Annotated in this window: 48 protein-coding genes; 35 read left to right on the forward strand and 13 right to left on the reverse strand. The window is 70.2% G+C overall.

From position 1 onward, the window contains the following. Nucleotides 1-312, forward strand: a 312-nt coding sequence (locus ACYVO6_RS44730; protein ID WP_461071946.1) for a hypothetical protein, incomplete at its 5' end; no start/stop codon positions are given. Between the two features lie 103 nt (nucleotides 313-415). On the opposite strand, the gene ACYVO6_RS44735 is transcribed toward ACYVO6_RS44730, so the two are convergent. Next, complete coding sequence (locus tag ACYVO6_RS44735; protein WP_157857262.1) at nucleotides 416-589, reverse strand: hypothetical protein; 174 nt, start codon at nucleotides 587-589, stop codon at nucleotides 416-418. A gap of 226 nt (nucleotides 590-815) precedes the next feature. Between ACYVO6_RS44735 and ACYVO6_RS44740 the strand changes: the two genes are divergently transcribed. From ACYVO6_RS44740 to ACYVO6_RS44755, 4 genes are all read left to right on the forward strand, one after another. Further along, nucleotides 816-2,030 carry an NYN domain-containing protein gene (locus ACYVO6_RS44740; protein ID WP_461071949.1) on the forward strand — a complete coding sequence of 405 codons (1,215 nt, stop codon included), beginning with the start codon at nucleotides 816-818 and terminating at the stop codon, nucleotides 2,028-2,030. Between the two features lie 324 nt (nucleotides 2,031-2,354). Beyond that, a complete protein-coding gene (locus tag ACYVO6_RS44745; protein WP_189321406.1) occupies nucleotides 2,355-3,335 on the forward strand; it encodes an ABC transporter ATP-binding protein in 981 nt (326 codons plus the stop codon). A 64-nt stretch (nucleotides 3,336-3,399) separates the two neighbouring features. Further along, the gene (locus ACYVO6_RS44750; protein WP_461071951.1) at nucleotides 3,400-4,224 is read left to right on the forward strand and encodes an ABC transporter permease; all 825 of its coding nucleotides are present in this window, start codon (nucleotides 3,400-3,402) and stop codon (nucleotides 4,222-4,224) included. Between the two features lie 34 nt (nucleotides 4,225-4,258). After that, nucleotides 4,259-4,948 carry an AAA family ATPase gene (locus tag ACYVO6_RS44755; RefSeq protein WP_461071953.1) on the forward strand — a complete coding sequence of 230 codons (690 nt, stop codon included), beginning with the start codon at nucleotides 4,259-4,261 and terminating at the stop codon, nucleotides 4,946-4,948. A 396-nt stretch (nucleotides 4,949-5,344) separates the two neighbouring features. Here the strand turns inward: ACYVO6_RS44755 and ybaK are convergent, their stop codons facing one another. The 4 genes from ybaK to ACYVO6_RS44775 all read right to left on the reverse strand — a co-directional run bounded on the left by ybaK (nucleotide 5,345) and on the right by ACYVO6_RS44775 (nucleotide 9,392). Next, on the reverse strand, nucleotides 5,345-5,845 hold the full coding sequence (gene ybaK, locus ACYVO6_RS44760; RefSeq protein ID WP_461071955.1) for a Cys-tRNA(Pro) deacylase: 501 nt from the start codon (nucleotides 5,843-5,845) through the stop codon (nucleotides 5,345-5,347). A 17-nt stretch (nucleotides 5,846-5,862) separates the two neighbouring features. Then, the gene (locus ACYVO6_RS44765; RefSeq protein ID WP_461071957.1) at nucleotides 5,863-6,603 is read right to left on the reverse strand and encodes an LON peptidase substrate-binding domain-containing protein; all 741 of its coding nucleotides are present in this window, start codon (nucleotides 6,601-6,603) and stop codon (nucleotides 5,863-5,865) included. 11 nt (nucleotides 6,604-6,614) lie between these two features. Further along, nucleotides 6,615-7,661: a hypothetical protein gene (locus ACYVO6_RS44770; protein WP_461071959.1), complete on the reverse strand. Its 1,047-nt coding sequence runs from the start codon at nucleotides 7,659-7,661 to the stop codon at nucleotides 6,615-6,617. A 138-nt stretch (nucleotides 7,662-7,799) separates the two neighbouring features. Further along, nucleotides 7,800-9,392: a membrane protein gene (locus ACYVO6_RS44775; protein WP_461071961.1), complete on the reverse strand. Its 1,593-nt coding sequence runs from the start codon at nucleotides 9,390-9,392 to the stop codon at nucleotides 7,800-7,802. 171 nt (nucleotides 9,393-9,563) lie between these two features. Here ACYVO6_RS44775 and hisD point away from each other — a divergent pair, with 171 nt between their 5' ends. The 10 genes from hisD to ACYVO6_RS44825 all read left to right on the forward strand — a co-directional run bounded on the left by hisD (nucleotide 9,564) and on the right by ACYVO6_RS44825 (nucleotide 15,961). Beyond that, nucleotides 9,564-10,886, forward strand: coding sequence for a histidinol dehydrogenase (gene hisD / locus ACYVO6_RS44780; RefSeq protein WP_461071963.1), 1,323 nt, complete (start codon nucleotides 9,564-9,566; stop codon nucleotides 10,884-10,886). Next, nucleotides 10,883-11,989 carry a histidinol-phosphate transaminase gene (locus ACYVO6_RS44785; protein ID WP_461071965.1) on the forward strand — a complete coding sequence of 369 codons (1,107 nt, stop codon included), beginning with the start codon at nucleotides 10,883-10,885 and terminating at the stop codon, nucleotides 11,987-11,989. The genes hisD and ACYVO6_RS44785 overlap by 4 nt, the downstream gene beginning before the upstream one ends. Then, a complete protein-coding gene (gene hisB, locus ACYVO6_RS44790) occupies nucleotides 11,986-12,579 on the forward strand; it encodes an imidazoleglycerol-phosphate dehydratase HisB (RefSeq protein ID WP_033318049.1) in 594 nt (197 codons plus the stop codon). The genes ACYVO6_RS44785 and hisB overlap by 4 nt, the downstream gene beginning before the upstream one ends. Nucleotides 12,580-12,583: 4 nt before the next feature. Next, nucleotides 12,584-12,748, forward strand: a complete 165-nt coding sequence (locus ACYVO6_RS44795; RefSeq protein ID WP_461071967.1) for a hypothetical protein — start codon at nucleotides 12,584-12,586, stop codon at nucleotides 12,746-12,748. Then, nucleotides 12,739-13,389 (forward strand): imidazole glycerol phosphate synthase subunit HisH, encoded by a 651-nt coding sequence (gene hisH, locus ACYVO6_RS44800; protein WP_461071969.1) that lies wholly within the window; start codon nucleotides 12,739-12,741, stop codon nucleotides 13,387-13,389. The genes ACYVO6_RS44795 and hisH overlap by 10 nt, the downstream gene beginning before the upstream one ends. Then, on the forward strand, nucleotides 13,389-14,129 hold the full coding sequence (gene priA / locus ACYVO6_RS44805; RefSeq protein WP_461071971.1) for a bifunctional 1-(5-phosphoribosyl)-5-((5-phosphoribosylamino)methylideneamino)imidazole-4-carboxamide isomerase/phosphoribosylanthranilate isomerase PriA: 741 nt from the start codon (nucleotides 13,389-13,391) through the stop codon (nucleotides 14,127-14,129). Before hisH ends, priA begins: the two co-directional genes overlap by 1 nt. Beyond that, complete coding sequence (locus ACYVO6_RS44810) at nucleotides 14,126-14,515, forward strand: RidA family protein (RefSeq protein ID WP_461071973.1); 390 nt, start codon at nucleotides 14,126-14,128, stop codon at nucleotides 14,513-14,515. The genes priA and ACYVO6_RS44810 overlap by 4 nt, the downstream gene beginning before the upstream one ends. Before the next feature lie 34 nt (nucleotides 14,516-14,549). Then, the gene (gene hisF / locus ACYVO6_RS44815) at nucleotides 14,550-15,305 is read left to right on the forward strand and encodes an imidazole glycerol phosphate synthase subunit HisF (RefSeq protein WP_461071975.1); all 756 of its coding nucleotides are present in this window, start codon (nucleotides 14,550-14,552) and stop codon (nucleotides 15,303-15,305) included. A 66-nt stretch (nucleotides 15,306-15,371) separates the two neighbouring features. Next, nucleotides 15,372-15,590 (forward strand): hypothetical protein, encoded by a 219-nt coding sequence (locus tag ACYVO6_RS44820; protein ID WP_461071977.1) that lies wholly within the window; start codon nucleotides 15,372-15,374, stop codon nucleotides 15,588-15,590. Next, nucleotides 15,587-15,961 (forward strand): hypothetical protein, encoded by a 375-nt coding sequence (locus ACYVO6_RS44825; RefSeq protein WP_461071979.1) that lies wholly within the window; start codon nucleotides 15,587-15,589, stop codon nucleotides 15,959-15,961. The genes ACYVO6_RS44820 and ACYVO6_RS44825 overlap by 4 nt, the downstream gene beginning before the upstream one ends. Nucleotides 15,962-16,027: 66 nt before the next feature. Here ACYVO6_RS44825 and ACYVO6_RS44830 read toward each other — a convergent pair whose 3' ends face one another. Next, nucleotides 16,028-16,663 carry a TIGR03085 family metal-binding protein gene (locus ACYVO6_RS44830; RefSeq protein ID WP_461071981.1) on the reverse strand — a complete coding sequence of 212 codons (636 nt, stop codon included), beginning with the start codon at nucleotides 16,661-16,663 and terminating at the stop codon, nucleotides 16,028-16,030. Between the two features lie 83 nt (nucleotides 16,664-16,746). Here ACYVO6_RS44830 and hisI point away from each other — a divergent pair, with 83 nt between their 5' ends. From hisI to ACYVO6_RS44900, 14 genes are all read left to right on the forward strand, one after another. Next, nucleotides 16,747-17,196, forward strand: coding sequence for a phosphoribosyl-AMP cyclohydrolase (hisI, locus tag ACYVO6_RS44835; protein ID WP_461071983.1), 450 nt, complete (start codon nucleotides 16,747-16,749; stop codon nucleotides 17,194-17,196). Between the two features lie 11 nt (nucleotides 17,197-17,207). Then, nucleotides 17,208-18,698 carry an anthranilate synthase component I gene (locus ACYVO6_RS44840; protein ID WP_461071985.1) on the forward strand — a complete coding sequence of 497 codons (1,491 nt, stop codon included), beginning with the start codon at nucleotides 17,208-17,210 and terminating at the stop codon, nucleotides 18,696-18,698. Nucleotides 18,699-18,750: 52 nt separating this feature from the next. Then, a complete protein-coding gene (locus ACYVO6_RS44845) occupies nucleotides 18,751-19,392 on the forward strand; it encodes a TIGR02234 family membrane protein (RefSeq protein ID WP_461071987.1) in 642 nt (213 codons plus the stop codon). A gap of 310 nt (nucleotides 19,393-19,702) precedes the next feature. Further along, a complete protein-coding gene (locus ACYVO6_RS44850) occupies nucleotides 19,703-19,933 on the forward strand; it encodes an HGxxPAAW family protein (RefSeq protein WP_461071989.1) in 231 nt (76 codons plus the stop codon). 88 nt (nucleotides 19,934-20,021) lie between these two features. Then, on the forward strand, nucleotides 20,022-20,465 hold the full coding sequence (locus tag ACYVO6_RS44855) for a DUF2752 domain-containing protein (RefSeq protein WP_461071991.1): 444 nt from the start codon (nucleotides 20,022-20,024) through the stop codon (nucleotides 20,463-20,465). 175 nt (nucleotides 20,466-20,640) lie between these two features. After that, nucleotides 20,641-21,450: an indole-3-glycerol phosphate synthase TrpC gene (gene trpC / locus ACYVO6_RS44860; RefSeq protein ID WP_461071993.1), complete on the forward strand. Its 810-nt coding sequence runs from the start codon at nucleotides 20,641-20,643 to the stop codon at nucleotides 21,448-21,450. A gap of 259 nt (nucleotides 21,451-21,709) precedes the next feature. Continuing rightward, the gene (trpM, locus tag ACYVO6_RS44865) at nucleotides 21,710-21,949 is read left to right on the forward strand and encodes a tryptophan biosynthesis modulator TrpM (RefSeq protein WP_461072032.1); all 240 of its coding nucleotides are present in this window, start codon (nucleotides 21,710-21,712) and stop codon (nucleotides 21,947-21,949) included. A 356-nt stretch (nucleotides 21,950-22,305) separates the two neighbouring features. Then, a complete protein-coding gene (trpB, locus tag ACYVO6_RS44870; protein ID WP_461071995.1) occupies nucleotides 22,306-23,592 on the forward strand; it encodes a tryptophan synthase subunit beta in 1,287 nt (428 codons plus the stop codon). After that, on the forward strand, nucleotides 23,589-24,404 hold the full coding sequence (trpA, locus tag ACYVO6_RS44875) for a tryptophan synthase subunit alpha (protein ID WP_461071997.1): 816 nt from the start codon (nucleotides 23,589-23,591) through the stop codon (nucleotides 24,402-24,404). Before trpB ends, trpA begins: the two co-directional genes overlap by 4 nt. 106 nt (nucleotides 24,405-24,510) lie before the next feature. Next, nucleotides 24,511-25,284 (forward strand): DsbA family protein, encoded by a 774-nt coding sequence (locus ACYVO6_RS44880; RefSeq protein ID WP_461071999.1) that lies wholly within the window; start codon nucleotides 24,511-24,513, stop codon nucleotides 25,282-25,284. A 111-nt stretch (nucleotides 25,285-25,395) separates the two neighbouring features. Further along, nucleotides 25,396-26,334 carry a prolipoprotein diacylglyceryl transferase gene (gene lgt / locus ACYVO6_RS44885; protein ID WP_461072001.1) on the forward strand — a complete coding sequence of 313 codons (939 nt, stop codon included), beginning with the start codon at nucleotides 25,396-25,398 and terminating at the stop codon, nucleotides 26,332-26,334. 174 nt (nucleotides 26,335-26,508) lie between these two features. After that, on the forward strand, nucleotides 26,509-27,237 hold the full coding sequence (locus ACYVO6_RS44890) for a VIT1/CCC1 transporter family protein (RefSeq protein WP_461072003.1): 729 nt from the start codon (nucleotides 26,509-26,511) through the stop codon (nucleotides 27,235-27,237). 370 nt (nucleotides 27,238-27,607) lie between these two features. Beyond that, a complete protein-coding gene (gene gltB / locus ACYVO6_RS44895; RefSeq protein ID WP_461072005.1) occupies nucleotides 27,608-32,203 on the forward strand; it encodes a glutamate synthase large subunit in 4,596 nt (1,531 codons plus the stop codon). After that, nucleotides 32,196-33,656, forward strand: coding sequence for a glutamate synthase subunit beta (locus ACYVO6_RS44900; RefSeq protein ID WP_461072007.1), 1,461 nt, complete (start codon nucleotides 32,196-32,198; stop codon nucleotides 33,654-33,656). Before gltB ends, ACYVO6_RS44900 begins: the two co-directional genes overlap by 8 nt. 127 nt (nucleotides 33,657-33,783) lie before the next feature. On the opposite strand, the gene ACYVO6_RS44905 is transcribed toward ACYVO6_RS44900, so the two are convergent. Continuing rightward, nucleotides 33,784-34,665: a chitosanase gene (locus ACYVO6_RS44905; RefSeq protein ID WP_461072009.1), complete on the reverse strand. Its 882-nt coding sequence runs from the start codon at nucleotides 34,663-34,665 to the stop codon at nucleotides 33,784-33,786. Nucleotides 34,666-34,927: 262 nt separating this feature from the next. Here ACYVO6_RS44905 and qcrB point away from each other — a divergent pair, with 262 nt between their 5' ends. Then, entirely contained in the window at nucleotides 34,928-36,574 is a 1,647-nt protein-coding gene (gene qcrB / locus ACYVO6_RS44910) for a cytochrome bc1 complex cytochrome b subunit (protein WP_461072011.1), read from the forward strand. On the opposite strand, the gene ACYVO6_RS44915 is transcribed toward qcrB, so the two are convergent. Continuing rightward, entirely contained in the window at nucleotides 36,549-37,520 is a 972-nt protein-coding gene (locus ACYVO6_RS44915) for an acyl-CoA dehydrogenase family protein (RefSeq protein ID WP_461072013.1), read from the reverse strand. The two genes, qcrB and ACYVO6_RS44915, sit on opposite strands and share 26 nt — an antisense overlap. Then, nucleotides 37,520-38,665, reverse strand: a complete 1,146-nt coding sequence (locus ACYVO6_RS44920; protein ID WP_461072034.1) for an acyl-CoA dehydrogenase family protein — start codon at nucleotides 38,663-38,665, stop codon at nucleotides 37,520-37,522. The genes ACYVO6_RS44915 and ACYVO6_RS44920 overlap by 1 nt, the downstream gene beginning before the upstream one ends. Nucleotides 38,666-38,748: 83 nt before the next feature. Between ACYVO6_RS44920 and ACYVO6_RS44925 the strand changes: the two genes are divergently transcribed. From ACYVO6_RS44925 to ACYVO6_RS44935, 3 genes are all read left to right on the forward strand, one after another. After that, nucleotides 38,749-39,537, forward strand: coding sequence for an SDR family oxidoreductase (locus ACYVO6_RS44925; protein WP_461072015.1), 789 nt, complete (start codon nucleotides 38,749-38,751; stop codon nucleotides 39,535-39,537). A gap of 39 nt (nucleotides 39,538-39,576) precedes the next feature. After that, on the forward strand, nucleotides 39,577-40,188 hold the full coding sequence (locus tag ACYVO6_RS44930; protein WP_461072017.1) for a TetR/AcrR family transcriptional regulator: 612 nt from the start codon (nucleotides 39,577-39,579) through the stop codon (nucleotides 40,186-40,188). Between the two features lie 86 nt (nucleotides 40,189-40,274). Beyond that, nucleotides 40,275-41,432 carry an acetyl-CoA C-acetyltransferase gene (locus ACYVO6_RS44935; protein ID WP_461072019.1) on the forward strand — a complete coding sequence of 386 codons (1,158 nt, stop codon included), beginning with the start codon at nucleotides 40,275-40,277 and terminating at the stop codon, nucleotides 41,430-41,432. Here the strand turns inward: ACYVO6_RS44935 and ACYVO6_RS44940 are convergent. From ACYVO6_RS44940 to ACYVO6_RS44955, 4 genes are read right to left on the reverse strand one after another with little or no spacing between them, the layout of a single operon-like run. Then, nucleotides 41,416-42,477, reverse strand: a complete 1,062-nt coding sequence (locus tag ACYVO6_RS44940) for an NAD(P)H-dependent flavin oxidoreductase (protein ID WP_461072020.1) — start codon at nucleotides 42,475-42,477, stop codon at nucleotides 41,416-41,418. The genes ACYVO6_RS44935 and ACYVO6_RS44940 overlap by 17 nt on opposite strands. Beyond that, on the reverse strand, nucleotides 42,477-43,247 hold the full coding sequence (locus ACYVO6_RS44945) for a CoA-transferase subunit beta (protein ID WP_461072022.1): 771 nt from the start codon (nucleotides 43,245-43,247) through the stop codon (nucleotides 42,477-42,479). The genes ACYVO6_RS44940 and ACYVO6_RS44945 overlap by 1 nt, the downstream gene beginning before the upstream one ends. Then, nucleotides 43,244-44,134, reverse strand: coding sequence for a CoA transferase subunit A (locus ACYVO6_RS44950; protein WP_461072024.1), 891 nt, complete (start codon nucleotides 44,132-44,134; stop codon nucleotides 43,244-43,246). Before ACYVO6_RS44950 ends, ACYVO6_RS44945 begins: the two co-directional genes overlap by 4 nt. A gap of 1 nt (nucleotide 44,135) precedes the next feature. Further along, nucleotides 44,136-44,945: an enoyl-CoA hydratase family protein gene (locus ACYVO6_RS44955; protein WP_461072026.1), complete on the reverse strand. Its 810-nt coding sequence runs from the start codon at nucleotides 44,943-44,945 to the stop codon at nucleotides 44,136-44,138. Between the two features lie 87 nt (nucleotides 44,946-45,032). Between ACYVO6_RS44955 and ACYVO6_RS44960 the strand changes: the two genes are divergently transcribed. Both ACYVO6_RS44960 and ACYVO6_RS44965 read left to right on the forward strand, forming a co-directional pair. After that, entirely contained in the window at nucleotides 45,033-45,815 is a 783-nt protein-coding gene (locus tag ACYVO6_RS44960; protein WP_461072028.1) for an SDR family oxidoreductase, read from the forward strand. Between the two features lies 1 nt (nucleotide 45,816). Then, the gene (locus ACYVO6_RS44965; protein ID WP_461072030.1) at nucleotides 45,817-46,731 is read left to right on the forward strand and encodes an SDR family oxidoreductase; all 915 of its coding nucleotides are present in this window, start codon (nucleotides 45,817-45,819) and stop codon (nucleotides 46,729-46,731) included. Nucleotides 46,732-46,959: the final 228 nt, after the last annotated feature.

Genomic DNA, 46,959 nt, shown 5'->3' on the forward strand with positions numbered 1-46,959 from the left:
AAGGGACGCCTCGACAAACGCGAGGACGTACCCCGCCTCGTCGCCATGGAACTCCAAGTACCGGATCTGTCGAACGCGGGCACCAACGCCCCCGTCATCCTGACGATTCCGGCGCTGAAGGTCACCCCGCCCATGGTCAGCCGGCTCGGCGAGATCCTCAGCCACCACAAGGGCGACAGCGAGGTACGCATCAAGCTCCAGGGCCCGCGCAAGACGACGGTGCTGCGGCTCGACCGGCACCGGGTGAAGCCGGACCCGGCGCTCTTCGGGGACTTGAAGGTGCTGCTCGGCCCGTCCTGCCTGGCCGGCTGAGAGGACGCGCACTGAGCAGACGCGTACTGAATACCGCGTACGGAAAACGACGAGGGGCGCCCCCGATCCTTCCGGGTGCGCCCCTCTCGCCCTGTGTCGCCCCCTAGTTGTGGCCGAACTTCTTCTGCCGCTTGCCGCCGGAGGTGAACCGGTCGGGGCCCGGCGCGGATTCGGTCTGCTCGGCGGCGGACGCCAACTCCTCGGCGCCGCGTCGGGCTTGCTCCTGTGTGCCGCGCTGCTGCGGGCCGCCCTGCTTGCGGTTCTTGTTCTTGGCCATGGTGATCTGCCTCCTGTTGGGGTTACCTAGGGGCCAGGACCGGGATCAGATTCACATAGGCACAGAAGCCGCGCATGTCAGAGAATTACCGTGCGTAATAAGGCACAGCGGAGAGTGAACTTCCGATCCGCCACGCCGAAGATCGAGTTCCGGCCGTTAACCTCCGCGCAGTCGGGCAGACTCGAAGGAAGCCCGAAGCAAACCTCCCGGAAAGAGGGTGGATCGCGTGGACCGCTGCATCGTCCTGGTGGACGCCGGGTATCTGCTCGGGGCCGCCGCCAGTCTTCTCGCCGGGGAGCCTTCGAGGTCCCGGATCACCGTCGACCACGCCGCCCTGATCCAGGGGCTGCGCGAGCGCGCCGAGTCCGACACGGAGCGGCCCCTGTTGCGCATCTACTGGTTCGACGGCGCCCCCGACCGCGTACCGCAGCCCGAGCACCGCAGGCTGCGCGTGATGCCACGGGTGACCGTACGTCTGGGTGCGCTGACCCGCAGTGACGGGCGGTGGGCGCAGAAGGGCGTTGACGCCGCCATGCACGCCGAGCTCACCGAGCTGGCGCGCAACCGGGCCTGCTCCGACGTGGTCCTGGTGACCGGTGACGGGGATCTGCTGCCGGGCATGATGGCCGCCAAGGAGCACGGCGTCGCCGTACACCTGTGGGCCGTGCAGGCCGCCGACGGCGACTACAACCAGTCCGAGGACCTGGTCGCGGAGGCCGACGAGCGCCGCGTACTGGACCGGACGTGGATCACCAAGGCCGTACGGGCCAAGGAGTTCGGCGGGATCTGCGCGCCGCCGCCCGCGCCGCGGCCCGAGATCGCCGCGATCCTCTCCGCGCCGCTGCCCGAGTCCGCGATGCCCTCCGGGAGCGAGCGGAGCGCGCGGGAGCAGCAGCACCCGCAGCCGGCGCCGAGTGAGAACGGCACTCAGGAGCGGGGGCCAGCCGCGAAGGGGGTACCGACGCCGAAGGATCTGGCGGCGTTGCGCGCGCCCGGTGCGCAGGCCGCCCAGCATCCCGCGAACGCGACGCTGCGGTGGTCGTCCGACAAGGGGTGGGTCGACCGGCCCGGCGCCGCCGAGTCCGCGGACGCGGCCGCGTTGCCGACGCTCGCGCAGCTCACCACGGCCGAGCAGCGGTGGGCCGACCGCGAGGAGGACATCACGACGGTGGGCGGGGATCCGTACGAGGTCGGGCAGGTGTTCGCGCGGCGCTGGATGGGGCGGCTGTCCGACCCGGCGCATCTGCAGAAGCTGTCCACGATGTATCCACGGGTGCCGCACCGGATCGACGGGGAGCTGTTGCGGTACGCGGCGCGGTTCGGGCTGCTCGCGCACAAGGACGACCAGATCGACGAGCATGACCGGTACGCGATCCGGGCCGGTTTCTGGCGGGAGATCGATGTGCGGACGGCTGCGGAGCACGCTCCCGCTGGGGAGTGAGCGCCTAAGCGCTCCGCTGGGAGGTTCGGTGCGTCGACTGCGAGTCCGTCGTGGCTGGTCGCGCCCACGCGGCGGAGCCGCAAATTGATACAGCCCCGCGCCCCTGACGGGGCGCGGTACCGCACCGAACTTCACCAAGGCCGCTTCGCCCCTGACGGGGCGCGGAGCACGCGCCCGCGGGACAGTGACGGGGGGCGGCGCGGTGTCCCGGTTTCGACCCCGATGGTGCCCCGATCGTGGTTCCGCGCCGGGGACCCCGTAGTCTCGTCCCTCGTGAGTACGCGCACCGCACAGACAGCCCGGCACGGGCACGGTGGGGATGTCGTGTGCGCGGTGCGGGATCTGACCAAGACCTATCCGGCGGTGCGCGGACGGCGCGGGGCACCCGGGACACCCGAGGTGCGGGCCACCGACGGCGTACGGATCGACATCCGGCGCGGTGAGATCTTCGGGCTGCTCGGGCCGAACGGCGCCGGCAAGTCCACCCTCGTACGGCAGCTGACCGGACTGATGCGCCCCGATCGCGGCAGCGTCGAGATCCTCGGGCACGACGTCGTGCGCCATCCCGAGCGGGCGGCGCGGATCCTCGCGTACCTCGGACAGGAGTCCACCGCGCTCGACGAGCTGACGGTGTCGCTCGCCGCGGAGACCACCGGGCGGCTGCGCGGGCTCGACGTGCGCAGCGCGCGGGCCGAGCGGGACACCGTCCTCGAGGAGCTGGGCCTCACCCCTCTCGCCTCACGGCCGCTGCGGAAACTGTCCGGCGGGCAGCGGCGGCTTGCCTGCTTCGCCGCCACCCTCGTGGGTGAACGCCCGCTGCTCGTGCTCGACGAGCCGACCGCTGGCATGGACCCGATCGCCCGTCGCGCCGTCTGGGGCGCCGTCGACCGGCGGCGGGCCGAGAACGGCACAACGGTTCTGCTGGTCACCCACAACGTCATCGAGGCCGAAACGGTTCTCGACCGCGTCGCCGTGATGGACCAGGGCCGGGTCATCGCCTGCGACACCCCCTCCGGGCTGAAGGAGCAGGTCGCGGGCGAGGTGCGCCTCGAACTCGTCTGGCGCGAGCGCGCGCCCCTCGACGTTCCCGAGGTCGCCGCTCTGCGCGACCGCGCCGTCGAGTCCGGCCGCCGCTGGGCGCTGCGTCTCGCCCCCGAAGAGGCCCGCGCAGCGGTCGCCGCCGTCACCGGCGGGGCCGCGTTCGCCGCCCTGGACGACTTCACGCTCGCCACGCCGAGCCTCGAAGACGTGTATCTGGCGCTGGGCGGGAGCGCCGGCAATGTACGGGGGTTGGTCAAGGCGTGAGTGTTCGGGCCGCTCTGGCCGTACGGAACAGGACGACAGCTGAAGCGAACAGGAGCCGCTCGACGTGAGTGTCGTACCCGCCGAGGTCCTGCCGGGCCGTGCCCTCCCCGTCGAGGACGCCGTCGCGCAAGAAGCCGCCGAGCTCGGACCGCGTGCCCGGCTGTGGCCTGCGCTTTGCGCTGTGTACCGGGCGCAGCTGTCCCGGGCGCGGGTCGCGCGGATTCCGCTGCTGTTCGTGGCCACCTTCCAGTCGATCGGGATCATGGTCCTGATGCGCGGGGTGGTGGACGGCGGGGGCGAGGCGCGGGCCGTGGTGGCGGGCTCGTCGGTGCTCGTCGTCGCGTTCGTCGCGCTGAATCTGCTCGCTCAGTACTTCGGGCAGCTGCGTGCGAGCGGTGGGCTCGACCATTACGCGACGTTGCCGGTGCCGCCGGCGGCGGTGGTGCTGGGTGCGGCGGGTGCGTACGCCTCCTTCACCGTGCCGGGGACTGTGGTCACCGCCGTCTTCGGGTGTGTGCTCTTCGGGCTGCCGATGGCGAATCTGTGGATCCTCGCCGCCGTGATCCCGCTCGCCGGTGCGGCGCTCGCCGGGCTCGGAGCGGCGCTCGGGCTGCTGGCGCCGCGGCCCGAACTCGCCACGTTGCTCGGGCAGTTGGGGATGTCGGCGGCTCTGCTGCTCGGGGTGCTGCCGGCGGATCGGCTGCCTGCGGTCGTCCAGTACGCGCGGGATCTGCTGCCGTCCACGTACGGTGTCGAGGCCTTCGGGCTGACCTTCGGGGCGCATCCCGACTGGGGGGTCGTCGTGCTCGACCTCGCCGTGTGCGCGGGAGTCGGGGTGGTCTCGCTGGCCGTCGCGACCTGGGCCTATCGTCGGGCTGCCGTCCGATGACACGGTTGACAGTTGAGCCTGGCACGATGTCAGGGTGACCGCACCGCTTACTCCGCCCCAGCCGCCGCATCGCCCTTCTCCGGATCAGCAGTCTCCGGAGTACCAGTCTCCGCACCCTGCCTGGCAGGCGTCGCCGCCCGCCGCCGCTGCTGGTGCGGGCGGATCCGTCGGTTATCAGGAGGACGGCCCCGGGATGAAGACCGAAGTGCGGGAGGCCGCTGTCATCGTGCTCGCGATGGCGGTCGGCGGGGTGTTGCTCGGGGTGCTGTGGTGGTGGCTCGCCCCTGAGGTGCCGTTGGTCTCGGACGCGTCCGCGGTCTACCTCAAGGACACGGAGGGGGAGCAGGCCATCGGGGTGGACGGGACGTTCACTCTGCTCGCGCTCGGGTTCGGGCTGGTGAGTGCGCTGGTCGTGTTCGTTCTGCGGCGGCGTGGGGGGATTGGGATCGTTGTCGCGCTCACGGTCGGGGGTGTGCTCGGTTCGCTGCTTGCCTGGCGGCTGGGGGTCTGGCTCGGGCCTACGCAGGATGTGGCAGCGCATGCGCGGGAGGTGGGCCGGGGGGTCACGTTCGCGGCGCCTCTGGAGCTTGGAGCGAAGGGGGCGTTGCTGGCGTGGTCCGTGGCGGCGCTGCTGGTTCATCTGGGGCTGACGGCGTTGTTCGGGCCGCGGGATCCTGAACCGGATCCGTATCAGCAGGGCCCTTACGGGGCGCCTCCGGCGTAGGGGCGGGTTCCCTGCGGGGGGCTGGGCGCCACGGGTTTTCGCCCCCGCCGCCCCTACCCTCCCCCACTCTCGGCTTCGCTCGAGCGGGGGGACCCCCATCGTCCCGGGGCTCTGCCCCGGACCCCGCTGGGGCTGCGCCCCAGATCCCCATCGGCCTGAACGGCCTCGTCCTCAAACGCCGGACGGGCTGGATGTGGCTGGGCTTGGCTGAATAGTGCAGGTGAGTGCAGGTGTGCAGGCGGGCGGCTGCTGCCGCCCCAGCGGCACCAACCGCCCTTATCCCTACGCGGGCCTATGCCCATGATTCGAGCGGCCCTTCTTCATGCGCCATTTGCGTTTGCGTGTTTTCTTCGACATGTTCTCGGTTTAGCCGAAAGTGCGGCATTCGTCGAGAGGTCACGTGCGGGCCACCGGCGCCGAGGTCGCTTCCGTGAGCTTGGCCAGGTCCCTCGGGGAGAGTTCGACTTCCAGGCCGCGGCGGCCTGCTGATACGCAGATCGTGGGGTGGACCGAGGCCGAGGAGTCGAGGATCGTACGGAGTTTCTTGCGTTGGCCGAGGGGGGAGATGCCGCCGCGGACGTAGCCCGTCGTGCGCTCCGCTGCCGCCGGGTCGGCCATCGTGGCTCGTTTGCCGCCGACTGCCGCGGCCAGGGCCTTGAGGTCGAGCGAGCCCGCCACGGGGACCACGGCCACCGTGAGCTCGCCGTCGACCTCCGCCACCAGGGTCTTGAAGACCCGCTCGGGGGACACGCCCATCGCCTCGGCCGCCTCCTCGCCGTACGACGAGTGGGAGGGGTCGTGCTCGTACGCGTGCACCGTGTACGCGACGCCCGCCGCCGTCAGGGCCACCGTCGCCGGGGTACCCCCGGACTGCTGCTTCTTCGACTTCTTCGCCAACGGAACCAAGCCTTACGTCAGTTGAGACTCGTCGGCCCGCGAGTCAGCTCCGTCGCGGGCAGTGACGGCAGGTTACGGATGATCGCCGTCTCCGCGCGCAGCAATTTCAGCTCCTCGCGCAGGCGTGACGCCGTGTCCGGGGCCTGGAGCAGGCGCTGTTTCGCCGGCACGTCCAGCATCGCCGCCGCCGCGACCAGGTAGGAGACGACGGACGGCTCGTCCGGCAGCTCGCCCTCGGTCGACAGGGACCGTTCGCGCGCCCCGGCCAGCCGCTTCTGGTACTGACGGAAGGCCCGCAGTACCCCCTCGGCCAGCGCCCCCGCCTCCTCGCCCGGGTCCTCCTCCAGCTCTTCCAGCTCGGCCGTCAGGAATGCGCCGGACGCGTCCACCGAGAGCAGCCGTACGCGTCTCGTCCCGGTGGCCAGCACCTCGAAGCTGCCGTCGGCCCGTTCCCGGATGGTCGCCGCGTCCGCGATGCAGCCCACCTTGTGGAAGGCCCCCGCGGGATCGTCGCCGAAACCGGCCGCGGGTCCGCGCTCCGGTACGGCCGTCTGGTCCGGCAGCCCCTGCGCACTGGGCGCGACCTCGTGGCCGTCGCGGATGGCGACGACGGCGAACCGGCGCGGTTCGTCCTCGGGAGTCTTCAGCAACTCGCGCATCATGGCGCGATAGCGCTCCTCGAAAATGTTCAGGGGCAGCACGAGGCCCGGGAACAGCACCGTGTTCAGGGGGAAGAGGGGAAGCCGGACGGTGGTCACGACGCAAAAGCCTAATGGTCGCCGGGATGGGCAGGTTCGCCGTGGTCACTCAGCGGACGCGCGGGCGCCGCGCCCCGTAGCTTGAACGGCGTGCGCGCGGCCACTTCCAGCCGTACGCCGTCCCGGAGTTCGAGGAACTGGCCGAGCGGGTCGTCCGAGATCCGGTCCCAGGGGAACGAGGTGGCGTACGGCCCGATCCGGCGCAGCTGCGCCAGCGCGTCCTCCCAGCGTTCGAGCCGGACCAGCACGTAGGTGAGCAGGTTGCGGACCTGGGCGGGCCACGGGTCGGCGGGCGCGTACTCCTGCGACAGGGCGATCGCGAGATCGGCCGCCGCGTCCAGGCGCTCGCGCGGCACCGTGTACCTGCCGCCCTCCTCGGTCAGATACGCGAAGGCCGCGCGCACCGGCAGCGCCTGGACGAGGGAGCCCGGCAACGCGTCCTGCGCGGCCCGCTCGGCGAAGTCGAAGCACTCGCGGTGCGAGCCGTACCAGGCGGCGGACAGGTACTGGAGGGCGGACACATGGCAGCCGTAGTGGTGCGGGGAGCGGCGTACGGCCTGAGACCACAGCTCCTCGAACTCCGTGTGCGACGCGTTCGTGCCCCGGGCGTGGTCCAGCGCGATCCGCCACGGCACCGGATCGCGCGGATCGCCCTCGGCGGCCGTGGCGATCAACGGCGCGACCTGGCGCAGCAGTTCGGCGCGGGCCGGCGACTCCCAGCGCCGGCACATCGCCAGCTCGGCCTTGACCAGCAGCGCGTCGGGGTCGTGCGGGGCCGCGTACCGCCAGAGCGCGAACCACTCGGGCCGGGAGCGCGCGAAGGCGGCGAGGCGCGTCGTGTACCGGTCGCGGTTCTCCCACTCGGCGGCCTCGCGCGTGGTGGCGAGCAGTTTGGCCGCGGGCTCGTACTCGCCCTGGCCCGCGGCGACCAGCGCCGGCGCGAGCCGCTCGTCCGCGGCGTCGAGCAGCACCTCGTCGTCGCCGGGCAGACCGGCGGCGAGCCGGGAGGTGTTCCGTGCCATCCGGGCGGTACGGATGAACGCGCGCAGCAAGGCCATGGGGGTACCTCCCTTTGCGCCTGAACCGGCGACGCCGCACTCGCGGAACGGGTGCTCGCCGTCGTGGTTGCTCAATCGATGGTTGCGGTGAGAAGACGGCCGAAATGCGGCCAGGGTTGTACGCGTTCTGATTACGGTTCAGCCCCGGCGCAGCAGCCGCGTCGCGCCCGCCGCCACCGCCGTCGCCAGGATCCAGCCGAGCAGGATCACCGCCGCGGCCAGCCACTGCCAGCCGCCGTGCAACTGCCAGTAGCCCACCTGACCGAGATCGATGACCGGCAGGAGCAGGTCGAGGGCGAAGAGGGAGGGGTTCCACGGCGGATGCTCGCCGGTCTTGATCGGCGGATGGTCGGCATGGCGGAAGGCGAGCGAGGTCGCCGCCCACAGCACCGCCATCCATACGGCGGCCCGTCCCGGCCGGTACCCGTAGGCGACCGTCCAGTCCTGTACGTACCCCCAAAGCCTGGCCGCGGGCGGCAGGAACTCGCGGCGGTGGCGCTGTTTGGCGAGCAGTACCTCGCGGGCGTCCTCGTCCTCGCCGCCGTCGCGCAGCACGGCCGCCAGGCGCTCGTACGGCTCCGGGCTGTACTCGGGGGTCGCCGCGGCCACCCACTCCAGGCGCCGGGCCAGCGGGAACGGGCCGCGGGGCACGAGGTTCTCGTACTGGAAGCCGCCCATCTGCAACTGGCCCGCGCCAGGCCAACTGGTCGCCGCGTCCATGAGGTTGACGACCCGGGCGCCGGACAGCACGACCCGCCCGCGCCGCGGCCGCTCCCCGAGGAAGCGCAGCTCGGGGACCTGCACGCGGCGCAGCGATATCTCCTGGTTGTTCCTGAGGACGAAGCGGGCCTGCTCGAAGTCCACCGCGTCCCCGAACCGCCCGTCGTCAAGCCGGATCCCGCCCTCGCACGCGAACCGCTGCACCCGCGTCCCGCGCGCCGGAGTCCTGCCGCTGGTCTGCCGCGGATTGCCGACGCCTGCGGGCGTCATATAGAGCGTGCGCTCGACGGTCAGCTGCGGGGCGTTCAGCGCCAGCCGGTCCTGCGGGTTCTTCAGCCGGCTGCCGCGCAGACTGAGCGAGACACCCACCGTGGCGCCGCGCAGGCTCAACTCGCCGTCGGACTCCAGCATTTCGGCCTGCAGGTCCTGGCCTACGGTCATCCCGTCGCCGATGATCGAGCGGCCGTGCCGGTCCCGGTGGACCACGGCCTGGTTGAGCAGCAGATCCGTGCCTATGTGCGCGTCGGTGAGGCGTACGCCGTTGTGGAAGCGGCAGCGCGGCAGATGCAGATCGCCCTCGGTGTGCAGCCGGGCTCCCTCGAGCCGCGGCACCGAGCAGCCGACCAGGCGCACGGTCGTGAACCGGGCCTCCGGCAGCAGCAGTTCCTTCTCGAAACGGCAGCCCTTCATCTCGACGTACGGGACGATCGTGCCGCCCGCGAGATCGAGTACGCCGGTGATCTGGATGCCGGTCAGCTTCAGGGACGAGACGCGGCCGTCCAGTGCGGGCGGCCCGTTCAGCAGCAGCATGGCCACGACGCGCGCCCGCACACTCCGCTCCGGGCCCCATGGACGGCCGCTGTGCGGATCGTCCACCGTCGTGTCCCCGGCGCGCAGGTCGTACATGCTGCCGTTGCGGAACGCCTGCCACATTCCCGTCTCGGCGGCGGTGAGATCGTCCGGCGGATCCGCGTCCCGGATCCCGTGCCGGATGGCGGCACCCTCGGCCACGGCTCTTCCTCCCTCCCCTGGCTACTCGCGGGTTTCGTACAGTCGTTCATGTGATGCCCGCTGAGTGACTGCTTGAACACTCACGGTGAAAGTGATCTTTTGGGGCGGGTGCCGTATCAGCGATTGATACAGCCGTCCGGCGCTCGATCGCCGTCTGAGAGAATTGGCCACGTGATCTCTCGAATCGATCTGCGCGGCGACGCCCTCCCCGAGGGTTCCGCCCTACGCGACCTGCTGCCCCGAGCCGACTTCGACGTCTCGGCCGCCCTGGAGAAGGTGCGTCCGATCTGCGAGGCCGTGCATCATCGGGGTGACGCGGCGCTGATCGACTACGCGGAGAGGTTCGACGGCGTCCGCCTGGAGTCCGTACGGGTCCCTGCGCAGGCCCTCACCGACGCGCTGGAGCGGCTGGACCCGGCCGTCCGCGCGGCCCTGGAGGAGTCCATCCGCCGCGCCCGCATCGTCCACCGCGAGCAGCGCCGTACCACGCACACCACCCAGGTCGTGCCCGGTGGCTCGATCACCGAGAAGTGGGTGCCGGTCGACCGGGTCGGGCTGTACGCGCCCGGCGGCCGGTCCGTCTACCCGTCGTCCGTGATCATGAACGTGGTCCCGGCACAGGAGGCGGGCGTCGAGTCGATCGCCCTCGCCTCCCCGGCCCAGTCCGAGTTCGGGGGACTTCCGCACCCGACGATCCTGGCCGCCTGCGTGCTGCTCGGCATCGACGAGGTGTACGCGGCCGGCGGCGCAACGGCCGTCGCGATGTTCGCGTACGGCACTGAGTCGTGCCCACCCGCCAACATGGTCACCGGGCCCGGCAACATCTGGGTCGTCGCCGCGAAGCGCTACTTCACCGGCAAGATCGGTATCGACTCGGAGGCCGGTCCGACCGAGATCGCCGTCCTCGCCGACGAGACCGCCGACCCGGTGCACGTCGCCGCCGACCTGATCAGCCAGGCCGAGCACGACCCGCTCGCCGCCGCCGTCCTCGTCACCGACTCGGTCGCGCTGGCCGACGCGGTGGCGAAGGAACTGGAGCCGCAGGTCGCGGCCACCAAGCACATCGAGGACCGGATCGTCCCGGCCCTCGAAGGCAGGCAGTCCGCGATCGTGCTCGTCGACGGCATCGACGAGGGCCTGCGGGTCGTCAACGCGTACGGCGCCGAGCACCTGGAGATCCAGACGGCCGACGCGACGGCCGTGGCGGACCGGGTACGGAACGCCGGCGCGATCTTCGTCGGCCCCTGGGCGCCCGTCTCGCTGGGCGACTACGCGGCGGGCTCCAACCACGTCCTGCCCACCGGCGGCTGCGCCTGCCACTCCTCGGGCCTGAGCGTCCAGTCCTTCCTGCGCGGGATCCACATCGTCGACTACTCGCGGGACGCGCTGGCCGAGGTCGCGCGCCACGTGGTGACGCTCGCCGAGGCCGAGGACCTGCCGGCGCACGGTGCGGCCATCAAGGCACGCTTCGACTGGAAGGTGCCGAGCAAGTGACCCGTATCGACGATCTCCCTGTACGTGACGAGTTGCGCGGCAAGTCCCCCTACGGAGCGCCCCAACTCGACGTCCCCGTACGCCTGAACACCAACGAGAACCCCTACGCACTGCCCGAACCCCTCGTCGAGCGGATCGCCGAGCGGGTGCGCGAGGCCGCCCGGAACCTCAACCGCTACCCCGACCGGGACGCGGTGGAGCTGCGCACCGAGCTGGCCAAGTACCTGACGGACACCGGTAAGTACACGGTCGGCTTCGAGAACGTATGGGCGGCCAACGGCTCGAACGAAGTCATCCAGCAACTGCTGCAGACCTTCGGCGGGCCCGGCCGTACAGCGATCGGCTTCGAGCCCTCGTACTCGATGCACGGCCTGATCGCGCGCGGCACGGGGACGGGCTGGATCTCCGGCCCCCGCAACGACGACTTCACGGTCGACCTCGCCGCCGCCGAGCGGGCGATCGCCGAGCACCAGCCGGACATCGTCTTCATCACGACCCCCAACAACCCCACGGGCAACGCGGTTCCGCCCGAGACGGTCATCGCGCTGTACGAGGCCGCGCAGGCGGCGAAGCCGTCCATGGTGGTCGTGGACGAGGCGTACATCGAGTTCAGCCACGGCGACTCGCTGCTGCCGCTGCTCGAGGGCCGGCCGCATCTGGTCGTCTCGCGGACCATGTCGAAGGCGTTCGGCGCGGCCGGGTTGCGCCTCGGCTATCTCGCCGCGCATCCAGCGGTGGTGGACGCCGTCCAGCTCGTACGGCTGCCGTATCACCTGTCGGCGGTCACGCAGGCGACCGCGCTCGCCGCGCTGGAGCACACCGACACGCTGCTGGGATACGTGGAGCAGCTGAAGGCCGAACGGGACCGGCTGGTCGCCGAGCTGCGGGCGATCGGCTACGAAGTGATCGAGTCCGACGCCAACTTCGTGCAGTTCGGGCGGTTCGCCGACGCGCATGAGGTCTGGCAGAAGATCCTCGACCGGGGCGTCCTGGTACGGGACAACGGCGTACCGGGGTGGCTGCGGGTCAGCGCCGGTACGCCCGAAGAGAACGACGCGTTCCTCGACGCGGTACGTGAACTCAAGAAGGAGCAGAACGCATGAGCCGCGTAGGCCGTGTCGAACGGAACACCAAGGAGACGTCCGTCGTCGTCGAGATCGACCTCGACGGCACCGGCAAGGTCGATGTGTCGACCGGCGTCGGCTTCTACGACCACATGCTCGACCAGCTCGGCCGCCACGGCCTGTTCGATCTGACCGTGAAGACCGAGGGCGACCTGCACATCGACTCGCACCACACCATCGAGGACACGGCGCTGGCGCTGGGCGCCGCCTTCAAGCAGGCGCTCGGCGACAAGGTGGGGATCTACCGCTTCGGCAACTGCACGGTCCCGCTGGACGAGTCGCTCGCCCAGGTGACCGTGGATCTCTCCGGCCGCCCCTACCTCGTGCACACCGAGCCCGAGAAGATGGCGCCGATGATCGGCGAGTACGACACCACGATGACCCGGCACATCCTGGAGTCCTTCGTCGCCCAGGCGCAGATCGCGCTGCACGTCCACGTGCCCTACGGGCGCAACGCGCACCACATCGTGGAGTGCCAGTTCAAGGCACTGGCGCGGGCGCTCAGGTACGCGAGCGAGCGTGATCCGCGGGCCGCCGGCATCCTTCCGTCCACGAAGGGCGCGCTGTAAAGCCATGAGCGGTCTGTCCACCGTACTGATCGTCGTCGGGCTCTTCCTGGTCGGCGGCATCATCTCCTTCGTCAAGCAGCAGATGCCGAAGAGCCTCATCGTGCTGCTCTCCATCGGTGCCGCGATGTGTCTCGTGGCGGGGATCCTCCGGCTGGAGGTATGGAATTGAGCGCCCCTTCAAAACGAGTAGTCGTCTTTGACTACGGCTTTGGGAACGTACGGTCCGCCGAACGTGCCCTCGCGCGCGCGGGTGCCGACGTCGAGATAACCCGCGACTTCGACAAGGCCATGAACGCGGACGGGCTGCTGGTGCCGGGAGTCGGCGCCTTCGCCTCCTGTATGCGGGGCCTTCTTGAAGCCCGCGGCGACTGGATCATCGATCGCCGGCTGTCGGGCGGGCGCCCGGTGATGGGCATCTGCGTCGGCATGCAGATCCTCTTCGCGCGCGGCATCGAGCACGGAGTGGAGACCGAGGGCCTGGACGAGTGGCCCGGCTCGGTCGAGCCGCTCCAGGCCGACATCGTGCCGCACATGGGCTGGAACACCGTGGCGGCACCGGCCGGTTCGGAGCTGTTCGCGGACCTGGACTCCGACGCCCGCTTCTACTTCGTGCACTCGTACGCCGTCCACGACTGGTCCATGGAGACCGCGAACGCGGCGATGCGGGAACCCCTGGTGACCTGGTCGACGCACGGCAAGCCCTTCGTGGCGGCCGTGGAGAACGGCGCCCTGTGGGCGACGCAGTTCCACCCCGAGAAGTCCGGCGACGCCGGAGCGCAGCTGCTGAACAACTGGATCGGAACCCTCTGATGACGTCGAATCCCTCTGGGAAGCTCGAACTCCTCCCCGCTGTCGACGTCCGTGACGGCCAGGCGGTCCGCCTGGTGCACGGCGAGTCCGGTACGGAGACCTCGTACGGCTCTCCCCTGGAGGCCGCTCTCGCCTGGCAGCGGGCGGGTGCCGAGTGGCTGCATCTGGTGGACCTGGACGCGGCGTTCGGGACGGGCGACAACCGCGCGCTGATCGCCGAGGTCACAAAGGCGATGGACATCAAGGTCGAGCTGTCCGGCGGCATCCGCGACGATGCCTCGCTGGCCGCCGCGCTGGCCACCGGCTGCACGCGCGTGAACCTGGGTACGGCCGCCTTGGAGACCCCCGAGTGGGTCGCCAAGGTCATCGCCGAGCACGGCGACAAGATCGCGGTCGGTCTCGACGTACGCGGTACGACGCTGCGCGGTCGCGGCTGGACCCGCGACGGCGGCGACCTGTACGAGACGCTGGAGCGCCTCAACAAGGAGGGCTGCGCGCGGTACGTGGTGACGGACATCGCCAAGGACGGCACGCTGCAGGGCCCGAACCTGGAGCTGCTGCGCAACGTGTGCGCGGCGACGGACCGCCCGGTGGTGGCCTCCGGCGGGGTGTCCTCCCTGGACGACCTGCGGGCCATCGCCGAGCTCGTACCCCTCGGTGTCGAGGGCTCCATCGTCGGGAAGGCCCTGTACGCGAAGGCGTTCACCCTGGAAGAGGCCTTGGAGGCTGTGGCGTCATGAGCGATGCCGTGCGGCGCGTGCAGAGCGGAAGCCCCTGGGAGGAGTCCTTCGGTTTCGCACGCGCCGTCGCGGCGGGAGACCGCGTCCTGGTGGCGGGCACGACGTCTTTCAAGGGCAGCGTGCTGTACGGGGAGGGCGACCCGTACGAGCAGGCCAGGGTGGCGTTCGCCAACGCCCTGGACGCGATAGGCGAGTTCGGGCTCGACGCCAGGTCCGTGCTCCGTACGCGGTTGTACCTCACCCACGCGCGGGACGTGGACGAGGTGGGCCGGGCCCACAAGGAGCTCTTCGACTCCGTGCGCCCGGTCTCGACCCTGCTGATCGTGGACGGCTTCGTCGATCCGCGCATCCTGGTCGAAGTGGAACTGGAAGCCTTCAGAGGCTAGAAGCGCATTTTTGCTGGTGAGGAGCCGTGAATTCATGACCCTGGCGGTCCGAGTCATCCCCTGCCTGGACGTCGACAACGGCCGGGTCGTCAAGGGCGTCAACTTCCAGAACCTGCGCGACGCGGGCGACCCCGTCGAGATGGCCAAGGTGTACGACGCCGAGGGCGCCGACGAGCTGACGTTCCTGGACATCACGGCCTCGTCGGGCAACCGCGAGACGACGTACGACGTGGTGCGGCGCACGGCGGAGCAGGTGTTCATTCCGCTGACGGTCGGCGGTGGGGTCCGTACCACCGAGGACGTCGACAAGCTGCTGCGGGCGGGCGCGGACAAGGTGGGCGTGAACACCGCGGCGATCGCCCGTCCGGAGCTGATCCGCGAGATCGCCGAACGCTTCGGCCGCCAGGTCCTGGTCCTGTCGGTCGACGCACGCAGGACGCCGTCCGGAAGCTTCGAGGTGACGACGCACGGTGGTCGCAAGGGCACGGGCATCGACGCCGTCGAATGGGCGCACCAGGCAGCCGAGTTGGGCGCGGGCGAGATCCTGCTTAACTCGATGGACGCGGACGGCACGAAGGACGGCTACGACATCGAGATGATCGAAGCGGTACGCAAGCACGTCACCGTCCCGCTGATCGCCAGCGGCGGCGCCGGGCGGCTCGCCGACTTCCCGCCGGCGATCACCGCGGGCGCGGACGCGGTACTCGCGGCCTCCGTCTTCCACTTCGGGGACCTGCGGATCGGCGAGGTGAAGGAGACGCTGCGGGGGGCGGGATGTCTCGTACGGTAGTTCGAGGTGTCGCTCATGGCAGTGAGCTGGGGGTAGTCATGGTGGCGTCCCATCTAGTGTGATCGCATGCCTGGAATCACGATCGACTTCACTGAAGAGGAACTGGCCGAGCTGCGCGCCGAGGCCAAGGAGCAAGGTGTCGCGATCAAGCGGCTGGCCCACGACATACTGACCGAGGACGTCGTGCGGCGGCGGCAGAAGCAGCGGTTCGTCGAGGGGGCCTCGAAGTACGCCCAAGAGATCATGGCGGACTTCGAGGAGCGTTTCCCGGCGGGCCTCCGGTGACGCTCTACGTAGACGCAGGTTGGATCCTCAACGTCCAGATCGGGGTCTCCCCGGAGAACACCCCGATTCGCGACTGGGGCGCGCTGCACTGTATGGCCGAGCGGCACAGGTACGAGCGCGTCGCTGGGGAGCCCTACCACGAGGGAGCCGCGGCACGCGCGGCGACTTTCCTGCATACGGCGCTGAGGCTCAGGCCGTTCGCGGACTACAACGCGTCGATCGGCATCGGCTGCATCCGCGCGTACATGGAGGCGTCGGGGACGCCGATCGACCGGCGGCCCGGCGACTGGGCGAAACTCGTATCCGACATCCGCAGCGACGAGGCCGACCTCACGGAAACGGCCCGTTTGCTGCGTGAGTGGGCCGCGTAGACAGGATGGACAAGGAAGGTTGCGCAACGCTCGTTGCGCAACCTTCCAGCGCGCATCAGTCCCCGCCTAGATCCCCAGCTGCTTCGTATCGTGCAGCTTCGCGATCGCGTCCTTGTCGCCTTCCAGTTCCACGTCGGCCTCGTTCTGGCGGCCGTATGTGAACATCAGCAGCTCGGAGGGTTCGCCGGTGGCCGTGACGACCGGAGTGCCGCGGTGGGCCACCGCTGTCTGGCCGTCGGGGCGGCGCAGGACCAGGCCGGTGGGAACGCCGCGGCCCACGAGGCGGGCCGTGCGTTCCAGGCGGGACCAGAGGGCGTCCTGGAAGACGGGGTCGAGTTCGCGGGGTGTCCAGTCGGGCTGGGCGCGGCGTACGTCCTCGGTGTGGACGTAGAACTCGACCGTGTTCGCCGCCTCGTCGATCTGCTTGAGGGAGAAGGGCGAGAAGCGCGGCGGGCCGGTACGGATCAGCTGGATCAGTTCCTCGTACGGCTTCTCTGCGAACTCCGCCATCACCCGGTCCAGACGCGGCGCGAGCTGCTTGATGAGGGCGCCGCCGGCGGCGTCCGGGCGGCGCTCGCGCACCACCACGTGGGCGGCGAGATCACGGGTGTTCCAGCCCTCGCACAGGGTCGGGGCATCCGGGCCCGAGGCCTCCAACAGGTCGGCGAGGAGAAGTCGTTCACGCTTTGCATGGGTCGACATGTCTGCCAGCCTACGACCGGGCTCGCGGTCCGGACAGTGGACGCCCGCCGGACGGCCCGTACGAGCGCGGCACAATGGCTCCCATGACCCGCACGCCCCCGCCCGCCCGTCACCCGAGCACCGCCCCTCATCGAGGCGCTTCGCGCCACGGTTCTCCATCCAGTCGCCTGGATCCCGCCATCGCCGCGCGCCTCAAGCGCAGCGCGGACGGGCTCGTCCCCGCGATCGCCCAGCAGTACGACACCGGAGAGGTGCTGATGCTGGGCTGGATGAACGACGAGGCGCTGCACCGCACGCTGACCACGGGCCGCTGCACCTACTGGTCGCGCAGCCGCCAGGAGTACTGGGTCAAGGGCGACACCTCCGGACACGTCCAGTACGTCAAGTCCGTCGCCCTCGACTGCGACGCCGACACCGTCCTGGTGAAGGTCGACCAGGTGGGCGCCGCCTGCCACACGGGCGCCCGCACCTGCTTCGACGCCGACGTCCTGCTCAAGGACGCCGTGTCCGACGTACCGCCCCTCGGTCAGTAAGGTCAGCCGCCATGGACCTCGAGACCTTCCGCAAGCTGGCCACCGACCGGCGTGTCATCCCCGTCAGCCGCAAGCTCCTCGCGGACGGCGACACACCCGTCGCGCTCTACCGCAAGCTCGCCGCCGAGCGCCCCGGCACCTTCCTGCTGGAGTCCGCCGAGAACGGCCTCTCGTGGTCCCGGTACTCCTTCGTAGGTGTCCGCAGCCACGCAACCCTCACCGAGCGCGACGGACAGACGCACTGGATCGGCACCCCGCCCGTCGGCGTCCCCGTCGACGGCGACCCGCTCGCCGCCCTGCGCGCCACCGTCGAGGCGCTGCACACCCCGCACGACCTCGTCCACGACAGCGGACTGCCCCCGTTCACCGGCGGCATGGTCGGCTACCTCGGCTACGACATCGTGCGCCGCCTGGAGAAGATCGGCCCCGGCGAGCGCGACGACCTGAAACTTCCCGAGCTGACCATGCTGCTCACCAGCGACCTCGCGGTCCTGGACCACTGGGACGGCACGGTCCTGCTGATCGCCAACGCGATCAACCACAACGACCTCGACACAGGCGTCGACGAGGCCTACGCGGACGCCGTCGCCCGCCTCGACGCCATGGAGGCCGACCTCTCGCGCGCCGTCTCCCAGCCCCCGGCCGCCCTCCCGCCCTCCGAACTCCCCGAGTACACCGCGCTGTGGGGCGGCCCCGACTACCAGGTCGCCGTCGAGGACATCAAGGAGCGCATCCGGGCAGGGGAGGCCTTCCAGGTCGTACCCTCCCAGCGCTTCGAAACCCCTTGCACGGCAAGCGCGTTGGACGTCTACCGCGTACTGCGGGCGACCAATCCCTCTCCGTACATGTACCTCTTCCGCTTCGACGGCTTCGACGTCGTGGGCTCCTCCCCGGAGGCCCTCGTCAAGGTCGAGGACGGGCACGCGATGGTGCACCCCATCGCCGGTACGCGGCCGCGCGGCGCGACCCCGCAGGAGGACCAGGCCCTCGCCGACGAACTCCTCGCCGACCCCAAGGAGCGCGCCGAGCACCTGATGCTCGTCGACCTGGGCCGCAACGACCTGGGCCGCGTCTGCGAGCCGGGCTCCGTCGAGGTCGTCGACTTCATGTCCATCGAGCGGTACTCGCACGTCATGCACATCGTCTCGACGGTGACCGGCAAGGTCGCACAGGGCCGCACGGCCTTCGACGTCCTGACCGCCTGTTTCCCCGCGGGCACCCTCTCCGGCGCCCCCAAGCCCCGCGCGATGCAGATCATCGACGAGCTGGAGCCGAGCCGTCGCGGCGTGTACGGCGGCTGCGTCGGCTACCTCGACTTCGCGGGCGACTCCGACACCGCCATCGCCATCCGTACGGCCCTGCTGCGGGACGGCACGGCGTACGTGCAGGCCGGCGCCGGAGTCGTCGCCGACTCGAACCCCGTGGCCGAGGACGACGAGTGCCGCAACAAGGCGGCGGCGGTACTCAGGGCGGTGCACACGGCGAACCGGCTCGGACAATAGGGCACTTCTCACGTGGGCCCCGGGTGACCGTTCGCCCGGGGTTCAAGCGATAGTGGGGTACGTGACTGCTGTACCTCACTCCCGATCCGAAGCCGCCGGACCTGCCCGGTCCGGCCGCCGGAGCCTTGCCATCGCCCTGCTGTGCGGCGCGCTCGGCGCGGCCGTGGCGCTGCTCGCCACGCGGCAGGGCTGGTCGGAGGGCACCGCGACGGTGGCCGGTGGCGACTTCCCGCTGAAGGCCACGGGCAGCGACGTCACGGGTGTGCCCGCGTCCCTCGCCATAGTGGGCCTGGCCGCCCTCGTCGCCGTCTTCGCCGTACGCCGTGCCGGGCGCTTCCTGGTCGCCGGGCTCCTCGCGCTCTCCGGCGCGGGCACCGTGGCCGCGGCCCTCCTCGGCACCTCCGACAGCTCCGCACTCGACGACAAGGCCGCGCAGGCCTCCGGCGACACCGCCGCGACCGTCGACTCCATGAGCCATACCGCCTGGCCGTACGTCGCCGCCGTGGGCGGAGTGCTGCTCCTGCTCGCCGGACTGCTCGCGCTGCGCTACGGACGGCTGTGGCCGGCCATGTCGGGCCGGTACGAGCGGGACGGCACCCCCAGGCCCCGTAAGCCCAGGCCTGCCGCGGACCCGGACCGGCCCGAGGAGATGTGGAAGGCGCTGGACCGTGGCGAGGACCCGACAGGAGCGTAAGCGCTCCGCTGGAAGTGCAGTTATGAGGCTGCGGGCCGGTGGGGGCTGGTCGCTCCCCCACTCTCGGCTCCGCTCGAGCGGGGGGACCCCCATCGCGGCGGAGCCGCATAGTGTCACGCCCCGCGCCCCTTACGGGGCGCGGTACCGCACCGGACTTCACCAAGGCCGCTCGGCGCGGGCGCTTGAGGCAGGACCCCCGATCAACGTGCACGCGCGCGTGCGGGACAATGGGCTTCGAGCGTCCGACTCACTCAGGCGACTCACACAGGCACACACAGCCACACACGCAATCAGCAACGAGGAGCAAGTCATGGCGGGCAACCACCACGGTCACACCCCGGCCGCCTGGACCGGTGTCATCATCGCCTTCATCGGTTTCTGCGTCGCGGGTGCCTTCATGGTGCTGGCCAACCCGCTGGGCTTCTGGGCCGGCATGGTGATCGTCGTCCTCGGTGGCGTGGTCGGCATGGCCATGCGCGCGGCGGGCCTCGGCCAGCCGAAGTCCACCCACCCGCCGCACAAGGTGGCCTCCGAGAGCTGATCCGCCACACGGCGACGAGCGAGGCGGCACCGGCGCTGGAAGCCGGGGCCGCCTTTTGCTGTGCGCGGTTTCCTGTGCGCGAGGCAGAATGCGTTGCGTGGACCCCGAAAGCCAGAGGGTGACGTCCCCTCCCGGATCCGTGGCGCGGCGGCTCGCCGTGCCCGGCGGTGTGCTCGCGGCCGTCGCCGGGGCCTTCGCGTACGTCGCCGCCGTGGACCCGAACGAGCCGGGGCACTACCCCGCCTGTCCGCTGCTCCAGTACGCGGGCGTGTACTGCCCCGGCTGCGGTGGACTGCGCAGCGCGCACGCCTTCGTGCACGGGGACTTCGCGGCGGCGCTCCAGGCCAACGCGGTCGCGGTCGTGGCGTACTTCGTGTTCGCGGTGCTGTGGATCGTCTGGGTGGTCCGCTCGGTCCGGGGCCGCCCGCTGAGCCTCGACTTGAGGACCGTCCATCTGTGGGGTCTCGGGGCGCTGCTGCTCGTCTTCACGGTTGTCCGGAACCTGCCGTTCGGTGGCTGGCTTCACCCTTGATCAACTGGCGAATGTCCAGGTAGTGGGACCGCCGTCAACCGGATGCGGGAGCTATGCCCTCCTGCGGATACCATCGCAGTGACCATCGGTTTCGTCTGATGCGGGCGACCTTCGAATCAACCGCTCAGCAGCTCGACAGCTTGAACCGTTCACCGTCAGGAAGGGGGCCGCTCGCGTGAGTGTGCTCGACGAGATCATCGACGGAGTCCGTGCCGACCTCGCGGAGCGGCAGGCACGCGTCAGCCTCGACGAGCTCAAGGAGCGTGCGGCGAAGGCTCCTGCGGCCAAGGACGGCGTGGCCGCCCTGCGCGGCGACGGCGTCAAGGTCATCTGCGAGGTGAAGCGTTCGAGCCCGTCCAAGGGCGCGCTCGCCGCGATCGCCGACCCGGCAGGGCTTGCGGCGGACTACGAGGCGGGCGGCGCGGCGGTGATCTCGGTACTGACCGAGCAGCGGCGCTTCGGAGGTTCGCTGGCCGACCTGGAGGCCGTGCGCGCCCGGGTGGACATCCCGGTCCTGCGCAAGGACTTCATCGTCACGTCGTACCAGCTGTGGGAGGCGCGGGCGTACGGCGCGGATCTGGCCCTGCTGATCGTCGCGGCCCTCGACCAGCCCGCCCTGGAGTCCCTCGTCGAGCGTGCCGAGTCCATCGGGCTCACACCGATCGTCGAGGTGCACGACGAGGACGAGGTCGAGCGCGCGGTGGAGGCCGGCGCGAAGGTCATCGGCGTCAACGCCCGCGACCTGAAGACCCTGAAGGTCGACCGCTCGACCTTCGACCGCATCGCCCCCGAGATCCCCGATACCATCGTCAAGATCGCCGAGTCAGGCGTCCGCGGCCCCCACGACCTCATCGCCTACGCCAACGCCGGTGCCGACGCGGTCCTGGTCGGCGAGTCCCTGGTCACGGGCCGCGACCCGAAGGCAGCGGTCTCCGACCTGGTGGCAGCGGGCGCGCACCCCGCGCTGCGGCACGGACGGGGCTGACGCTCCGGTGCACACCGTTTCCGACGCCGCCACCACCCGTCCGGGCCTGCGCCCCGACGGGGACTCGGCGCGCGTACGGTCGGCTGCACCGCATGATCCGAGTGACGGCGAGGCCCTTCTCGGAGGGCGCCTCGTCGCGGCGGCTCCACGCATGGGCGAGGCCCGCGCCGGGGTGCGTCCCGTCGCGGCAGCGGTCCTGCGCACCGACGAGGCCTGGCACCAGGGTTGCCGCACCGTCGGCCGTGGTGGCCAAGTTCCCATCGCGCCGCAAGCGCTCCCCGCCCGCGTCAGCCGCCCCGAAGCGCACGCCGTAGCAGCGGCGCCCACAGCGGCCCGCGACCCCTACGCCCGCCTTGCCCGAGGCTGCCGCCCGCGCGGCTGCCGGGCGCCCGCCCGTCGGGTGCACGGACGCCGGGTGCGGTACGTGATCGGCGACGAGCCGGGCCAGGTCAACGGGATGCGATGGCGTCGGCGCCTCGTGCGCCTGAGCCGCCGGTAGGCTCCGCCGATTCGTTCCCGGGTGCGTCCCTGTTGGCGCGCATCGGTCCATCACGGACCGGGCGCGCCCCGCGGGGACGCCTCTGTCCCGCCGAGGCGGCGACCAACCCCGCGGTTTCGGACCGTCGGATTCCGGCGGACCGCCGTCCCACGGCGGCAGCCAGAGCCCGCCGGAGGAACAGGCGGCAGCCACTGTCCGCCGAGGCGCAGGACGGCACCGACTCCCGCCGAAGGCGCGGGCCCGTCGCGTGCCGTCCGCCTGAGGCGAGGACGCCCCCGCCGGTGTCCCGCCCGAGGCATACCGTGACCATTGTCAGACTCGAGACCCGGGGCCTCACGCCCCTGCGAGGTAACCGCATGCCCAGCGAGTTCTTCATCCCTGACCCGGAGGGTCAAGTTCCCACTGCCGAGGGCTACTTCGGCGTGTTCGGCGGCAAGTTCATCCCCGAGGCGCTGGTCGCCGCCGTGGACGAGGTCGCCGTGGAGTACGACAAGGCGAAGTCCGATCCGGAGTTCGCGCGCGAGCTGGACGACCTGCTCGTCAACTACACCGGGCGGCCGAGCGCCCTGACCGAGGTGCCCCGGTTCGCCGAACACGCCGGTGGCGCCCGGATCTTCCTCAAGCGGGAAGACCTGAACCACACCGGCTCGCACAAGATCAACAATGTGCTCGGCCAGGCCCTGCTCACCAAGCGCATGGGCAAGACCCGTGTCATCGCCGAGACCGGAGCCGGCCAGCACGGCGTCGCGACCGCCACCGCCTGCGCCCTCTTCGGCCTCGAGTGCACCATCTACATGGGCGAGATCGACACCCAGAGGCAGGCCCTCAACGTCGCCCGTATGCGCATGCTCGGCGCCGAGGTCATCGCCGTGAAGTCCGGCAGCCGCACTCTGAAGGACGCCATCAACGAGGCCTTCCGCGACTGGGTCGCCAACGTCGAGCACACGCACTACCTGTTCGGGACCGTCGCCGGGCCGCACCCGTTCCCGGCCATGGTCCGTGACTTCCACCGCGTCATCGGGATCGAGGCCCGGCGGCAGCTCCTGGAGCGCGCCGGTCGCCTCCCCGACGCCGCCATCGCCTGCGTCGGCGGCGGCTCGAACGCCATCGGCCTCTTCCACGCCTTCATCCCTGACACGGACGTACGCCTCATCGGCTGCGAGCCGGCCGGCCACGGCATCGAGACCGGCGAGCACGCGGCCACCCTCACCGCCGGTGAGCCGGGCATCCTGCACGGTTCGAGGAGTTACGTACTCCAGGACGAGGAAGGCCAGATCACCGAGCCGTACTCGATCTCGGCCGGCCTCGACTACCCGGGCATCGGCCCCGAGCACTCGTACCTCAAGGACAGCGGCCGCGGCGAGTACCGCGCCGTCACCGACGACGCGGCCATGCAGGCCCTGCGTCTGCTGTCGCGGACCGAGGGCATCATCCCGGCCATCGAGAGCGCCCACGCGCTCGCCGGTGCCCTGGAGGTGGGCCAGGAGCTGGGCAAGGACGGGCTGATCATCGTCAACCTGTCCGGGCGCGGCGACAAGGACATGGACACGGCCGCCCGTTACTTCGGCCTCTACGACACGGACGCGGCGGTCGCAGCGGACGCCGACAGCGACACCGCCGAGATCGAGGGAGACGCCAAGTGAGCGGCAACATCCAGCTGTTGAGCGACACCCTCGCGGCAGCGAAGGCGGAGGGCCGGTCCGCCCTCATCGCGTACCTCCCGGCCGGATTCCCGACCGTCGACGGCGGGATCGCCGCTGTCAAGGCCGTCTTCGAGGGCGGCGCCGACGTCGTCGAGGTCGGGCTGCCGCACAGCGACCCGGTCCTCGACGGCCCGGTCATCCAGACCGCCGACGACATCGCCCTGCGCGGCGGAGTCAGGATCGCGGACGTGATGCGCACGGTCCGCGAGGCGTACGAGGCGACCGGGAAGCCGGTACTCATCATGACGTACTGGAACCCCATCGACCGCTACGGCGTCGAGCGCTTCACCGCCGAGCTGGCGGAAGCCGGCGGGGCGGGCTGCATCCTGCCCGACCTCCCGGTGCAGGAGTCCGCGCTGTGGAGGGAGCACGCCGAGAAGCAGGGCCTCGCGACCGTCTTCGTCGTCGCGCCCAGCAGCAAGGACGCCCGGCTCGCCGAGATCAGCGCGGCGGGCTCCGGATTCGTGTACGCGGCCTCCCTGATGGGCGTCACCGGCACCCGTGAGTCGGTGGGCGCGCAGGCGCAGGACCTCGTACGACGTACCAAGGCCACCACCGAACTGCCGGTCTGCGTCGGCCTCGGCGTCTCCAACGCCGAACAGGCCGCCGAGGTCGCCGGCTTCGCCGACGGCGTCATCGTCGGCTCGGCCTTCGTCAAGCGCATGCTGGACGCGCCGGACGAAACGGCGGCCCTGGAGGCCGTACGCACACTCGCCGCGGACCTCGCGAAGGGCGTGCGCGGGACGGTGTGACGGGCGGTCCCTTCAGACGGGGGAGAAACGGATAATCCGCTCACTCGTACGGGTGGACCTGGGACCGGGGAGGCGCTCTGTGCCTCCCCGGTTCGTTCTGCCAAATGTGAGCGAGAAGAACCGTGATGGAAAGCGCACCGCCCGCGAGCGGCTGGCGGTCGAGCGAGAGAAGCAGAAGGCCGGGGAGAGGCGCCGCCGTGCGCTGATCGTGAGCTCCACCGTGGTCTGCGTACTGGCACTGGCGGGCGTGATCGGCGCCCTGGCCGCGAACGCGGGCAACGGCAAGGCGGATCCCGAGGGCCCGGTCAGAGCGCCCTCGGGGGCGACCGGCGGCGACAGTCCCGCCATCCCCGTGGGCAAGGAGAGCGCCAGATCGACGCTCACCGTGTGGGAGGACTTCCGCTGCCCGGCCTGCAAGAGCTTCGAGGACGCGTACCGCTCCACGATCCACGAACTGACGGACTCCGGACAGCTGAAGGTCGAGTACCACCTCGCCACGCTGATCGACGGGAACATGGGCGGCAGCGGCTCCCTGCGCGCCGCCAACGCCTCGGCATGCGCTCAGAACGCCGGGAAGTTTCCCGAGTACCACGACGTGCTGTTCCAGAACCAGCCGCCCGAGACGAGCGACGAGTTCGCCGACAACGGCAAGCTGATCGAGCTGGCGGGCAAGGTCGACGGACTCGACACCCCCACGTATCGGAAGTGCGTCGAGGACGGTACGCACAACAGCTGGGTCGCCAAGTCCAACAAGGCCTTCCAGAGCGGCGGCTTCCAGGGCACGCCGACGGTGCTGCTGAACGGCGAGAACATCTACCAGGACCGGGCGATGACCCCGGCGAAGCTGAAGCGGATGGTCGAGGAGTCGGACAAGTCGTAGCGGCGGTGCGGGTTTCGGGGCCCGAGACCCATGGCCCGTCATCCCGTTATGGAGCCGTAGCCCGGGCGGGTTGCCGCACTTCCCGCCCGGCAGGGTAGCGTCATCCCTGCCATGGAATTTGCCTATATCCCCAGCCCGTCGCGCGGTGTGGTCGAAGTCGGCCCCATTCCGCTGCGCGGCTACGCGTTCTGCATCATCGCCGGCGTCTTTCTGGCCGTCTGGCTCGGAAACAAACGGTGGATCGCCCGCGGGGGCCGGTCCGGCACCGTGGCCGACATCGCCGTGTGGGCGGTGCCGTTCGGTCTCGTCGGCGGTCGGCTGTACCACGTCGTCACGGACTACCAGCTGTACTTCAGCGAGGGCCAGGACTGGGTCGACGCCTTCAAGATCTGGGAGGGCGGCCTCGGTATCTGGGGCGCCATCGCGATGGGCGGCCTGGGAGCGTGGATCGGCTGCCGCCGCCGCGGGATTCCGCTGCCCGCCTGGGCCGACGCCGTCGCCCCGGGCATCGCGCTCGCGCAGGCCGTCGGACGCTGGGGCAACTGGTTCAACCAGGAGCTGTACGGGCGCGCCACCGATCTGCCCTGGGCGGTGGAGATCACGTCCTCGGACGACGGGCGCATCCCTGGCACGTACCACCCGACCTTCCTCTACGAGTCGCTGTGGTGCATCGGCGTCGCGCTGCTCGTCATCTGGGCCGACAGGCGCTTCAAGCTCGGGCACGGGCGGGCGTTCGCGCTGTATGTCGCCGCGTACTGCGCGGGCCGGTTCTGGATCGAGTACATGCGAGTCGACGAGGCCCATGAATTCCTCGGGCTGCGCCTGAACAACTGGACCGCGATCGTGGTCTTCCTCCTCGCCGTCCTCTACATCGTGCTGTCGGCCAAGCGGCGGCCGGGACGGGAAGAGGTCGTCGAGCCGGCTGCCGCGGTCGGCCGGGAGGCCGACGCGGAGGCCTCCGGCAAGGAGTCCGAGAAGGAGTCCAAGGAGCCTGAAGCCTCCGAATCCTCTGACGTGAAGGACGAGGCCGAGTCGGCCAAGAAGACCTGACGTCGGCTTGTACGTCGAAGGGGGCGCCCCAAAGTTCTTGGGACGCCCCCTTCGTGTGTCCGCAAACGCGCAGGTAAGCACGGCCTTCCTTGCTGGCAGAGGTGGAATCCCCAGCGTACTTTTGATGCTGTCAAGGAGTGGAACCAGTCCAATCAAGCTTCCTGGGGGACCGGCGTGGCCATCATCGAGACCGAAGCGAGCCTGCACGAAGCGCACCGCGACAACCACACCCACCGGGACGTCAGCGGTGGCTGGCTGCGCCCCGCGGTCTTCGGTGCGATGGACGGTCTCGTCTCCAACCTGGCGCTGATGACCGGTGTGGCGGGCGGGGCCGTCTCCCCCCAGACGGTCGTTCTCACCGGGCTTGCGGGACTCGCCGCCGGTGCCTTCTCCATGGCAGCCGGCGAGTACACCTCCGTCGCCTCGCAGCGCGAGCTCGTCGAGGCCGAACTCGACGTGGAACGCAGGGAGTTGCGCAAGCATCCCAAGGACGAGGAACACGAGCTCGCCAAGCTGTACGAAGGCCGGGGTGTGACCCCCAAGCTCGCCCGCGAGGTGGCCAGGCAGCTGTCCAAGGACCCCGAGCAGGCCCTTGAGATCCACGCACGCGAGGAACTGGGTATCGACCCCGGCGACCTGCCCTCGCCGACCGTGGCCGCCGCCTCCTCTTTCGGCTCGTTCGCGTTGGGTGCCCTGTTGCCCGTACTCCCGTATCTGCTCGGTGCGACCGCGCTGTGGCCGGCGGTGCTGCTGGCGCTGCTCGGGCTCTTCGCGTGCGGGGCGGTCGTGGCCAGGGTGACCGCGCGTTCCTGGTGGTACAGCGGGCTGCGGCAGCTCGCCCTGGGCGGTGCCGCGGCGGGTGTGACGTACGCCCTGGGCAGTTTGTTCGGTGCGACCGTATGATGGCTCGGCTGAGGGTTCTATGCATGGGGCTGCATAAGTAACTGTTACTCGGCGGTTTCGAATCCTTAACCACTGGGCATGAGCCGTAAGCGCTGCGGGCAATGAAGCCTGCTGTGCACCAGCGTGGTGGGCGACGTTGCCCGCCGTGTACCCGGACCGACGGGCATGGATCTGTCCCCGTAGGCCCCCTTATTCCACCGCCACGAGCGGTACTCCCACCGTGATCCGCGGTGTCCGCATGTTGGAACGCGGTATCCGGTTCCCGAGAACCGCTCCATCATGTAACCTGCACGAAATTTTGAACTCAGCAGAGGGCCAACGTCGTCCCTCGGCAATCTGCATATGCCACAACACGACGACGGGAGAGCCGATGCGTACGCCGCGCCAGCCGTCCCAGCATTCCGAGAATGGCCAGAACTGGTCGTTCATGGATGCTCGCCCTGCTGCGCAGGGTATGTACGACCCCCGCAACGAGCACGACGCCTGTGGCGTCGGCTTTGTGGCGACCCTCACCGGCGAGGCGAGCCATACGCTGGTCGAGCAGGCGCTCACGGTTCTGCGCAACCTGGAGCACCGCGGTGCCACCGGCGCCGAGCCCGACTCGGGCGACGGTGCCGGCATCCTGTCCCAGGTCCCCGACGCCTTCTTCCGTGAGGTGACCGGATTCGAGCTGCCCGAGGCCGGAGCGTACGCGGTCGGTACCGCCTTCCTGCCAGAGCACAACGCGGCCGACGCCGTCGCGCGGATCGACGAGATCGCTGCCGACGAGGGCCTGACCGTCCTCGGCTGGCGCGAGGTCCCGGTCGCCCCCGAACTCCTCGGCGCCACCGCCCGTTCCACGATGCCCGCCTTCCGGCAGATCTTCGTCAGCGACGGGGTCAGTAAGGGCATCGACCTCGACCGCAAGGCGTTCGTGCTGCGCAAGCGCGCCGAGCGTGAGGCCGACGTGTACTTCCCGTCGCTCTCCGCGCGGACCATCGTCTACAAGGGCATGCTGACCACCGGTCAGCTGGAGCCCTTCTTCCCGGACCTGTCCGACCGCCGCTTCGCCTCCGCGATCGCGCTCGTGCACTCCCGGTTCTCCACGAACACCTTCCCGAGCTGGCCGCTCGCCCACCCGTACCGCTTCGTCGCGCACAACGGCGAGATCAACACGGTGATGGGCAACCGCAACTGGATGCGCGCCCGCGAGTCCCAGTTGGTGTCCGACCTGTTCGGCCCGCAGGAGAAGCTGGACCGGGTCTTCCCGATCTGTACGCCGGAGGCCTCTGACTCGGCGTCCTTCGACGAGGTCCTGGAGCTGCTCCACCTCGGCGGCCGTTCGCTGCCGCACTCCGTGCTGATGATGATCCCGGAGGCGTGGGAGAACCACGACTCCATGGACCCGGCCCGGCGCGCCTTCTACCAGTTCCACTCCACGATGATGGAGCCCTGGGACGGCCCGGCCTGTGTCACTTTCACCGACGGCGTCCAGGTCGGCGCGGTCCTCGACCGCAACGGACTGCGTCCCGGCCGCTACTGGGTCACCGACGAGGGCCTCGTCGTCCTCGGCTCCGAGGTCGGCGTCCTCGACATCGACCCGGCGAAGGTCGTCCGCAAGGGCCGGCTGCAGCCCGGTCGGATGTTCCTCGTGGACACCGCCGAGCACCGCATCATCGAGGATGACGAGATCAAGGCCGAGCTCGCCGTCGAGAAGCCGTACGCGGACTGGCTGGAAGCCGGCGAGATCGAGCTCTCCGACCTGCCCGAGCGCGAGCACATCGTGCACACCCACGCCTCGGTCACCCGCCGCCAGCAGACCTTCGGCTACACCGAGGAGGAGCTGCGCGTCATCCTCGCGCCGATGGCCAAGACCGGTGGCGAGCCGCTGGGTTCCATGGGCACGGACTCGCCGATCGCGGCCCTGTCCGAGCGCCCGCGGCTGCTCTTCGACTACTTCACCCAGCTGTTCGCGCAGGTCACCAACCCGCCGCTGGACGCGATCCGCGAGGAGCTCGTCACCTCCCTGCGTTCGTCCCTCGGCCCTGCGGGCAACCTCCTGGAGCCGACCGCCGCGTCGTGCCGGAGCGTCACCCTGCCCTTCCCGGTGATCGACAACGACGAGCTGGCCAAGCTCATACACATCAACGCCGACGGCGACATGCCGGGCATGAAGGCCGCGACGCTGTCGGGTCTCTACCGGGTCGGCGGAGGCGGCGACGCCCTCGCGGCCCGTATCGAGGAGATCTGCACCGAGGCCGACGCCGCCATAGAGAACGGCGCCCGCCTGATCGTCCTCTCGGACCGGCACTCCGACGCCGAGCACGCGCCGATCCCGTCGCTGCTGCTCACCGCGGCCGTCCACCACCACCTCATCCGTACGAAGCAGCGCACCCAGGTGGGTCTGCTCGTCGAGGCGGGCGATGTCCGCGAGGTCCACCACGTGGCCCTGCTCATCGGCTACGGTGCCGCGGCCGTGAACCCGTACCTGGCGATGGAGTCCGTCGAGGACCTCGTCCGCGCAGGGACGTTCCTGCCCGGCATCGAGCCCGAGAAGGCCATCCGCAACCTGATATACGCCCTCGGCAAGGGCGTCCTGAAGGTCATGTCCAAGATGGGCATCTCGACCGTCGCGTCCTACCGCGGCGCCCAGGTCTTCGAGGCCGTCGGCCTCGACCAGGCCTTCGTCGAGAAGTACTTCAACGGCACTGCCACCAAGATCGGCGGTGTCGGTATCGACGTCATCGCCAAGGAGGTCGCCGCCCGCCACGCGAAGGCGTACCCGGCGAGCGGCATCGCGCCCGCGCACCGCGCCCTCGACATAGGCGGCGAGTACCAGTGGCGCCGCGAGGGCGAGCCGCACCTGTTCGACCCGGAGACGGTGTTCCGCCTCCAGCACTCGACGCGTACGCGCCGCTACGACATCTTCAAGAAGTACACGGACCGCGTGAACGAGCAGTCCGAGCGGCTGATGACCCTGCGCGGCCTGTTCGGCTTCAAGTCGGGCCGCGAGCCGATCTCCATCGACGAGGTCGAGCCGGCGAGCGAGATCGTCAAGCGCTTCTCCACCGGCGCCATGTCGTACGGCTCCATCTCGAAGGAAGCGCACGAGACGCTCGCCATCGCGATGAACCAGCTGGGCGGCAAGTCCAACACCGGTGAGGGCGGCGAGGACGCGGACCGTCTGTACGACCCGGCGCGCCGGTCGAGCATCAAGCAGGTCGCCTCCGGCCGCTTCGGCGTCACGTCCGAGTACCTGGTCAACGCGGACGACATCCAGATCAAGATGGCCCAGGGCGCCAAGCCCGGCGAGGGCGGCCAGCTGCCTGGCCACAAGGTCTACCCGTGGGTGGCCAAGACCCGGCACAGCACCCCCGGTGTCGGCCTGATCTCCCCGCCGCCGCACCACGACATCTACTCCATCGAGGACCTGGCCCAGCTGATCCACGACCTGAAGAACGCGAACCCGCAGGCGCGGATTCACGTGAAGCTGGTATCCGAGGTCGGTGTCGGCACGGTCGCCGCGGGTGTCTCCAAGGCGCACGCGGATGTCGTACTGATCTCGGGTCACGACGGCGGTACGGGCGCGTCCCCGCTGACGTCGCTCAAGCACGCTGGTGGTCCTTGGGAGTTGGGCCTCGCCGAGACCCAGCAGACGCTGCTGCTCAACGGCCTGCGCGACCGCATCGTCGTGCAGACCGACGGCCAGCTGAAGACCGGCCGTGACGTCGTCATCGCCGCGCTGCTCGGCGCCGAGGAGTTCGGTTTCGCGACCGCGCCGCTCGTCGTCTCCGGCTGCGTCATGATGCGCGTCTGCCACCTCGACACCTGCCCGGTCGGCATCGCCACGCAGAACCCGACGCTCCGCGACCGGTTCACGGGCAAGGCCGAGTACGTCGTGAACTTCTTCCAGTTCATCGCCGAGGAGGTCCGCGAGATCCTCGCCGAGCTGGGCTTCCGCTCCATCGAGGAGGCCGTCGGCCACGCCGAGACGCTCGACGTCACGCGTGCCATCGACCACTGGAAGGCGCAGGGCTTGAACCTGGAGCCGCTGTTCCACGTGCCCGAGCTGCCCGAGGGCGCGGTGCGCCACCAGGTCATCGCGCAGGACCACGGCCTGGAGAAGGCGCTCGACAACGAGCTGATCAAGCTCTCCGCCGACGCCCTGGCCGCGGCCGGCGCGACCGACGCCCAGCCGGTCCGCGCCCAGGTCGCGATCCGCAACATCAACCGCACGGTCGGCACCATGCTCGGCCACGAGGTGACGAAGAAGTTCGGTGGCGCGGGCCTGCCCGACGACACCATCGACATCACCTTCACGGGTTCGGCGGGCCAGTCCTTCGGTGCCTTCCTCCCGCGCGGCGTGACGCTGCGCCTGGAGGGCGACGCCAACGACTACGTGGGCAAGGGTCTGTCCGGCGGCCGCGTGATCGTCCGCCCGGACCGGGGCGCCGACCACCTCGCCGAGTTCTCGACGATCGCGGGCAACACGATCGCGTACGGCGCGACCGGCGGCGAGTTGCTCCTCCGGGGCCGTACGGGTGAGCGTTTCTGCGTCCGCAACTCCGGCGCGACGGTGGTGTCGGAGGGCGTGGGCGACCACGGCTGCGAGTACATGACCGGTGGTCACGCGGTGGTCCTCGGCGAGACGGGCCGTAACTTCGCGGCCGGTATGTCGGGTGGTATCGCGTACGTGATCGACCTGAACCGCGACAACGTGAACGTCGGCAACGTCGGCGCCATCGAGAAGCTGGACGACACCGACAAGCAGTGGCTGCACGATGTGGTGCGCCGGCACGCGGAGGAGACCGGCTCCACGGTCGCCGGGAAGCTCCTCGCCGAGTGGTCCGAGTCGGTGGACCGCTTCAGCAAGATCATCCCCAGTACGTACAAGGCAGTGCTCGCCGCCAAGGACGCCGCCGAGCGAGCCGGGCTCTCCGAGTCCGAGATCACCGAGAAGATGATGGAGGCGGCGATCAATGGCTGACCCGAAGGGCTTTCTGAACCACGGCCGCGAGGTCGCCAGGACCCGTCCCGTCCAGGAGCGCGTCAAGGACTGGAACGAGGTCTACGTCCCCGGCTCGCTGCTGCCGATCATCTCCAAGCAGGCCTCGCGCTGCATGGACTGCGGTATCCCGTTCTGCCACAACGGCTGTCCGCTGGGGAACCTCATCCCCGAGTGGAACGACTACGCGTACCGCGAGGACTGGTCGGCGGCGTCGGAGCGGCTGCACGCCACGAACAACTTCCCGGAGTTCACCGGGCGTCTGTGCCCCGCCCCGTGCGAGTCGGCGTGCGTGCTCGGCATCAACCAGCCCGCCGTGACCATCAAGAACGTCGAGGTCTCGATCATCGACAAGGCGTGGGACAGCGGCGATGTCGCGCCCCAGGCGCCGGAGCGGCTGTCCGGCAAGACGGTCGCGGTCATCGGCTCGGGCCCGGCCGGCCTGGCCGCCGCCCAGCAGCTGACGCGGGCCGGTCACACCGTCGCCGTCTACGAGCGGGCGGACCGCATCGGAGGCCTCCTCCGCTACGGCATACCCGAGTTCAAGATGGAGAAGCGGCACATCAACCGCCGTATCGAGCAGATGCGCGCGGAGGGCACCCGCTTCCGTACGGGCATCGAGATCGGCCGCGACATGAAGGCGACGGATCTGCGCAAGCGGTACGACGCCGTGGTCATCGCGGCCGGTTCGACCGTCTCGCGTGACCTTCCCGTCCCCGGGCGTGAGCTGAACGGCATCCACTTCGCGATGGAGTACCTGCCGCTGGCCAACAAGGTGCAGGAGGGCGACTATGTGACGCCTCCGATCACCGCCGAGGGCAAGCACGTCGTGGTCATCGGCGGCGGCGACACGGGCGCGGACTGCGTGGGCACGGCCCACCGTCAGGGCGCGGCCTCCGTCACGCAGCTGGAGATCATGCCGCAGCCGGGCGAGGAGCGGAACCCCGGCCAGCCCTGGCCGACCTTCCCCATGCTCTACAAGGTCACCTCCGCGCACGAGGAGGGCGGCGAGCGGATGTACTCCGTCTCCACCACCCACTTCGAGGGCGACGAGGACGGCAACGTGCAGTGGCTGCACCTGGTCGAGGTCGAGTTCGTGGACGGCAAGCTGAACCAGAAGCCGGGTACGGAGCGCAAGATCCCGGCCCAGCTGGTCACGCTCGCGATGGGCTTCACCGGCATCGACCAGGAGAACGGGCTGGTCTCGCAGTTCGGCCTGGACCTCGACGAGCGCGGCAATGTCGCCCGCGACGGCGACTTCCAGACGAACGTTCCGGGTGTCTTCGTGGCGGGTGACGCCGGCCGCGGCCAGTCGCTGATCGTGTGGGCCATCGCGGAGGGCCGCTCGGCCGCCCGCGGCGTCGACCGCTTCCTGACGGGAGCGAGCGACCTCCCGGCTCCCATCCGCCCGACGGACCGCGCGCTGGCGGTCTGACGGCCCCTCCCAGAACGTCCCGTACAAAGGCGTACGGAACACACAACGCCCGCCCCTTGTCCCCGACCGGACGCAGGGCGGGCGTCGTGGTTGCCGGGGGCGAGAACCCCCGCGCACGCCGGGACGGCTACGGTACCCGGAACGTTTCTCCATACACCGCCCACTCCAGCGGCGTCTTGAGGTCAAGATTCCCGTTGTACAGGAATCGCCGCTGAGCCGTGTCGATGCGCGTCGTGTCGCGGTGGGAGGACTTGGACTTCATGGCCTTGCGGCGGATGTCCAGGAAGATGTCGAGGTACGCCTTCTCCTTGCCACCCTGCGGGGGCGTGTCCGCCTCGGAGACGGCGCGCTCACGCAGACCGTAGAAGCCGGTCGGACCGGTGCCGGGACCGTGCATGACCATGGCGTCGTAGTAGATGAACTGACCGAGCGTGCCGAGACCGTCGAGCTTGGCGAGCCGCACCGCCGGCTCGAAGTAGACGCGGTCGCGCTCCGCGTTCTGGGCCTCACGAAAGGCCGCGACTTTCGCCTCCTGCTTCCAGGCGGCCGTGAACCCGGGGTCCAGGCCCTCGTGGGAGTCCGTGCCGTCCACCTTGCGCAGAGCGGGCAGATAGCGTGCGAGCCCGTTGTCCGGGTGGTCCTTCGTATAGCGCTCGACGAGGACGAGGAGATCGTGCGTACCGGTGCAGAAGCCGATGATGCCCGCGGTGTAGCCCTGGCCGTCGCCGATGTCCTCGATGTAGCCGTACTGGTCACGCCAGTTCAGCGTCGAGTTCTCCGCGCTCGTCACGATCTTCTGGGCCAGCTCCCTCTTCTCCGGCGCCGCGAGCCCGGGCGGCAGATCCGCGATCAGCGCATCCTCGGCCGCCCGCCCGGTCGGCTGCGAAGCCGACGGCTTTCCCCCGGAGCCGGAGCCCTCCGACCTCGTCTCCCCGGGCGTGAAGAAGTAGACCGTCGCCGTCACAACGACGGGTATGGCAGCGAACAACAGGCAACCGGCACGCTTCATGGGGCTCAGGGTACGTTCCGCCGCGCGCCGGCTTGGTGGGTGGTTCCGCGCGCTACGCGGACCGCGCCCCGTTAGGGGCGCGGGGCTGTATCGATGTGCGGCTCCGCCGCGATGGGGGTCCCCCCGCTCGAGCGAAGCTGAGAGTGGGGGAGAAGCCGAGAGTGGGGGAGCGACCAGCCACGACGCACCCGCAGTATCGAACCGCCTTTCCAGCGGAGCGCCCTCGTGTCACTCTGGGAGGATCTGCGGCGAGAGGCGGCTTATGGGCGCGCGATCGGCGGACCGGCACGGCAGGGGCGGGCGGCCGGTGCAGACGGGCAAGGGCGAGCGGCTGGCGGACTGGGCCGACGGACGGCTCGGGATCTATGGCCTTGCCAAGTCCCAGATGCGCAAGGTGTTCCCGGACCACCCGTCCTTCATGCTGGGCGAGATCTGCCTCTACACCTTCCTCATCCTGATCCTCACGGGCGTCTACCTCACCCTGTTCTTCGAGCCGAGCAGCGTCGAGACCGTCTACCACGGTTCGTACGAGCCCCTGAACGGCATCATCATGACCAGGGCGTACGAGTCCACGCTCGACATCAGCTTCGACGTACGCGGCGGACTCCTCATCCGGCAGATCCACCACTGGGCGGCGGTCGTGTTCGTCGCCGGGATGCTCATCCACATGATGCGGGTGTTCTTCACCGGCGCGTTCCGCAAACCGCGCGAGCTGAACTGGCTGTTCGGCTGGACGCTGCTGTTCCTCGGCATCATCACCGGGCTGACCGGCTACTCGCTCCCCGACGACCTGCTCTCCGGCACGGGCCTGCGCTTCGCCCAGGGCGCGATCCTGTCGGTGCCGGTCGTGGGGACGTATCTCTCCTTCTTCCTCTTCGGCGGAGAGTTCCCGGGGGACGACATCATCTCCCGGCTGTACCCGATCCACATCCTGCTGCTGCCCGGGATCATGCTAGGCCTGGTGGTCGCCCATCTGATCCTGGTCTTCTACCACAAGCACACACAGTTCCCCGGGCCCGGCCGCGACCAGAAGACTGTGGTCGGCATGCCGTTCCTGCCGGTCTACATGGCCAAGGCGGGCGGCTTCTTCTTCCTGGTCTTCGGTGTGCTGTCGGTGATGGGCGCGATCGCAACCATCAACCCCGTGTGGGCCTTCGGCCCCTACCGGGCCGACCTGGTCACCACCGGCGCCCAGCCCGACTGGTACCTCGGCTTCTCCGAGGGGCTGATCCGGGTGATGCCGGGATGGGAGATCAACGCCTTCGGTCACACCCTGGCACTCGGCGTCTTCATCCCCTTCTCCCTGTTCCCGCTGATCATGCTGGCGATCGGCGTGTACCCGTTCATCGAGGCCTGGATCACCGGCGACAAACGCGAGCACCACATCCTGGACCGGCCGCGCAACGTCCCCACGCGCACCGGCCTCGGCGTGGCCTGGCTGAGTCTGTACGGGGTGCTGCTGATCGGCGGCGGCAACGACATCGTGGCCACGCGCTTCCATCTGTCGATCAACGTGATCACGTGGGCCGTACGGATCGGCTTCTTCGTGGTGCCCGTCCTCGCCTTCATCATCACCAGACGGATCTGCCTGGGGCTGCAGCGCCGCGACCGGGACAAGGTGCTGCACGGCAGGGAGTCCGGCACCATCAAGCGGCTGCCGCACGGCGAGTTCATCGAGGTGCACGAACCGCTCTCGCAGGCCCAGCGGTTCACCCTCACCCAGCATGAGCAGGCCCCGCCGTACGAGGTCGGCCCGCTCGTCGACGCGAACGGCGTCGTCCGGAAGGTCGGGCCCACGACGCGGCTGCGCGCCCGGCTGGCCCGCGCCATGTACGGGCCGCAGACGCACGTCCCCAAACCGACCCCCGAGGAGTACCAGGAACTCACGAGCGGCGACCACCACCACTGAACCCGCTGTCGAGCACCACGGCTCGGCACTCGCCCGGGCTGCCCCAGGCGGTCCGCAGGGCGCGGGCCTTGGTCAGCCACAGGGACAGGTCGTACTCCGCGGTGTAGCCGATCGCGCCGTGCAGTTGCAGCGCCGTGCGCGCCGTGGCGTACGCTGCCTCGCACGCCGTGACCTTGGCCGCGGCGACGTCGGCCGGGTCCATGGACAGCGCGGCACCGAAGACGAGCGGGCGCGCGAACTCCAACGCGAGCTTCGCGTCGGCCAGTTGATGCTTGACCGCCTGGAACGAGCCTATGGGCACGCCGAACTGGTGGCGCTGCTTGACGTACGCGACCGTCCTGTCGAGGAGGGCGAGTCCCACACCGAGGGCTTGGGCGGCGGTGGCGAGCCGGGCCCAGGTGAGGGCCCGGGGGAGGGGCGGGTTCCCGGCGAGGAGTTCACCGCCGGGGTCGAGGCGGGTGAGGCGGCGGGTCGGGTCCAGGGACGTACGCACCGGGCCGTGCCCGGGGGCCAGTCGCAGTTCGTCGCCGTCGACCGCGAGGAGGACCGTGGCCACGTCCCCGTCCAGGGCGTACGAGCCCTCCGCCGCCACCGTCGCGATCGCTGCTCCCGATGCCAACGCCGGGAGCAGCCGCTTGGCGGCCTCCGGCTCGGTCAGCAGCACGGCCGCCGCCACCGTCTCCACCAGCGGCCCCGGCACCGCATGCCGCCCCAACTCCACGAAGGCCACGGCCAGTTCGACGGGCAGCGGTCCGACTCCCTCGTACGCTTCGGGAACCGCCAGCGCGAACACTCCCGCCTCCGCGATACGGGTCCACAGCGCGCGCCCTGCCGTGGAGTCCCCGGCGCTCCAGGACCGTATGACCGACGGGGTGTCCGCGGCCGTCAGCATCGCATCCAGCGAGCGGGCGAAGGCCTGCTGCTCGTCGTCGAGGAGGAAGCGCATCAGCGGCGTCCCTTCGGCAGGCCGAGGAGGCGCTCGGCGATGATGTCGCGCTGGATCTCGTTGGTGCCGGCGTAGATGGGGCCGGCGAGCGAGAAGACGTAGCCCTCGCACCAGTCGGTGTCCGCCAACTCGCCCTCCGCGCCCAGCAGATCGAGCGCCGTCTCGTGCAGGGCGATGTCGTACTCGGACCAGAAGACCTTGTTCAGGCTGGACTCAGGACCGAGGGGCTCGCCCTGGAGGAAGCGGGAGGCATGGGCGTAGGTGAAGAGCTGGTACGCGCGGGCGCCGATCACCGCGTCGGCCACGCGGTCGCGCAGTGCCGTGTCCGCCGGGTCGCCGTGCGCCCGCCACAGGTCGACGAGCCGGTCGGCGGCGGCCAGGAAACGGCCGGGGGAGCGGAGGGTCAGACCGCGTTCGTTGCCCGCTGTCGACATGGCGACCCGCCAGCCCTGGCCTGGCTCGCCGATCACGTCCTCGTCCGGTACGAAGACCTCGTCCAGGAAGAGCTCCGCGAAGGCCGGCTTTCCGTCGAGGCGGCCGATGGGGCGGACGGTGACGCCTGGCGCGCGCAGGTCGAACATCACGTACGTGAGCCCTTGGTGGGGCTTCGGGGTGTGGGGCTCGCTGCGAAACAGGCCGAACGCGCGGTCCGCGAACGCGGCCCGCGACGACCACGTCTTCTGCCCACTCAGCAGCCAGCCCCCGTCCGTGCGCACAGCCCTGGACCTGAGCGAGGCCAGGTCCGAACCGGCCTCGGGCTCGGACCACGCCTGCGCCCAGATCACCTCGCCGGACGCCATGGGCGGCAGGATCCGGGCGCGCTGCTCCTCGGTGCCGTGGTCGAAGAGGGTGGGGGCGAGGAGGCTGATGCCGTTCTGGCTGACGCGGCCGGGGGCGCCCGCCGCGTAGTACTCCTCCTCGAAGATCAGCCACTTGAGGATGCCGACGCCCCGCCCGCCGTACGAGCCCGGCCAGGACACCACCGACCAGCGGTCCGCGGCCAGTTCGGCCTCCCACGCGCGGTGCGCCGTGAAGCCCTCCTCGGTCTCCAGGGAGGGGAGGGGAGCGGGCGGCACATGCGCGGCCAGCCAGGCCCTGGCCTCGGCGCGGAACGCCTCGTCGGCGGGGGAGTGGTTCAGGTCCACGGTCACCTTCCTCGGAGTTCCTCGAGGCTTCTAGAAGCGAAACGGCCTTCCCTAACAAGTGTTTGGTAGGTTAGCGTGGCTCCATGACAGACGTCGAGGGTCCGGCGTACGTGCCCGGGCACGGGCTGCTGAAGGGGCGTACGGCCGTCATCACGGCTGCCGCGGGCGCGGGGATAGGCGGGGCCACGGCGCGCCGCTTCCTGGAGGAGGGTGCGCGCGTACTGATCAGCGACGCGCACGCGCGGCGGCTGAAGGAGTACGAGGGGGAGCTGGCGGCCGAGTACGAGGGGGTCGCGGCGCTCGCCTGTGACGTCACCGACGAGGCTCAGGTGCGGGCGCTCTTCGACACCGCCCTGCGGCTGCACGGACGGCTCGACATCGTGGTCAACAACGCCGGTCTCGGTGGGACTTCGAACCTCGTCGACATGACGGACGAGCAGTGGTCAAGGGTGCTCGACGTGACGCTGAACGGGACCTTCCGGTGCATACGCGCCGCCCTGCGGGCCTTCCGCGAGGGCGGACACGGCGGCGGCGTGATCGTCAACAACGCCTCCGTCGTCGGCTGGCGCGCCCAGGCCGGACAGGCGCACTACGCCGCCGCGAAGGCGGGCGTGATGGCGCTGACCAGGTGCGCGGCCATGGAGGCGGCCGAGTACGGGGTCCGGGTGAACGCCGTGTCGCCGAGCCTCGCCATGCACCCGCACCTCGTGAAGGTCACCAGCCCCGAACTGCTGGAGGAACTCACCGAGCGCGAGGCCTTCGGGCGGTACGCCGAGCCCTGGGAGGTGGCCAACGTGATCGTGTTCCTCGCGTCCGGCTACTCCTCGTACATGACCGGCGAGGTCGTGTCGGTGAGCAGCCAGCATGCCTAGGGGACCGGGATCCGACACATGGGGGACGACAATGGATCCGTGCCTACGAAGAAGAAGCCCCAGGTGACCGCCTCGCCCGCCAGGCGCAGTGAACTCCTCGGCACCGCCGCCGAGGTCTTCGCCGAGCAGGGCTACAACGCCACCACCGTCCGCAAGATCGCCGACCACGCGGGCATGCTCGCGGGCAGCCTCTACTACCACTTCGACTCCAAGGAGTCGATGCTGGAGGAGATCCTGCGGACGTTCCTGGACGAGCTGTGGGACGGGTACGACACCGTCCTGGATGCCGAGCTCGGGCCCCGGGAGACGCTGGAGGCCCTGGTCATCGAGTCCTTCCGGGAGATCGACCGGCATCGCGCGGCCGTCGCCATCTACCAGAAGGAGTCCAAACACCTGGCGTCACAGGAGCGCTTCACGTTCCTCGCCGACTCACAGCGCAAGTTCGAGAAGGCGTGGCTGAGCACGCTGGAGCGGGGAGTGGCCGCCGAGGTCTTCCGGGAGGACCTCGACATACGGCTCACCTACCGGTTCGTGCGCGACACGGTGTGGGTCGCCGCGTCCTGGTACCGGCCCGGCGGACAGCACGGCCCGGAGGAGATCGCCCGGCAGTACCTGTCGATGGTGCTGGACGGGATCGCAGTGCGTACGTAACCGAACTGGATCGACATCACACTGGAACGACACCGAACTATCGACCGTAACTGAACTGGATCGACTTGATTTGACTGGGAGTTGTCATGGCCGAGGCCTACATCGTCGAAGCGGTCCGTACGCCCGTCGGGCGGCGCAAAGGGGGCCTGAGCGGAGTGCATCCCGCCGACCTGGGCGCGCATGTGCTGAAGGCTCTGGTCGCGCGCTGCGGAGTCGACCCGGCCGCCGTCGAGGACGTCGTCTTCGGCTGCCTGGACACCGTGGGGCCGCAGGCCGGTGACATCGCGCGGACGTGCTGGCTGGCGGCGGGGCTGCCGGAGGAGGTGCCGGGGGTGACGGTCGACCGGCAGTGCGGCTCGTCGCAGCAGGCCGTGCACTTCGCCGCGCAGGGCGTGCTGTCCGGCACGCAGGACCTGGTGGTCGCGGGCGGGGTCCAGAACATGACGCAGGTCCCCATCGGGTTCGCCTCCGGGCGGGCCACCGCTTCGCTGGGGCTCACGGAGGGGCCGTTCGCGGGGAGTGAGGGGTGGCGGGCGCGGTACGGGGACCAGCCGGTGAACCAGTTCGTCGGCGCCGAGATGATCGCCGCAAAGTGGGGGATCAGCCGCCTCGACCAGGAGGAGTTCGCGCTGCGGTCCCATCAGCGGGCGATCGGGGCGATCGACGAGGGCCGCTTCGAGCGCGAGACCGTGGCGTACGGCGACGTCACGGTCGACGAGGGGCCGCGCCGGGACACCTCGCTGGAGAAGATGGCGGGCCTGAAGCCGGTCATCGAGGGCGGCACCGTCACCGCCGCCTGCTCCTCCCAGGTCTCCGACGGCGCCGCCGCGATGCTGCTGGCCTCCGAGCGGGCGGTACGCGAACACGGCCTGACGCCACGCGCGCGCGTGCACCACCTCTCCGTACGAGGCGAGGACCCGATCCGCATGCTCACGGCCCCGATCCCGGCCACGGCGCACGCCCTGAAGAAGACCGGCCTGACGATCGACGACATCGACCTCGTGGAGATCAATGAAGCTTTCGCTCCCGTCGTCCTGGCTTGGCTGAAGGAGACGGGCGCGGATCCGGCGAAGGTGAACGTCAACGGGGGCGCGATCGCCCTCGGGCACCCCCTGGGCGCCACGGGCGTGAAGCTGATGACGACGCTGCTGCACGAACTGGAGCGCACGGGAGGCCGGTTCGGCTTGCAGACGATGTGCGAGGGGGGCGGTCAGGCGAACGTGACGATCATTGAGCGGCTCTGACGCCCGCTGCGAGCTCGTCGAGCACCTGCTCCGCTTCCGTCACCACCCGCTCCACCAGCTCCGCGCACGACGGCAGGTCCTCGATCACGCCTGCCACCTGGCCCGAGGCCATCACGCCCAGATCTGTACGTCCCTCGACCATCGACGCGCGCAACAGCATCGGTGTATTAGCGGCGAGCAGGACCTGGCTCCAGGACAGGTTCTTGCCGTGCTTCAGGGCGAGGCCGTCGCGGATCATTGCGGGCCAGGTGAGGCCAGAGAGCTTTCGGAAGCCGGCGGCCCGGCGGACTGCCCGGGCCAGGGATCTCGTACGGCCTGTTCCCTCAAGGGAGTTGACCAGGTCCGTGCGGAGCATGCGGTGGGGCAGGCCGTCCACGGCTGTCGTCACCGTGACGTCCTTCACCGTCGCCGCGAGGTACTCGGCCTTCACCGCGTCCGGCACCGTCGAGTCGGAGGTGAGCAGGAAACGGGTGCCCATCGCGATCCCCGCCGCCCCGTACGCGAGCGCCGCGACCAGGCCCCGGCCGTCGAAGAAGCCGCCCGCCGCGACGACAGGTATGTCCACGGCGTCCACGACCTGCGGCAACAGCACCGTCGTCGCCACCTCGCCCGTGTGCCCGCCGCCTTCGCCGCCCTGCACGATCACCGCGTCCGCACCCCAGGCCGCGACCTTCTCGGCATGGCGACGGGCCCCGACGGACGGGATGACGACGACACCCGCGGCCTTCAGCTCGGCGATCAGCTCACGGGAGGGCGCGAGCGCGAACGAGGCGACCTTCACGCCCTCGTCGATGATGATCCGCACCCGGTCGTGAGCGTCGCCCGCGTCCGCCCGCAGGTTCACGCCGAACGGCGCGTCCGTACGGGACTTGACCTCCCGGACGGCCCCCCTCAGCTCCTCCACGGTCATCGTCGCGGAGGCCAGGATCCCCAGGGCGCCCGCGTTCGCGGAGGCGGAGACCAGGCGGGGCCCCGCGACCCAGCCCATGCCGGTCTGCACGATCGGGTGGCGCACCCCGACGAGTTTCGTCAGCGCGGTCTCCATCAGCTCCTGACCTCACGGTTGCGCAGCCCCTGCGGGTCGAGCACCTCGCGTATCAACTCCAGCTCCTGAGGGGTCGGTTCGCGCGTGTACGGCACCTCCTCGGGAACCGTCAGCTCGAAGCCCGTCGCCTCCCTGACCTCCTCGACCGTCACTCCCGGATGCACCGAGGCGAGCTGCATCGAGCGGTCCGGTGTCGCGAAGTCGAACACGCCGAGGTTGGAGACGACCCGGGGGATGCGGTGGTAACGGGTCGCCGTGGGACCGGCCGCCGCGGCGTTGTCGTACCCCACCCCGCAGATCATGTCGACCTTCTCGACGAAGACCCGCGTGGAGTGCTTCGGGATCCAGTAACTGACGGGATTGTTCAGGGTGTTGACCGGCGCGCCCCGCACCCCGAGCAGCTGCCGTGCGGGCCGCCTCCAGTCGCCGATGCAGGAGATGTTCTGGTTGCCGAACCGGTCGATCTGGCTGGCGCCCATCATCACGTGCCGTCGGCCGCCGGTGACCATCGTGAGGTGCTGTCGGTACGGCAGCCAGCCCTCCGGCGTGCCATCCGGGTCGACCAGCATGGCCTCGCCGTCGGTGAGGAGCAGGTCGGGGGCAAAGGTCAGCCTGGCGAGCCGGGCGCCGACGGACGGGACGACACCCATGGGACTGGCGAGCACTTCGCCGTTGTCCCGCCACGCCTCGGCGCAGGCGATCACGCAGTACTCGGCCCGCGTCACCTCACGGGTCACCTCATGCCTCACGTTACTCGCTACCTCGCTCATCGCCGCTCCTTGTCAGAGCCGTCCGAGTCGTTCCCGGTGTGCCAGGCCTGTACGGCGGACTGGTAGTCCTTCTCGCCCCCGTGCAGGAACCGCTCGGTGAACTCCGGCCAGGGCGTGGTCGCGTACAGCCGCTGGAAGCCCTCGTCCCGCTCGTAGTCGGGCACGCAGGACGTGAAGTGCGCCCCGTTCGGCGCCTCCACCACACCGGTCACGCTGTGCCGCTTGATCAGCAGGGTCTGCGGGGCGGCCTCCTTCGTCAGCTCGGCCGTGTCGACGATGCGCTCGCAGGAGACATACGCGGTGCCGGCCGCCTCGCAGAACAGGTCGTCGAAGTACGGATCCGGGCCCAAGTACTGCCCGTTGCCGAGGCGGTCCGCGCGGTTCACATGGACCAGCGCGGCGTCCAGGCGCAGGGCGGGCATGGCGACGAAGGTCTCCTGGAGTCCCGTCGACTCGTCCTCGTACGGTGAAGTGACCGTCCGCAGACCGGGGTTGACCCGTATCACGTCCGAGCCGACGCCGGCCCGCACCGGTATGAAGGGCAGTCGGTTCGCGGCGGCGTGCAGGCCCCACATGAACATCGCCTCGTCGATCTCCATCAGTTCGAGAGCACCGCTCTCGCGCGCCGCGCGGTAGTGCGGTTCGAGCGGGATCGAGTCGAGGGTCGCGAAGGCGGCGACCAGTTTCCGTATCCGCCCGGCGGCCGCGAGCATGCCGACGTCCGGGCCGCCGTACGAGACGACCGTGAGATCGGTGATCCCGGAGCGGAGCAGTGCTCTCACCAGCGCCATCGGCTTGCGGCGTGACCCCCAGCCTCCGATGCCGATCGTCATCCCGCTCTCCAGACGGCCGACGACCTCCTCCGCCGACATGGTCTTGTCGCTCAACTCACCGGCCCTCCTTTCCGGATATGTCATGGCTGGACGCGTCATGACCGAATGTGCTCCGAACCCGGTCTGCCACCCCGCTGAGGCCCGCCTCGAAGGTGAAGCCCTGCTCGAAGCGGTAGCTGCGGCGCACGTCGACGGGGTCGATGCCGTTGATGGCGGCCTTGGCGAGCCGGATCAGCTGCCCGTCCTTGGCCGCGATCTCCCGCGCCAACTCCAGGGCGGCGTCCAGGACTTCGGCGCGCGGCACGACCCGCCACACCGAACCGTGCGCGTGCAACTCGGCCGCCGTGGCCGTACGCGAGGTGTAGTACAGCGCGCGCATCAGGTGCTGCGGCACGAGGCGAGCCAGATGCGTGGCCGCCCCCAGCGCGCCCCGATCCAGCTCGGGCAAGCCGAAGGTGGCGTCGTCGCTCGCCACGATCGCGTCCGCGTTCCCCACCAACCCGATGCCGCCACCCAGGCAGAAGCCCCGCACGGCCGCCACCACCGGGACCTCGCACTCGTACACCGCCGCGAACGCCTCCGCGCAGCCGCGGTTGGCGCCTATCAGCGCACCATGGCCCGTCGCGCCCGGCTGCCCATCCTGCTCCGGCTGTATCCCCTTCTGTATCTCCTTGATGTCGACGCCCGCGTTGAACCCCCGCCCCTCGGCGGTCAGTACGACACAGCGGATCTCGGGGTCGCGGCCCGCCATGCGCACGGCGTCGGCCAGCTCGAACCAGCCGCGCACCGGAAGCGCGTTCACGGGCGGGAAGTCCACCGTGACGACGGAAATCCCCTTTTCCGGGGACGAGGTGGAGACACCCATGGACGCATCAGCTACCTTTCCACCAAACATTTGTTAGGTGCGGTCTGATGTGAAGGTAACAGCGAATGCCGACCAGCGGGAGGCCCTGTGGACAACCGTCAGGACAACCGGCAGGACCGGGGGCCCGACTACCAGCAGGACAAGCGACTCGTGGTGGTCACCGGCGGAACCCGCGGCGTCGGCGCCGGGATCGCCCGGGCGTTCGCCGAGGCGGGCGCCGAGGTCGTGGCCTGCGCCCGCAGACCACCCGAAGTACCGGTCGAGGGCGTCGAGTTCATGCCCCTCGACGTACGTGACCCGGCGGCCGTACGCGCCTTCTTCGACGCGCTGCCCCGGCTCGACGTCCTGGTCAACAACGCGGGCGGCGCCCCGTACCGGCCGCTCGCCCAGACGGACGCCGAGCGGCACGCGCACGTGATCGAACTCAACCTCACCGCACCGCTGACCGCTTCCCTGGCAGCGTACGAGCACCTCAAACGCGCCCGGGGCTCGATCGTGATGATCGGCAGCGTCAGCGGGACCCGGCCCTCACCCGGTACGGCGGCCTACGGCGCGGCCAAGGCGGGCCTGGAGAACCTGGCCCGGTCGATGGCCGTGGAATGGGCGCCGGACATCCGCGTCAACACACTGGTCGTCGGGATGGTCCGCACCGAACTGTCCCACCTCCACTACGGGGACGAGGAGGGCATCGCGGCTGTGTCCCGCACGGTCCCGCTGGGCCGCCTCGCCGCCCCCTCGGACATCGGCGAGGCGGCCGTGTTCCTCGCTTCGGACGCCGCCGCGTACATCACCGGGGCCAGCTTGCTCGTGCACGGCGGCGGAGAGCGGCCTGCCTTCCTGGACGCGGCAACTGTCAACAAGGAGAAGTGACATGACCGGAATCTGCGACGGCCGGGTCGTGATCGTCACCGGCGCGGGACGGGGCCTCGGACGGGCGCACGCTCTCGCCTACGCGGCCGAGGGGGCGCGGGTCGTCGTCAACGACCTCGGTGTCGGCCTCGACGGAGCGCCCGGGCCCGACAGCCCCGCCGCACGGGTCGTCGAGGAGATCCGCTCGGCGGGCGGCGAGGCCGTCGCGCACGGCGGGGACATCGCCACGCGAGAGGGCGCCGAGTCGTTGATCGCGACGGCACTCGACGCGTTCGGGCGGCTGGACACGCTTGTCAACAACGCCGGGTTTCTGCGCGACCGGATGCTCGTGAACCTCGACGAGGACGACTGGGACGCCGTTATGCGCGTGCACCTGAAAGGGCACTTCCTGCCGTTGCGGCAGGCCGCCGCATACTGGCGGGCGGAGGCGAAGGCCGGGCGTACGCCTGAGGCACGCGTCGTCAACACCAGCTCCGGAGCAGGGCTGTTGGGGGCGGTCGGGCAGGGCAACTACAGTGCGGCGAAGGCGGGCATCGTCGGGCTCACGCTGGTCGCCGCCGCCGAGATGGGGCGCTATGGAGTGCAGGTCAACGCCATCGCGCCGGCCGCGCGTACCCGTATGACCGAGCGGACCTTCGCCGAGACGATGGCGGCGCCGGCGCCTGGCAGCGGCTTCGATGCGATGGCGCCCGAGAACGTCTCGCCGCTCGTCGTCTGGCTCGGCTCGGCCGCGAGCGTCGGGGTCACCGGGCGGGTCTTTGAGGCCGAGGGCGGCCGTATCACTGTCATGGAGGGCTGGCGGCCCGGGCCGACCGCGGACAAGGGTGCCCGGTGGACGCCGGCTGAGGTCGGGGATGCGGCGCTCAAGTTGCTTGCGGGGGCGGAGGTGCCGGGGGCGGTGTACGGCGCCGGCTAGGCGCTCCGCTGGGGGGGTGCGGTTCTGAGGCTGCGGGCCGTCTGTGGCTGGTCGCGCCGTTCCCCGCGCCCCTTTGGGTCCGGTGGGTGGGTCGGGGCCGTGGGCCGGTGCGTCAGCCCGTCGCAGGCGGGGCGTACGGCCCTTTGCTGGTACAGGGTGCGGGTGGCCTGAGACCGAACCTACGCGACGGGCATACGACGCACCGGCCCACGGCCCCTCCCGCCGGTG

The organism is Streptomyces pseudoechinosporeus, assembly GCF_054783935.1.

What these genes read in the sequence shown, in the direction of transcription:
- ACYVO6_RS44735 (WP_157857262.1), bottom strand. Translation starts at nt 589, where the DNA reads ATGGCCAAGAACAAGAACCGCAAGCAGGGCGGCCCGCAGCAGCGCGGC.
- ACYVO6_RS44770 (WP_461071959.1), bottom strand. Translation starts at nt 7,661, where the DNA reads ATGGCCTTGCTGCGCGCGTTCATCCGTACCGCCCGGATGGCACGGAAC.
- hisB (WP_033318049.1), top strand. Translation starts at nt 11,986, where the DNA reads ATGAGCCGCGTAGGCCGTGTCGAACGGAACACCAAGGAGACGTCCGTC.
- ACYVO6_RS44795 (WP_461071967.1), top strand. Translation starts at nt 12,584, where the DNA reads ATGAGCGGTCTGTCCACCGTACTGATCGTCGTCGGGCTCTTCCTGGTC.
- hisH (WP_461071969.1), top strand. Translation starts at nt 12,739, where the DNA reads ATGGAATTGAGCGCCCCTTCAAAACGAGTAGTCGTCTTTGACTACGGC.
- priA (WP_461071971.1), top strand. Translation starts at nt 13,389, where the DNA reads ATGACGTCGAATCCCTCTGGGAAGCTCGAACTCCTCCCCGCTGTCGAC.
- ACYVO6_RS44810 (WP_461071973.1), top strand. Translation starts at nt 14,126, where the DNA reads ATGAGCGATGCCGTGCGGCGCGTGCAGAGCGGAAGCCCCTGGGAGGAG.
- hisF (WP_461071975.1), top strand. Translation starts at nt 14,550, where the DNA reads ATGACCCTGGCGGTCCGAGTCATCCCCTGCCTGGACGTCGACAACGGC.
- ACYVO6_RS44820 (WP_461071977.1), top strand. Translation starts at nt 15,372, where the DNA reads ATGCCTGGAATCACGATCGACTTCACTGAAGAGGAACTGGCCGAGCTG.
- ACYVO6_RS44830 (WP_461071981.1), bottom strand. Translation starts at nt 16,663, where the DNA reads ATGTCGACCCATGCAAAGCGTGAACGACTTCTCCTCGCCGACCTGTTG.
- hisI (WP_461071983.1), top strand. Translation starts at nt 16,747, where the DNA reads ATGACCCGCACGCCCCCGCCCGCCCGTCACCCGAGCACCGCCCCTCAT.
- ACYVO6_RS44840 (WP_461071985.1), top strand. Translation starts at nt 17,208, where the DNA reads ATGGACCTCGAGACCTTCCGCAAGCTGGCCACCGACCGGCGTGTCATC.
- ACYVO6_RS44850 (WP_461071989.1), top strand. Translation starts at nt 19,703, where the DNA reads ATGGCGGGCAACCACCACGGTCACACCCCGGCCGCCTGGACCGGTGTC.
- ACYVO6_RS44855 (WP_461071991.1), top strand. Translation starts at nt 20,022, where the DNA reads ATGCGTTGCGTGGACCCCGAAAGCCAGAGGGTGACGTCCCCTCCCGGA.
- trpB (WP_461071995.1), top strand. Translation starts at nt 22,306, where the DNA reads ATGCCCAGCGAGTTCTTCATCCCTGACCCGGAGGGTCAAGTTCCCACT.
- lgt (WP_461072001.1), top strand. Translation starts at nt 25,396, where the DNA reads ATGGAATTTGCCTATATCCCCAGCCCGTCGCGCGGTGTGGTCGAAGTC.
- gltB (WP_461072005.1), top strand. Translation starts at nt 27,608, where the DNA reads ATGCGTACGCCGCGCCAGCCGTCCCAGCATTCCGAGAATGGCCAGAAC.
- ACYVO6_RS44900 (WP_461072007.1), top strand. Translation starts at nt 32,196, where the DNA reads ATGGCTGACCCGAAGGGCTTTCTGAACCACGGCCGCGAGGTCGCCAGG.
- ACYVO6_RS44905 (WP_461072009.1), bottom strand. Translation starts at nt 34,665, where the DNA reads ATGAAGCGTGCCGGTTGCCTGTTGTTCGCTGCCATACCCGTCGTTGTG.
- qcrB (WP_461072011.1), top strand. Translation starts at nt 34,928, where the DNA reads ATGGGCGCGCGATCGGCGGACCGGCACGGCAGGGGCGGGCGGCCGGTG.
- ACYVO6_RS44915 (WP_461072013.1), bottom strand. Translation starts at nt 37,520, where the DNA reads ATGCGCTTCCTCCTCGACGACGAGCAGCAGGCCTTCGCCCGCTCGCTG.
- ACYVO6_RS44925 (WP_461072015.1), top strand. Translation starts at nt 38,749, where the DNA reads ATGACAGACGTCGAGGGTCCGGCGTACGTGCCCGGGCACGGGCTGCTG.
- ACYVO6_RS44935 (WP_461072019.1), top strand. Translation starts at nt 40,275, where the DNA reads ATGGCCGAGGCCTACATCGTCGAAGCGGTCCGTACGCCCGTCGGGCGG.
- ACYVO6_RS44940 (WP_461072020.1), bottom strand. Translation starts at nt 42,477, where the DNA reads ATGGAGACCGCGCTGACGAAACTCGTCGGGGTGCGCCACCCGATCGTG.
- ACYVO6_RS44945 (WP_461072022.1), bottom strand. Translation starts at nt 43,247, where the DNA reads ATGAGCGAGGTAGCGAGTAACGTGAGGCATGAGGTGACCCGTGAGGTG.
- ACYVO6_RS44955 (WP_461072026.1), bottom strand. Translation starts at nt 44,945, where the DNA reads ATGGGTGTCTCCACCTCGTCCCCGGAAAAGGGGATTTCCGTCGTCACG.
- ACYVO6_RS44965 (WP_461072030.1), top strand. Translation starts at nt 45,817, where the DNA reads ATGACCGGAATCTGCGACGGCCGGGTCGTGATCGTCACCGGCGCGGGA.